This is a genomic window from Pseudoxanthomonas sp. LARHCG66, assembly GCF_052871755.1.
Genome location: NZ_JBIXJW010000003.1, coordinates 448,752 through 504,563 on the forward strand (window position 1 = coordinate 448,752; position 55,812 = coordinate 504,563).

The window sequence follows — 55,812 nt, forward strand, 5'->3', positions numbered from 1 at the left end:
GCGGCCGATCCTGTGCTCGCCGGTCGCCGGGTCCTCGTACAGGGCCGGACCGCTGGAATAGGCCGTGCGGCCATCGCCGCCGAGGGTCACGACCGCCGGGTACCAGCGCAGCTTCAGCGTCTTGCCTTCTATCAGCGGTGCCCATTCCAGGGTGATGGCCTCGCGCCCCCGTGTCGGCGCGCGGCTGACACCGAAGGCGGCGTCGGGATGCAGGTGCTCGGCGAATGCGGCGGCATCGTGCTCGGCGACGGACTGGGCGAAGCTGAGTTCGCGCTGCCAGACGGCGCATTCGGCCTGCCGCGTGGTTTCCGGCGGCACGGCCAACGCATCACCGGCCAGCAGTCCCAGCGCCAGCGTGCACGAAAGTCGGAGGAGCGTTGTCATGCGGATTTCCCCGGAGTCTGCCAAGCTGTCGTGGATTCCAGCTCCTCTACGTACCGCATGCGCCTGCCATTGGTCAGGGTGACGGTGCTGGCCGTCCTGCTCTGGACGGCCGGTTGCGCCACCACCCCCTCCGCCGCCCCGACACCCTCCACCCGGCACAGCGTCGTGCTGATTTCCATCGACGGCCTGGCCGCCAGTGCGCTGGCACGCGGCAACACGCCCAACCTGGACCGCCTGGCGGCCGAGGGCGTGCACGCGGCATGGATGAATCCCTCCTACCCGGTGCTGACGTTTCCCAACCACTTCACCCTGGTCACCGGGCTGCGGCCGGACCGCCACGGCATCATCCACAACAGCATGCGCGATGACGCCGTGGGCGGCTTCAAGGTGGCCGACAAAGCAGCGGGCGCGGATGCGCGCTGGTGGCAGGGCGAACCGATCTGGAATACCGCCGAGAAGGCCGGCCTGCGCACTGCGATCTGGGCGTGGCCGGGCAACGCGGCCCCCATCGATGGCCGCCGTCCCACGCGGTGGGTCCCCTATTCCCCGGAGATCAGTTCGCTCGAGCGCGCGGACCAAGTTGCCGACTGGCTGACCGAGCCCGCGGCGACGCGCCCCCACCTGGCGGCGCTGTATTTCGAGCGGGTGGACAACGTGGGCCACGACAAAGGCCCGGATGCGCCGGAAACCCTGGCGGCGATCCGCGAAGTGGATGCCGCCGTGGGCCGCATCGTGCAGGCACTGGATGCACGCGGACTGCGCACGTCCACGGACATCGTGGTGGTCTCCGACCACGGCATGGCGCCGGTGGCGCCGGATCAGTACATCGCGCTGGAAGACATGGCCGCCTTCGAGCAGGCCGAGGCGGTCAGCACGGGACAGGTGATCGGCTTCAATCCGCGCCCAGGCCACGAAGCCGCCGCCGGACACCGCCTGCTCGGTCGGCACGACCACTACCAATGCTGGCGCAAGCAGGATCTGCCGGCCCGCTGGCACTACGGCAGGCATCCGCGCGTGCCCGCGATCGTCTGCCAGTTCGATGAAGGGTGGAATGCCCTGCCAGCCGAGCAACTGCAGCGCGTGCCGAAGGACCGGCTGAACCGCGGTTCGCATGGGTACGACAACACCCTGCCCTCCATGCGCGCGGTGTTCGTGGCGGCGGGGCCCAGTTTCCGCCGTGGCGCAACGCTGCCGGCATTCGACAATGTGGACGTGTACCCGCTGCTGGCGACGTTGCTGGGCCTCGCGCCGGCGCGCAACGACGGCACGGCGGAGACCTTCGCGCCGGTGCTGGCACCGCGGGCGGACATGCCGCATTGATGTCCGGAAACGGGGAGTCTACGCGCGGGGCCGGTGCTAGCCTTCCCGCATGCTCCCCACCGATGCCACCGCCCTGCCCGACCCGCATGTCTGCGAACAGGCGCGCCTGAGCCGCGATGCACGCTTCGACGGCCTGTTCTTCACCGCCGTCACCACTACCCGCATCTACTGCCGACCGGTGTGCCCGGCCCCGGCACCGAAGCCGGCGAACATCGTCTACTACCGCCAAGCCGCTGCGGCAGAGGCCGCCGGCTTCCGCCCGTGCCTGCGCTGCCGCCCGGAACTCGCCCCCGGCGACGGCACCTGGCGGCGCGGCGATGCAGTGGTGGCACGCGCACTGAAGCTGATCGACCAGGGCGCGCTGGTGGACGCGCCGTTATCCGCACTGGCCGGGAAAGTCGGATTGGGCGAACGGCAGCTGCGGCGCCTGTTCACCGAACGCCTGGGTGCGACGCCTGCGGGCGTGCACGGCACGCGGCGCCTGCTGTTCGCCAAGCAGCTGCTCACCGATACGGCGCTGCCGATCACGCAGGTGGCCCTGGCGGCGGGGTTCGGCAGCCTGACCCGGTTCAACACCGCCTTCCGCGAGGAATACCGCATGGCACCGCGCGATTTGCGCAAGCGCGATGCGCCGCCTTCGCACGAGATCATGACGCTCCGCCTGGGCTACCGGCCGCCCTACGACTTTGCCGCGATGCTGGATTTCCTGCGCGGACGCGCCCTGCCCGGCGTGGAAGCCGTGGATGGGCACGGGTATTCACGCGTGATCGGCACGGGGGCTGCGCCGGGCTGGTTGCGGGTAAGCGCATGGGATGGGAAGGACCCGCACGCCCTGAAGCTGGAATTGCACGGTGCGGCACCTGCCGAACTGCTGGGGATCGTGCATCGCCTGCGACGCATGTTCGACCTGGATGCGGATCCGCAGGCCATCGCGCACGCGCTGGAGGGCGACGCGCGCCTGCGTCCCCTGCTGCGCGAACGACCGGGCCTGCGGTTGCCCAGTGGCTGGGAAGGTTTCGAGATCGCGGTGCGGGCCGTCATCGGCCAGCAGGTCAGCGTGGCCGCCGCGCGCACGCTGACCGCCCGCCTGGCGCAACGGTATGGAACCACGCTGGCGACACCGTTCGGGGCACTGACGCAAGTGTTTCCGACGCCCGACGCGATCGCCGACGTGGATCTGACCGAGATCGGCCTGACCCGCGCGCGCGCCGCCACGATACGCGGGCTTGCGCGTGCACTGATCGAAGGTCGCGTGGACTTCAACCCGGAGCGCACGCTGGACGATTTCACTGCACGCTGGGTGGCCCTGCCCGGTATCGGCCCGTGGACGGCGCACTACATGGCGCTGCGCGCACTCGGTCATCCGGATGCGTTTCCTGCCGACGATCTGGTCCTGCAGAAGGCGGTGCCGACGGATGGCACGCGGATGACAGCGAAAGCCCTGACGGCACGCGCGGAAGCCTGGCGGCCGTGGCGCGCGTATGCGGTGATCCATGTGTGGAAGGCGAGCATGGCGGCGCAGAAGCCACGCTCTCCTGCAGGAGCGACGTGAGTCGCGAGCGGGATCCTTCAACACAGCGAGCATTTCACTCATGCGGTCGCGACTCACGTCGCTCCTACATACGAGCTCCCTTATCCTGCCCTCACCATGATCCTCTTCCGCCACCTCGCCAGCCCTGTCGGCACGCTCACCCTGGCCGCGACCGACGACGGCCTGCATGCAATCGAATTCCCGCGCAACCGCCACCCCGCGAACCGTGCTGGATGGACCGAGGGGCAGCATCCCGTGCTCGATCTGGCCGCGCGCCAGCTGGATGAGTATTTTGCCGCGACGCGCCGCGCGTTCGATCTGCCGCTGGCACCGCGCGGCACCGACTTCCAGCGCACCGTGTGGCTGGCGCTGGCCGGCATCGCCTACGGGGAAACGGTCAGCTACGCGCAACTGGCGCAGCGCGTCGGAAAGCCCACCGCGATGCGCGCCGTCGGCGCCGCCAACGGACGCAATCCGTTGCCCATCGTGCTGCCCTGTCATCGCGTGATCGGTGCTGACGGTTCGCTGACGGGCTTCGGTGGCGGCCTGCCGACCAAGCAGTTCCTGCTGGAACTGGAAGGCGCGCTGGCGAGGGCGGACGACCTGTTCGGCTGAGGTCGCCTACATGCCGCGGAAACGCTGCTGGAACGCGGCGCTGACCGGCAGTACATCCTTGCGGCCCTTCACGCTGAGCTGGTGTCGGCCGAGTTCGTCCTTGCGCACGCGGTCGATCGCCTGCACGCGCACCAGCACGCCGCGATGCACCTGCCAGAACACATCGTGATCAAGTCCGCCCAGCAGTTCCTTCAGCGGCATGCGGATGATCGCATCGTCATCGGCGGTCGCCACCCGCACGTATTTGTCCTGTGCCTGGAAGAACAGCACCTCATCGATGGCAATCATGCGCACGCTGTCGCCGACGCTGGCGGTGATCCAGCGGATGAGCCGTTCGCCCTGCGGACGCAGGCGCGCCTCGAGATCGTCGATCAGCGCACGAAGATCAGGCGCGCGCGGGTCTGCAAGCCGCTCCCTCACGCGCTCCACCGCCTGCGCCAGCCGCGCGTCCTGCACAGGCTTGAGCAGATAGTCTGCGGCGCCCGCCTCGAAGGCGCGGATCGCGTAATCCTCGTAGGCGGTGGTGAAAACCACCAGTCCCTCCTGTTCGACCACCTTGCGGGCCACGTCCAGTCCGTTGACGCCCGGCATGCGGATGTCGAGGAACGCGATCCGGGGACGATGTCGCGCCACGGCCTCCAGTGCGGACACGCCGTCCTCGCATACCGCCACGATTTCGAGTTCCGGCCACGCAGCGTGCAACTGCTGCTGCAGCGCGCGTCGCTGCGGCGCTTCATCCTCGGCGATCATGGCGGTGATGCGGCTCATGCCTGCGACCGTAGCGGCACGCGGATCCCGGCGCAAACACCGCGGCCGTCCGACCGTGGCGACAGCGCGAAGTCCGCCTGCGCGCCGTAGCGTGCGGCGAGTTGCTCCCGCACGTTCGCCAATCCCACGCCGGTGCTCAGGCCAGGCTGCAGGCCGGCCCCATCGTCGATGACCCGGACGCACAACTGCTCGCCTTCAACGACCGCCGCCACCTCGATGCGCCCCGGGCCCGGGCGCGGTTCGATGCCGTGCTTGATCGCGTTCTCCACCAGCGTGATCAGCAATGAGGGCGGGAATGGCAGCGCGCGAAGCGCGTCGTCCGCCTGCACCGTGTACGCCAGTCGCCCGCCCATCCGCACCTGCATCAGCGCGAGGTAGCTGGTGGCGATGTCCAGTTGCTGCCCCAGCGTGGCATGCAGCCCGCGGTCGTCGCGCAGCTTGGGGATGGTGGCGCGCAGGAAGGCCACCAGCGCGTCCAGCGTGGCCTCCGCCTGGGCGGGATCCTGTCGCACCAGTGCGCGCACCGAGGCCAGGGTATTGAACAGGAAATGCGGCTCCACCTGGGCCTGCAGCACACCCAGGCGCAGGTCCGCTTCGTGCACGCGATCTTCGAGTGCGCTCAGTTCGCGCAGGTGGTGATGGTCTTCCCATCGACGGTGCTCGCTGAAATACGCGCGCAAGGCCAGCCCGCCACCGAACAGGCCGTAGATCACCACCAGTGCGGCGATGTTGATGGCCAGGCCGATCGCCTTCATCACGGGTGAAAGCACAGGCGGCTTCGAGGACAGTCCGGCGGCAGCCAGTTCCGGCCTCACCAACTGGTCGATGTACGAAGACGCCACGCGATCGACGAAGAAGCTGAGCACCATACCGGCCAAGACGGCGATCACCACGGCCTTGCGCTCCCATGCAACCGGCCAGGCGCGATGGCGCACTGCAGTGGCGAGTGCAGGTCCCAGCGTCGCCATCAGGCTGAAGGCGACGAACTGCGTCGCCGCCACCTTCAGCGCGATGGCGAGATCCTGCACCGCCACGCCGACACCGGCCCCTATGAAGGCGGCGACCACCGCGATCACGCCGCAGAACAGCAGACTGCGACCGAGCAACCACTGCCGGCCGAACACCGGGTACTGGCGATAACGGCTCCACACCGCGTTGCCACCCACCAGCACCTCGGGTGGCAGCTTCTGGCGCAGGGAGTAATCGCGATCCATGGCCTACTTCCTCTCGCCACGCAGCTGCTGGCCGGCCTGCTTCAGCGTCAATGCAACCACCTTGCCCGCCGCATCCCGCTCAAAGCGTATCTCGGCGCCGACAGCGTCCATCACGAACTCGTCCGGCGCCACCGCCTGCACGGGCAGCGCCGGCTGGCCGGTGCCCTGGATGGTCAGCGTCTCGCCCTGCGCCTTCACGGTGAGCGCGAACGCGGGCATGAGCGGGTAGTCGCCTTCGTATTCGCGCAGCACGGCGGCATCGAGCTTCAACGCAGGCTTCGACGCGGTGGCATCCATGCGCCTGGCCGGCAGAGCGGCGCCCATCTGCATCCATGTGAACGACTGTCCCTCCGACGTACGCTGCGGCCGCAGGACGGCATCGAACTCGCGTGGGTAGAAATCGCCCGCACTGTCGTACCCCATCGCATAGGCGCCCTGCCCGGCGGGCTGGATCTCCAGCGCGTCGCCCCTCCGGCGCACGGTCATCTTCATGCCGCCCGCCAGCTGGTACTCACCGGCAAGCGCATCGAGCAGTGCGGCATCGGGCTTGCTCTCGCGGCGCGGCGAGCCGAGCGGAAAGCGGACGTCGACCAGATGCAGGCCCAGCGAGCCCAGGCTGCCGATCGAATTCCAGGTGGTGTCGGACAGGATCACCACGCCCCGCTGCCCGTCCTTGTCGAACGACACGAAGGACGAGAAGCCACCGGTACCGCCTTCGTGCACGTGCACGATGCGCTCCCCGACCGGCATCAGCATCCAGTTCATCGCCATCGGTGGCGCATCGGAGAGCTTCTGCTGCGACAGCGCCAGGGCGGGCGAGACGGATGTCGCCTCGCCACCAAGCTGGCCCTGCACGTAGCGGACCATGTCCTCGAGCGTGGCGCGCACGCCACCCACGCCCGCGAGGTTGGCATGGAAATGCCAGGCGGAAGCCGGTCGCGCATTCGGCGTATGCCCCACCGCCGCACGCACGCCGGGCGGTGCATGGTCGATGTAAGCGTGCTGCATCCCGAGCGGTGCGAACAGCCGCTGCTTCAGGAGCGTTTCCATGTCCGTGCCGGCGCGGCGGGCGACGGCGTAGGACAGCACCATCGAGGCGAAGTTCGAGTATTCGAATGTCGTGCCGGGCGCGGCCGCCAGGGTGACGTCGCCAAGCGAGGCGAGCAACGCGGCCTCGTCCAGCCTGGCGTAGGGATCGTCCACGTTCGGCGCGGCCATGCGCGACGGCAGTGCGGGCAATCCCGAGCTGTGTGTCACCATGTGGCGGATCAGGATCGGCTTGCCCTGGTAGTCCGGCAGTCTGGTGCCCGCCGGCAGCCACGCGGACAGCGGGTCATCCAGCGAGCCCTTGCCCTGCAGGATCAGGTCGGCCAGCAGCGCCGCTGTCATGGTCTTGCTGACGGAGCCGATCTCGAAGGCGGTATCGGCGCCGATGCGCGCGATGTCCCGTCCATCCGCGCACTGGAACGTGCGGGCCACGCTGCCGCCTTCGATCACGGCCACTGCCATGCACGCGCCCGTGCGATCGCCCTGCAGGCGCTGGCTGACGAGATCGGCCAGTGCGTCGTCGCTCATGGCATGGACGGAACCGCTGGCCACTGCCAGCGTCAGGGCGAGGGAATGCGCGAGCGTCATGACATGGCTCCGGGTGGGATGGCCGCCATGCTGCCGCGCCTGTCCATGCGCCGTGCAGGCATCGGATGGAGCGGGCGCTACCCGCGACGGAACCCCCGATCCGGCGGATGGCACCGGCGACGGTGGCAGCCCGTCCCGCACGCCCTCAATCCCGCAGCAGCTGTCGAAGCGTCCCGGCGTAACGTCGCGCGATGGCCTCGCCTGCCACGTGCCGCCCGCCGGCGACGACCTGGCGTCCCGCTACCCGGACCTCCTCCACCAGCGGTCGATTGCCGGCGAACAGCCAGCGGTCGATGACATCGTCCTGCGTGGCACCCGCCAGTGCGGGGGCATGTCCATCCAGGAGGACGGAATCCCCGTGTGTTCCCGCGAAGCCGGTGGCATCCGCGGCGCTGGCCAGCACGCCACGCAACAGCGTCTCACCGACACTGGTGGATGCCGGCGTCACCGCGATGTTGCGATGGCGCGTGACCAGGCGCTGGCCATACTCCAACCACCGCAGTTCCTCCACGGGCGACACCGAGACATGCGAATCCGAACCGATGCCCCATCGCCCGCCCGCCTGCAGGTAGTCGCGCAACGGGAACAGGCCATCGCCCAGGTTGGCTTCGGTCGTGGGACAGATCGCCACCGTGGCGCCGCTGGCGGCGATGCCGCGCGTCTCGTCTTCGGTGAGGTGCGTGGCATGCACCAGCGTCCATCGACGATCGACGGGGCATTCGCCCAGCAGCCATTCGACCGGTCGCGCCTGGCGCAGCGCCAGGCAGTCCTGCACCTCACCCACCTGTTCTGCGATGTGGATGTGCACCGGCGCGTCGGCGGGCAATGCCGCCAGCACACGCCGCATGGCCGCTTCCGGCACCGCACGCAGGCTGTGGAACGCGCAGCCCACGCGCAATGCGTCATCCTGCACGGAGCGCAAACTGTCGAACAGGCGAAGGAAGTCGTCCACGCCGTGACCGAACCGCTGCTGCCGTGGCGAAAGCTCGCGTCCGTCGAAACCACCGGTCATGTACAGCACGGGCAACAGTGTCATGCGGATACCGGTGTCGCGCGCGGCGGCCACCACCGCCTTCGACATCGCGGCCGGGTCGGCATAAGGCGTGCCGTCCGGCTGGTGGTGCACGTAGTGGAATTCGCATACCTGCGTGTAACCGGCTTCCAGCATTTCCGCATACAGCTGCGTCGCCACCGCGTACATGCTGTCGGGCGTCATGCGGGCCGCGAAGCGGTACATGATCTCGCGCCAGGTCCAGAAACTGTCCTCCGGATGCGTCTGTCGCTCCGCCAGGCCGGCCATCGCGCGCTGGAAGGCATGCGAATGCAGGTTGGCGATGCCGGGGACGCGCCATCCGCCGTCGGCGGCGACGGCCAGCGCTTCGTTGGGATCACGCGGGGACATGGCAATGCTCACGGCTGGCGACAAGGGTGCGTTAGGCTACCGCGTCGCTCCCTGCTCTGGCACGCCCATGGATGCTCTTGAAATCGCCCTGCTATTCGTCGCGGCGGCCCTTTTTGCGGTCTTCGTGTTCCTGAAGGCCGCGAAGACGGATCGGGACGACGGTGGCAACGGCAGCGTCCATGGCTTCGAGGGCGATGCGGACGGCGGTGGCGACGGCGGAGGCGATTGACCTCATGACGCTCCGTTGGGACGGCCTGCTGGTGAATGCGCGACTGGTGACGCTGGCAGGCGACACCGGTTACGGCGTGGTGGAGAACGGCGCGCTGGGCTGGCGCGATGGCGTGCTGGTGTTCTCCGGCGCGATGGAAAGCCTGCCCGCTCCACCGGATGCGCTGGCCGACACCTTCATCGATGCGCGCGGCGACTGGGTGACGCCCGGCCTCGTGGATTGCCACACGCATGTCGTGTTCGGCGGCGACCGCGCAGGCGAGTTCGAACAGCGCCTGCAGGGCGCCAGCTATGAAGACATTGCGCGTGCAGGAGGCGGCATCGTGTCCACGGTGCGAGCCACCCGTGCCGCCAGCGAGGACGACCTGTTCGCACAGTCGTTGGCGCGTGCGCGCGCGCTGCGCGACGACGGCGTGACCACGCTGGAGCTCAAGTCCGGCTACGGACTCGATCTTGAAAACGAGCGCAAGATGCTGCGCGTGGCGCGGCGCATCGGCGCTGGGCTCGGCATCACGGTGCGCACCACGTTCCTGGGTGCGCATGCGTTGCCGCCGGAGTACGCAGGACGTGCCGATGATTACATCGGCGCCGTGTGCGACTGGCTGCCGCTGCTGCATGCGGAAGGACTGGTGGATGCGGTGGACGCCTTCTGCGAACGCATCGGCTTCACCGCGGCGCAGACGCAGCAGGTGTTCGAAACCGCGCGCGCCTTGGGGCTCCCCGTGAAACTGCACGCGGACCAGTTGAGCGATGGTGGCGGTGCGGCGCTGGTGGCGGGCTTTGACGGGCTGTCGGCGGACCACGTGGAGTACACCTCGGAAGCCGGTGTCGCCGCCATGAAGCAGGCAGGCAGCGTTGCCGTGCTGTTGCCGGGCGCATTCCACGTGCTGCGCGAAACCAGATTGCCGCCACTGGATGCCTTCCGTGCACAGGGTGTGCCGATGGCGGTGGCGACGGATTGCAATCCCGGCACGTCACCGCTGCAATCCCTGCGGCTGGCGATGTCGCTGGCGTGCACGCATTTCCGCCTGACGCCCGAGGAAGCCTTGCGCGGCGCCACCGTGCATGCGGCACGGGCATTGGGCCTGCCGGATCGTGGACGCCTGCAGGCCGGCCAACGCGCGGACTTCGTGCGCTGGCGCATCGGCCAGCCCGCGCAGCTCGCCTACTGGCTGGGCGGCGACCTGGTGTCGGCCGTACACGTAGGCGGCCGCCTCGTCACCCCTGGCTAGAAAAACGAAAACCCCGGCATGGGCCGGGGTTTCGCACGCGCTGCCGGGCTTGCCGGCGCGGTTGGCTTACGCCTTGGCGACGGCCTTCTTGGCCACGGCCTTCTTCGCCGGGGTCTTCACGACCGACTTCTTGGCGGTGGCGGTGGCAGCCACACCCGCCTTGGCGACCGTGTGCTTGCGTGCATTGCCGTAGCTGGACGAATAGCGCTTGCCCTTGGCCGTCTTGCGATCACCCTTGCCCATCTTTGTTCTCCTGATTCACTGAAAAGTACGCCCGGGTCGGGGCGATTGCACGTGCGACCACCGGATCGGGGCGCTGCGCGCGAGGCCGCAAAGCCTACCACAGCGGGGCCTTCCCGGCCCCTGCCGGCGTCACGGGCAGGCGCTCAGTGGGCGCAGCTGGCGTCGTGGATGTGCCAGTGGTTCAGGCGCAGGTTCAGCAGGTGGGCCAGGCCGACCAGCGTGCCGCCCACGGTCATGACGATGGCGTGCGGCACCACGGCTTCGTGCAGGGGTGCATACAGCACACCCGCCCACAGGGCCGCCAGGCCGAACAGGAGCATGCCCAGCGCGCGGAAGGCACGGTGGCGGCGATAGCCCCAGAGCAGGCTGAAAAGGCCCAGCACGGTCACGAACGTCACGAAGCCACGCTCGAACCCGTCGCCCAGCCACACGGACAGGCCCAGCGAGGGAATCGCGGCCAACAGCAGGGGGGTGATCGCGCAATGCAATGCACACACCAGCGATCCGGCAGCGGCGAAGCGATCGATGAAGAAGCGGAGGGAGGACTTCATGGGGACAAGTATGACTTCCGGGAGGGTTATATTGTCACTATTGGTATATTATAACATCTTCAACTTCCCCACCATGAGTGAATCCACGCCCATGCCATCCCCGCGTCGCGCCCTTCCCGCCCCCCACCTGCTCGCCGCCGCCCTCGCCCTGGCGCTGGCCTCTCCCGCCGCGCTGGCGGACGACGCCGGAGCCCCCCAGGCCAAGGATCTGGACGCCGTAGTGGTGACTGCCTCACCGTTGAAGGGCAATGCCGAATCCGTCGCCACCCCGGTGGAGGTCCTGTACGGAGAAGCGCTGGACAAGGCCAAGGCCGGCACCCTGGGCGAGACGGTGGCGAAGCTGCCGGGCGTGCAGACCACCTATTTCGGCACGGGCGTGGGCCGCCCGATCATCCGCGGCCAGGAAGGCCCGCGCGTGCAGGTGCTGTCCGGCGGCATCGGCTCGATGGACGCCTCCACGGTCTCCGCCGACCACGCGGTCAGCATCGAGCCCTTCCTCGCCGACCAGATCGAAGTGCTGAAGGGGCCCGCCACCCTGCTGTTCGGCAGCGGCGCCATCGGTGGTGCCGTCAACGTGGTCGATGGCCGGCTGGCCGAATCGATCCCGGACCAGCCACTGAGCGGACGCGCGGAAGTGCGCGGCAACACCGTCAACGACGAACGCACCGGCATGTTCCGCCTCGACGGCGTCAACGGGAACTGGGTGCTGCATGTCGATGGCCTGGTCCGCGACACCGATGATTACGACATCCCGGGCGTGGCCATCCTGCACGACCACGAGGAAGGCGAAGAACACGAAGAGGAACCGCAGCCCCGCGGCACGTTGCCGAACAGCTCGGTGAAGACGCGCGCCGGGGCCATCGGCGCGACCTATCTCGGCGACCGCGGCTACTTCGGCCTGGCCGCCAGCACCTACCGCACCGACTACGGCATTCCTGCCGGCGCGCACGTGCATGGCGAAGAAGATCATGACCACGACCATGACGGCGAGGAAGACCACGACCACGAAGCGCACGAGGAAGGCGCGGTACGGATCGACATGGTGCAGAACCGGCTGGACCTGAAAACCGGCATCTACGACCCGGTGTCGTTCCTGCAGAGCCTCAACCTGCGCGCGGCCTGGAACGATTACGAGCATGTGGAGCTGGAAGGTGGCGAAGTCGGCACCCGTTTCACCAATGAAGGCTACGACGCGCGCCTTGAAGCCGTGCAGAAGGAATGGAATGGCTGGCGCGGCGCCTTCGGCCTGCAGTTCGGCAGCACCGATTTCAGCGCCGTGGGCGATGAAGCCTTCGTGCCGTCGACCGTCACCGACACCCTGGGGGTTTTCGTGGTGCAGGAAAAGGACTTCGGCCCGTGGAAGCTGGAGCTGGGCGGCCGCTACGACAAGGTCGAACTGAAGCCGGATGACCGTGCCGCAAGCGACTTCAATGCGGTCAATCTTTCTGCCGCCGCGATCTGGCGCCTGAGCGACGGCTTCGACCTGCGCTTCGGGCTGGACCGTTCCGAGCGTGCACCCACGAATGAGGAACTGTTCGCCGGCGGCACCCACGTCGCCACGCAGTCCATCGAGATCGGTGACGCTTCGCTGGATACCGAGAAGGGCGTGCGCGCGGAAATCGGCGCGCATTGGCACACCGATCGCGTCGACCTGAAGCTGGCGATCTACCAGACGAAGTTCAAGGACTTCATCTACCTCACCGATACCGGCGTGGAAGAAGAAGGCTATCCGGTGCGCCTGTGGACACAGGACGACGCCACCTTCACCGGCGCCGAGGCCGAAGCGAAGATCCAGCTCGCCGATACCGCCGCCGGCGCATGGGACCTGCGCGTGTACGGCGACTACGTGCGTGCGGAGCTCGATGGCAACGGCATGCGGACGGTGGCCTTCGAGGTACCGCATGGCGACCACACGCATGGTTACGAAGTGGATATCGCACAGGGCGGTTACCTGCCGCGTATCGCACCGATGCGCGTCGGTGCCGACCTGGGCTGGTCGCTGGGTGGCTGGCGCGCATCGCTGGGCGCGGTGCGCTACAGCAAGCAGGACGACCTTGCACAGAACGAGGAGCCGAGTGACGGCTACACGCTGGTGGATGCGCACTTGGCATATCGCTGGGATCGCACGGCATCAAGCTGGGAAGTGTTCCTGGATGGCAGCAACCTGACCGACGAAGAAGCCCGCCCGCATACCTCGTTGCTGCGCGACTACGCGCCGCTGCCGGGCCGCGGCGTGGCCTTCGGCATCCGCGCGTACTTCTGACCGGCGACTGACGGCCCTCCCCGGGGCGGCTGGCCTGGATGGCAGCCGCCCTTCTTGACAACACTTATGTGCATATACACATAATTCATCCGGCAGCCGCCATCGCGATCAATCCCGCATGCCCGCCCCCTCCGCTACCGCATCGCCCAGCTCATGCACCTGCTTCCGCCTGCGCCGCGCAAGCCGCCGCGTCACCCAGGTGTACGACCATGAACTGGCCGGGGCCGGCCTGAGCCTCAACCAGTACTCCATCCTGCGCCGCAGCGAACGCGAGCCACGGGTGCTGGGCGACCTGGCCGGAGAACTCGGCATGGATCGCACGACCCTGACCCGCAACCTGTCGCCGCTGGTGGATGCAGGCCTGGTGGAAATCGTCCGCGGCCACGACGCGCGCCAGCGCGTGATCGCGCTGACCCCGCCGGGCCGCGACCGACTCGCCGCCGCGAAGCCCCTCTGGCGACATGCGCAGGCGGTCATCGACGCGATGCTCGGCGAGGCCGGCGTCAAACGATTGCACCGCGACCTGGACCACCTCGACGACCTGCTGCGCCAGCGCCTGGGAGAAGCCGCATGAGCCCCGCTACCCCGACGCCCGCTCCGCGCATGCACTGGGGCCTGTTGCTGGCCGCCGCAGCGACGCTGATGATCACCATGGGCGCGCGCCAGACCACCGGGCTGTTCGTTTCACCGATCCACCAGGACACCGGCATCGGTATCGCCACGATCAGCTTCGCGCTGGCGATCGGCCAGTTCACGTGGGGAGCCGTGCAGCCGATCTTCGGCGCCATCGCCGACAAACGCGGCTCCACCGGCGTGCTGGTGCTCGGAGGCATCCTGCTGGCGCTGGGGCTGGCCCTGACGCCGCATCTCACCTCGCCCTGGGGGCTGATGTTCACGCTGGGCCTGTTGACGGCGGCGGGCGCAGGCGCAGGCAGCTTCTCCATCCTGATCGGCGCCACCGCACAACAGCTGGCGCCCGAGAAACGCTCGTTCGCCGCGGGCTTCATCAACGCGGGGGGTTCGCTCGGACAGTTCGTCTTCGCGCCGCTGGTGCAGGCCGTCATCGCCGTCGCCGGCTGGGCCAGCGCGATGTACACGCTTGCCATCGCGTCGCTGCTGGCGATTCCGCTGGCCTTCCCGTTGCGCAGGAAGGTGGCGTCTTCGACGGGCTCAGCACCGGCCACCGCGGTCGGCGACATCTCGCTCAAGCAGCAGATCGCCATCGCCCTGCGTGACCGCAGCTACTGGATGCTGCACCTGGGCTTCTTCACGTGCGGCGTGCACATCGCCTTCCTGGTGACGCACCTGCCTGGCGAAATCGCATTGTGCGGCCTGTCGCCCAGCGTGTCGGCGGTGTCGATCGCGCTGATCGGCCTGTTCAACGTGGCCGGCAGCCTGGTGGCCGGTGCACTGGGCCAGCGCGTGCGGATGAAGTGGATCCTCGCGGTGATGTATGCCAGTCGCGCGGTGATGATCGCGCTGTATCTGCTGGCGCCTCCGACGCCGTTGACGTTCTACGTGTTCGCGGCAGCACTCGGTTTCACCTGGCTGGCGACGGTGCCACCCACGGCCGGCCTGGTCGGCAAGCTGTTCGGTCCGCGCTACCTGGGCACCCTGTTCGGACTGACCTTGCTGTCGCACCAGATCGGCGGCTTCTTCGGTGCGTGGCTCGGCGGGCTGGCGCTGGAGCGCTTCGGCGACTACACGTGGATGTGGTACGCAGATATGGCGTTGGCGTTGATCGCGGCAACAGCGAACCTGCCTATCCGGGAAACGCCACCGAAAGCGGTGCCGGCGGCGGCGTGAGCAAATCCGTTGCAGGAGCAACCGCAGGAGCGACGTAAGTAGCGACCGCACGCCAACACTTGCCGGAAACTTCAGCTGGCGCAGCTTCTTTCTTGCCCGGAAGACCTAGCGCGATGATCAGCTCCCGGCCAGCGAAATCCGCGGTCGCGACTTACGTCGCTCCTACAACAACAAATCCGCTACGCGGCAGCGCAGCGCGCGCACAGGCCATGCACTTCCAGCGTCTGCGCCTGTGGCTGGAAGCCCAGTGCCTTGGCGCGCGCATCCAGCGCCGCCACCACGTCGCGATCCTCCAGTTCCACCGCGCTGTGGCAGCGGTCGCAGATGAGGAACGGCACCGAATGCTGGGCGCTGTTCGGGTGATGGCAGGCGACGAACGCATTGACGGATTCGAGCTTGTGCACGAAGCCATTGGCCATCAGGAAATCCAGCGCGCGATACACCGTTGGCGGCGCGTCGGCGCCCACGCCCTTCGTGGCGCGCACCCACTCGAGCAATTCGTAGGCCTTCACCGGCTTGCCGGCTTCGGCGATCAGCTGCAGAACACGCGCACGGATCGGCGTCAGCCGCAGGCCGCGCTCCTGGCACGCGCGCTCCACTGCGACCACGAACGCCTGCGCGTCATGGACATGGTGGTTCGGGTCGGTGCAGGCGTGTGGCATGGGCGATCCGTGATCAGGCGGCCGTACTTGTCTTGATAAGTGCTGCGTCGATGCGTTTCAAGGCTTCATCGCGACCGGCAAGGTAGACCGTCTGGGAAATGTCCGGGCTGACCTGCGTCCCGGTGATAGCCACGCGCAAAGGCTGCGCCACTTTGCCCATGCCGATGTCGAGCGCCGCTGCGGCCTCGTGCAGGGCGACGGACACACTTTCCGCGCTCCACTCCGCCAGCGCCGCCAGACTTTCGCGGGCCTTGGCCAGCGGGGCATGCGCGGCGGCGCCCAGATGCTTGGCTACTGCAGCATCGTCGTACACCGTCAGCGGCTGGTACCAGACCACCGCCTTCTCGGCCATGTCCTTCAACGTCTGCACGCGATCGCGCAGCGCGACCACCACGTCGGCCGGCGCCGGACCCGCGGCCAGGTCGATGCCCAGCTTCTCCAACTGGTAACCGAGGTGCGGCGCGATGTCCGCAGGCGCATCGGTCTTCAGGTAGTGCTGGTTCACCCAGCCCAGCTTGGCCATGTCCAGGCGCGCGGCCTTGGAATTCACGTCCTTCACGTCGAACAGGTCGATCAGCTCCTGGCGCGAGAAGAGCTCCTGGTCGCCGTGCGACCAGCCCAGCCGCGCCAGGTAGTTGATCAGCGCGTGCGGCAGGTAGCCGGCGTCCTTGTACTGCATCACGTCGGCCGCACCGGTGCGCTTGGACAGCTTGGCGCCCTGCTCGTCCAGGATCATCGGCATGTGCGCGAACTTCGGCACCGGCGCACCCAGCGCTTCGTAGATGTTGATCTGCCGGGGCGTGTTGTTGATGTGGTCGTCGCCGCGGATCACCTCGGTGATGCCCATGTCCCAGTCATCGACCACCACGGCGAAGTTGTAGGTGGGATAGCCGTCCGGACGGAAGATCACCATGTCGTCCAGCTCGCTGTTGGCGATCTCGATGCGGCCCTTGATCAGATCGTCGAAGGCGACCACGCCATCGAGGGGGTTCTTGAAGCGGATCACGCGGTTCGGGTCGTCGCGGTGCGGCAGGTTCTGCTCGCGCGCGGCGCCGTTGTAGCGCGGCTTCTCCTGTTTCGCCATCGCGGCTTCGCGCATGGCGTCGAGCTCCTCGCGTGTCTCGTAGGCGTAGTAGGCCTTGCCGGCCGCGACGAGTTGTTCAGCGACCTCGCGATACCGGTCGATGCGCTGGGTCTGGTAGACCGGGCCTTCATCGTAGTCCAGGCCCAGCCAGTCCATGGCGTCCAGGATCGCGTCGATCGCAGCCTGCGTGCTGCGCTCGCGGTCGGTGTCCTCGATGCGCAGGATGAAATCGCCGCTGCGATGGCGCGCTTCCAGCCAGCAGTACAGCGCCGTGCGGGCGCCGCCGATGTGCAGGTAGCCGGTGGGACTGGGAGCGAAGCGGGTACGGCAGGCCATGGAGGAGCTCAAGTACGGAGTTCCGCGATTTTACCGCGCCGCGACGGTTCTGCCGCGCTCGCCGGCCCGAACGCGCCGCAGTGAGCCCGCTCGGTGAGGCGCCCGGAAGGCCTTGCCGATAGAGGAAGCCCGGTGGGGAGGGCTTAGAATCGCCGCATGACCACACTCTTCATCTCCGACCTGCACCTGGACGCTGAACGCCCTGCCGTCACCGAGTTGTTCGGCGCGTTCATGCAGCGGGAAGCCGTCGCAGCCGACGCCCTGTACATCCTGGGCGACCTGTTCGAGGCCTGGGTGGGCGACGACGATCCATCGGAAACGGGAGCCTACGTCGAGACCCGCATCCGGGAGGTGGCCGATGCCGGCGTGCCGGTGTTCTTCATCCGTGGCAATCGCGATTTCCTGCTCGGCAATGCCTTCGCCCGCCGCGCCGGCATGCGCATCCTGCCCGATCCGGCCGTTATCATGCTGTACGGAAAGCCGGCGATCCTCATGCATGGCGACCTGCTGTGCACGGGTGACACGGCCTACCAGGCGTTCCGCGCGCAGACGCGCAATCCCGCCTGGCAGGCGCAGTTCCTGTCGCAGCCACTGGCGGCCAGGCTCGCCTTCGCCGCGCAGGCGCGCGCCGCCAGTGCCGCTCACCAGGGCGGCATGAAGCAGAGCGACAAGGCGCAGTTCGAAGCATTGACCGACGTGACGCCGGCGGCCGTGGACGCGACACTGGCGCAGTTCGGCATCGACACTCTGATCCATGGCCACACGCACCGCCCTGCCATCCACGAACTGATTGTTGGCGAACGGGCGTGCCGCCGCGTGGTGCTCGGCGACTGGTACGAGCAGGGCTCGGTGCTGCGGGTGGAACCGCATGGAATGACGCTGGAGCGTCTGTAGGTTTTTGATGTGGGAGCGATGTAAGTCGCGATGATGCTTCCGCGGTAGCTCATCGCGACTTGTGTCGCTCCCACACCCTCATGTGCATTCCGTCCACAGGTCGCCCAAGCCCCCTACGGGGCTTCCAGCGCCGCGAGTTCATCTTCGTCGAACCCAGCCAACAGCCGCGCCTCGATATTGAACGGGCCATGCAGGTAGCCGCCGGCGTATTCCCTCAGCAGTTCGCGGAAGCGTGCGCGCGGTTCGATGCCACGCTGCTCGCAGTACCAGCGGTACCAGCGCGAACCGGCGGCGACATGCGCGACTTCCTCGCGCAGGATCAGGTCAAGAATCCCGACGGTTGCTTCGTCTCCCAGATCGCGCAGCTTGACGATCATGCCTGGCGTGACGTCCAGGCCGCGCGCCTCCAGCACGCGCGGTACCAGCGCCATCCGCGCAAGACCATCGTGCGCGGTCTTCTCGGTCATCTCCCAAAGACCGTTGTGCGCATCGAAATCCCCGTAGTCGTAACCCAGTTCGCGCAGGCGGTCGCGCAGCAGGACGAAGTGGCGCGACTCATCGTTGGCCACGCTGACCCAGTCGGCATGGAACGCCGCCGGCATCCCACGGAAGCGATACACCGCATCCCAGGCCAGGTCGATGGCATTCAGTTCGATATGCGCGATGGCATGAATGAAGGCCGCCCTGCCCGGCACGCTGCCGAGCCCGCGGCGCGGCAGCTCGCGCGGATGCACGAGGGCCGGCTTCGCCGGTCGCCCCGGCATGCGGATCGGTTCGGGTGCCGGCGCGTCCGCCGGCATGGCCAGCTCACCGCGCTTGAAGGCGTCAGCGAATCGCTGCGTCAGCGCGACCTTGTCGTCCACGTCCGTTGCGTCCAGGCAGGCACGCGCGGCCTCGAACAGCGTGGCCATGGAGTGCGCGCCGGAATCAGCCGACGCGGCGCTTGCGCTTGGCCTCGTCCGAGCGCATCTGCTCGATGCGCTCGAAATATCCCGGCTCGATGCCGGTGACATACTTGCCATCGAAGCAGGAGGAGTCGAAATCGGCCAGCTGCGGATTGCCTTCGCGCACAGCCGCCTCGAGATCTTCCAGGTCCTGGTAGATCAGCCAGTCGCAGCCAAGCAGCGTCTCGATCTCTTCGATGCTGCGGTCGTGTGCCACCAGCTCATCGGCAGCCGGCATGTCGATGCCGTAGATGTTGGGATGGCGCACCGGCGGTGCGGCACTGGCCAGGTAGACCTTGCGCGCGCCCGCATCGCGCGCCATCTGCACGATCTGCTTGGACGTGGTGCCGCGCACGATGGAGTCGTCCACCAGCAGTACCACGCGGTTGCGGAATTCCAGATTGATCGGATTGAGCTTGCGGCGCACGGACTTCACCCGCTCCCCCTGCCCCGGCATGATGAACGTGCGGCCGACGTAGCGGTTCTTGATGAAGCCCTCGCGGTACTTCACGCCCAGCACGTTGGAGATCTCCAGCGCGGCGTCGCGCGAGGTGTCCGGGATCGGGATGATCGTGTCGATGTCGTGGTCCGGGCGCAGGCGCAGGATCTTCTCGCCCAGCTTCACGCCCATGCGCATGCGCGCCTTGTGCACCGACACGTTGTCGATCATCGAATCGGGACGCGCGAAGTACACGTACTCGAAGATGCACGGCGCATGGTGTTGCGGTTCGGCGACGATTTCGCTGAACAGCTCGCCGCGCGCGGTGATCACGATGGCTTCGCCGGGCTGCACGTCGCGCATGCGGGTGAAACCCAGAATGTCGAGCGCGGCGGATTCGGACGCGATGATGTACTCGGTGCCTTCGCTGTGCTCGCGCTTGCCCAGCACCAGCGGACGGATGCCGTGCGGGTCGCGGAACGCCACCAGGCCCAGGCCCAGCACCACGCTGACCACCGCATATCCGCCCTTGACGCGGCGATGGACGCCGGCGACCGCGCGGATGGCGGCTTCCGGACTGAGCGTGCGCTGCAGGTCGAGCTCGTGCGCGAACACGTTCAGCAGCACTTCGCTGTCCGAATCGGTGTTGATGTTGCGACGGTCCTGGGCGAACACGTCCTGGCGCAGGGCCTCGGTGTTGATCAGGTTGCCGTTGTGCGCCAGCGCGATGCCGTAGGGCGAGTTCACGTAGAACGGCTGCGCCTCGTCCATGCCCTCGGAGCCGGCGGTCGGATAGCGGCAATGCGCGATGCCCACGCGGCCTTCCAGCACGCTCATCGCCTTGGCGTTGAACACGTCCCGCACCAGCCCGTTGTCCTTGTGCACGCGCAGTCGCGTGCCGTCGGCGGTGGCGATGCCGGCGGCGTCCTGCCCGCGGTGCTGGAGGACGGTCAGCCCGTCATAAAGCTGGCCGGCAACATTCTGGTTGCCGACGATTGCGACGATGCCGCACATGGTGGACCTACTCCGGTTTCGACTCGGGCGACGCTGGCGGGGAGACGCGCTCCGGCGGGGCGCCGGACTCTTGCAGCGGCAGGGGCAAGTTTTGCAGGCGCGCATTATCGCCCGCCGGACGCCCATTGCCAAAGTCCAGTTCCTGCACAGTCCATTCCGGCAACCATTGCGCAAGCCATTCCGCGCCGGGCAGGAGCAGCGGCACGATGGATGACCGCTGCCATTCAGGTTCGCGCGGCAGGTCGGTGAAGGCCACCAGCAACAGCAGCACGCAGGCCACGAAGGCACCACGCAACACGCCCAGGCCGAACCCCAGCACACGATCGAGCCCCGACAGGCCCACGGTCTTCACGAGTTGACGCACGATCCAGCCGGTCACGCCGACCACCAGCATGACGCCGACGAAGCTGAGCGCGTACCCCCCCAGCAATTCGCTGGCGGTGGGCGGCCCATCGTCGGAAAGCCAGACGGCGACCTGCGCGCCGTAGTGGAAGGCGACCCAGCCGGCCAGCACCCAGGCGACCATCGATGCTGCGGCGCTGACGAGCCCGCGCATCAGCCCGAACAGCGCCGAGACGGCGATGATGCCCAGCAGTGTCAGGTCGAGCGCACTCATGCGCGCGCCTGCCCGCACCCGGATTCAGTGGCGATGCCGATGCCGGTCAAGGATGCGGACGCACCATGCCATCGACACCGACCTTCGCCGCTACCTGCGCCTTCAGCCGGTCCGCGTCGGCACGGCTTGCCACCGGCCCCACGCGCACGCGACTGAGCGTGCCCTTGTCGGTGCGGACCTGTTCGACGAACGCACTGAAACCGGCAGCGCGGGCGCGATCACGCAATGCGTTGGCATCCGCCGCGCTGGAGAATGCCCCCAGCTGCACGGCGAAGCCCACGCCGGACGCGGCAGGCTTTGCTGCTTCGGCTGGCTTGGGTGCGGGCGCGGCGGGCTTGCTCGCGGCGACGGTCGGCTTGGGTTCGGCGGGCGGCGGCGTGGTGGCCGGCTTCGGCGCCAGTGCCGCGGGCTTGGGTTCCGGCGGCAGCGCCTGCGTGGTGATCGCCGGCGTGGGAGCGGCGGCGGCCACCGATGAAGGCGTCGGTGCCACAGGCGTGGCGGACGGGGTGGGCGCAGTGGTCGCCGCAGCATCCAGCGTGACGACCTGGGCGTTGACATCACCCCGGATCCTGATGGCCTCCAGACGCGCGGATTCGGCCTGCGGGCGATCGGCATAGGGACCGACGCGCACGCGGAATGCCTGCTTGCCATTGATCGTCGCCGGCTCGACAAAGCCCGGCAGCGCAGCCTGCTTCACGTGGGCCAGCACGGCATCGGCATCGGCCTGCGTGGCGTAAGCGCCGAAGCTGACGGCGAAGTTGCCGGCAGCGGTGGCGGCGGACTGCGGCACGCCGGCCGCCGGGAGCGGTTCCGCAGCGGGCGCGGCCACCTGGCCCTGCATGCCGACCGCACCATTCGCGGGGGGGCTGCCCGGGGCGACCAAGGGCAGCTCACGTGTTTCGTATTCGCCATCGGCGGCTGGCGGAACATCCAGCGGCACGTCCGACACGCCGCTATCGGGCGCGGGGCCTTTCACCAGCATGGGCAGGAAGATGACGGCCAGCGCCACCAGCACGACGGCGCCGATCAGGCGCTGTTTCAGGGCAGTATCCATCCAGGTCCACGGGAGATGAGGCAGGAGTGCCGGCGCGATTATACGGCGCGTCCCACCGCGCTCCCCCTCATCGACCTGAATGCAGCACGTGCAATGCGTCGGCCACGGTGTGGAACGAACCGAACACCAGCACGCGGTCGCCGGGCGCCGATGCCGCAAGCGCGCCTTGCAGCGCGTCGCCGACATGGCCGTGCAGGACGGCGCCATCCGCATCAGTGCCCTGCAGGCGCGCGGCCAGCTGTCCGGCGGTCTGCGCGCGCGGCCCCACGTCCAGGCCGGCCAGGTGCCATTGCAGGGTCATGCCGGCGAAGGCGTCGACCACGCTTCGCACATCCTTGTCTGCCAACGCGGCGAACACCACGCGGGTCACGCCACCACTGGCATGGATCTGCAGCCATGCGGCCAGTTCGCGCGCCGCCTGTGGGTTGTGGCCGACGTCAAGCACCACGTGCACGCCATCGCGCTCCAACTGTTGCAATCGGCCCGGGAGCGCAGCCTTGGCCACGCCTTCCGCGAAGGCGCTGTCAGGAATGACGTCTCCTGGCAGCGCGCGCAATGCGGCAATCGCCGTGGCGGCGTTCGCGCGCTGCGAAGGCGCGGACAGCGCCGGCACCGGCAGTTCAAGTTCTGCCCCCACTTCGCGCCAGCGCCAGCGCTGGCTGTCGATGGGCTCGTGGAAGAAGTCACTGCCCAGCCGGAGTGCATTCGCTCCGATGGCATAGGCATGGCGCAACACGCTGGACGGCGAGTCCACCTCGCCAAGCACCAACGGCGTCCACGCCCGCGCGATGCCGGCCTTCTCGGCGCCGATGGCCTCGCGGTCGTTGCCAAGCCAGTCGGTGTGGTCGATGTCGACCGTGGTGATGACGGCGACATCCGGATCGACGATATTCACCGCATCCAGCCTTCCACCCAGGCCGATCTCGAGTACCGCCAGGTCCAGCCCGCTGCGCTGGAACAGCCACAGTGCGGCCAGCGTGCCGAATTCGAAATAGGTCAGCGGAATTGTGCTTCCTTCTCCCTCCGGGAGAAGGTGGCGCGCAGCGCCGGATGAGGGTACGGCAGATTCGCTGGCGTCCGGACCATCATCGCTGCTCCCTGCCCTCACCCCAACCCCTCTCCCGCCGGGAGAGGGGCTAAAGCGCGCCGCTTCGACGGCTTGGAACGCTTCGATCAGTGAGGCGTCATCCACGTCCACGCCATCGATGCGCACGCGCTCGTTGTAGCGCAGCAGGTGTGGCGAGGTATACGCCCCGACCTTCCAGCCTGCGGCACGCGCGATGGCCTCGATGAAGGCCACGGTGGAGCCCTTGCCATTGGTGCCGCCGACGGTGATGACGCGGGCGGCGGGCTTGCCGAGCGCCAGTCGCATTGCGACTTCGCGCACGCGGTCCAGGCCCATGTCGATGGACTTGGGATGCTGTTGCTCGATGTACTCGAGCCAGTCGTCGAGGGTATGCAGCGCGCGTGACATGTCAGTTGCCGGATTCGATATGCCGGATGCTGGAGCCGAACAGCGATCGTCGGCCGCTCAGCACCACCGACACCTGTTGCTCGGGATGGCGATGATAGAACGCTTCACGGATGCACAAGTAGCTCGGAAAGCCCCGCTCCATCGGGCCGCCTCGCAATCGGTAGTCGCATGCACGACGGCTCGGGGTGTAGTGCGTCTGCATGATGTGGGATTCGCGGAATGCCTCCCCGAACACGCACGTCCACGCCCACGGCAAGGACCTGGCCAGCACCAGCCAGCCGACGAGGCCCAGCATCACGGGCATCCCGCAAAGAAGGAACAGGAACTTGAGGAACCCCTGGTCGAGCAGGAGGGCCATGCGTCCATGGCGGCGGGCATGGCCGATCAACAACGCCGTTCCGATCACGCCACCGACCAGGAACAGCAAGGCGACATGGAGGCCGTGCAAGGCGGGCGCAGGCACGAAGTCGACGAACAGACCCGTCAGCGCCAACGCACAGGTGCCAAGTACCGCCACGGTCGCGGTGACCTGACCAGGCGCAGGCGCGTCCGAGCCGAACCAGACCGCTTTCCAGCCCATGTGCGCTCGCAGAACGTCGCCGCTGCCGCCGGACTCTAGAGCGCCCGATGCTTCGCTTCGCCGAAGAATGGCGTGTGGTGCGCGCAGTCGTTGAGGCGCACGACTTCGAGCTGGTCGACCGAGGGGCCTTCCAGCAGGTTGAGCGTGGTCGGCGCCTGGCGGAACGTCCAGAGCTTCGCGATCGGCAGGCCCAGGATGCGGCACAGCAGGACGCGGTTGACCGCATCGTGCGCCACGATCAGCAGGGTGTCGTCATCGCCCAGTCCCTCCGCGGCGCGTGCGAGCCCGCGCCAGGAACGGTCCAGCACCTGGCGCAGCGATTCGCCACCCGGCATGAGGACGGTATCGGGCTCCTCGCGCCACGCCAGCAGGCGGGCAGGATCCTTGTCCTGGATCTCGCTGGCCAGAAGGCCTTCCCATTCGCCATGCGCGATTTCCTGCAGATCCGCATCGGTCTGCAGAAGGTCGGCGCGTGCATCGCCCAACGCGAGTTTCGCGGTGAGCTGCGCCCGCGACAGCGGCGAGGCGACTGCACGATCGATGCGTACGTCCTTCAGCCGCTGGCCCAGCGCGGTGGCCTGGCCTTCGCCGACCGGCGACAGCGGGATGTCGATCTGGCCCTGGTAACGGCCTTCGGCGTTCCACGGCGTTTCGCCGTGACGGGCAAGCAGGATGCGCATGCGTCGGTGTGTCCATTCGAGGGAAGCGGCCCCGCTTCCGGAAGCCGGAAACGAAGACGGGAGCGGATCATACCCGCTCCCGTCCCGTGCCTGCCGCTAAGTTGCAGGTGTTACTTGCCGACGCCCATTTCCTTCAGCAACTGCGGCGCCGGATATACCTCCTGCATGATCCAGCGCAGGTAGCGGCCATCCACGGCGATCATGCGGGTCATCTTGGGGTCGAACACCCAGTTGGAGCTGACCGACTCCCAGTTGCCGTCGAAGGCCAGGCCGACCAGTTTGCCGTGTGCGTCCAGCACCGGCGAGCCGGAGTTGCCGCCGGTGATGTCCAGGTCGGACAGGTAGTTCACCGGCACGGAGCCGATGCGCTTGTCCTCCAGGCCGCCGTGGCGCTTGGCCGCGACCGCATCGAGCAATGCCTTCGGCGAGTCGAACGGATCCTGCCCGGTTTCCTTGGCCACCACACCTTCCAGCGTAGTGAACGGGGTGTACTCCACGCCGTCCTTCGGCGCGTAACCCATCACGTTGCCGAAGGTGATGCGCAGCGACAAGTTGGCATCCGGGTAGACGTACTGACCCTGGCTCTTCTTGTAGTCCGCCAGCGCCTGCAGATAGACGGGGCGCGCGGCCAGATTCTCGCCGGCGCGCGTCTTGCGCTCCTGCTCCAGCTTCAGCAGCGTGGGCATCACCGCCACCGCGTACTGGATCGCCGGATCGCTGCTGGCCTCGAATGTCTTGCGGTCTGCGGCGAACCACTTCAGGCGCTCATCCGTGCTACCGAGCTTCGTGCCCGCCAGACGATCCAATCCCCGCTTCACCGCTGCGGCATCGTTGCCGCCCAGCCATGCGTCCACGGCGTCGACGCGCTGGGCAGCAGGCAGTTTGATGTACTCGTTCAACCAGTACTCCTGCAACTGGCGATCCATCGCGGCCACGTAGCGGCGCTCGAGCTGCTTCAGGCCACCTTCGATGGCAGGCAGGTCGCGTTCCTGGTAACCGGACTCGCGTTCCGCATTGGGCTTCTCGCGCTCGATCGACAGCCGGTACAGCTGCGTGGCCGAACCCACCATCGCGGTGTTGTTGAACATCGCCAGGGTCAGGTCGCGCTCGCGCGTGGCCTTGTTCTGTTCCAGCAGGGCGAGCAGCTGGGCATGCGCGTCCAGCGCCGTCTGGCCCTTGGCGCCCTGCCCCTTCAGCCAGGCCAGGACGGCGGCTTCTTCGCGCTGTTTCTGGCCGGCCGCGTCGATGCGCTTGAAGCCTTCCAGCTGGCCGTCGTAGTTCTTGCTGGTGTTGTTCCAGCCCGCCATGGTGTTGGCGTACTTCACCTGGATGTCGGCGTTCTTCTTGCCGGCGTCCTGCACCATCGCGATCTGGTTCTTGTAGTGGCGCGCGATGGTCGGATAGGTCCACGCGGCGGTGTTGTCGAATTCGGCTGCCAGCGCATAGCGGTTGGTCGAACCCGGATAGCCCGCCACCATGACGAAATCACCGGCACCCAGCGGCTGATCGGCGAACTTCAGCCAATGCTTCGGCTGGTACGGCACGTTGTCCTTGGAGAATGCGGCCGGTTTGCCGTCCTTGCCCACGTAGGCGCGATAGAAGGCGAAGTCGCCGGTGTGGCGCGGCCACATCCAGTTGTCGATGTCGCCACCGTACTTGCCCACGCTGCCCGGCGGTGCGTACGCCAGGCGCACGTCCTTGATTTCCATGTTCTTGAACAGGCGATACGTGTTGCCACCGGAGAAACTGTAGAGGCGGCAGCGGAAGCCGGCCTCGGCCTCGCAGTCGGCGATCAGCTTCTTCTCGAAGGCCTCCAGCGCCTTCGTGCGCGCCAGCGCATCGCCGCCGGCGGAGGCGATGGCGGCCTGCGCGTCCTTCGTCACATCGGTGATCTCGTCCAGCACGAACACGCGCGCATTGGGGCCCGCGCTGACTTCATCGCCCGCCGTCGGTGCGTTGAAGCCGTTCTTGATCAGGTTGTTCTCGGCCGTGGAGTTCAGCTGGATGGCGCCATACGCGCAGTGATGGTTGGTGACCACCAGGCCGTTCGGCGAGACGAAGCTGGCGGTGCAGCCGCCCAGTGCGACCACCGCGCCCATCGGGTCGCCGGTCAGGTTGGAAAGCTGCTGCGGCGACAGTTCCAGGCCGGCCTTCTTCAGCGGTCCGGCGATTTCGGGCAGCTGCTGCGGTACCCACATGCCCTCGCCCGCATGGGCGAACTGGGCGGCGAGCAGGGACAACGGAACCGCAATGGCGGCGGCGAGCAGGTTCGGACGCATGGAAACCCCGGTACGGACAGGAAAGTTCCGATTGTAATGAACCTGTCACCGCCGCCGACCCATGACTTTCGTCCTAGGAAGACGGGCATGCGGACGCTCCGGCGTGTCAAGGCGCCCTGCAACAGGGCGCCACGGAGGCGGCGCGTATAATCCGCGCCCTCAACCCCTGGATCGACGCCCGATGGCACAGACGATGAAGGCGCTGGTGAAGCGCGAGGCCGGCAAAGGTATCTGGATGGAGGAACTGCCCGTCCCGCAGCCCGGCCCCAACGAGGTGCTGATCAAGCTGGAGAAGACCGCCATCTGCGGCACCGACCTGCACATCTACCTGTGGGACGAGTGGAGCCAGCGCACGATCAAGCCCGGCCTGACCATCGGCCATGAATTCGTCGGCCGCATCGCGCAGCTCGGCTCCGCCGTCACCGGTTACGAAGTCGGCCAGCGCGTGTCGGCCGAGGGCCACATCGTCTGCGGGCACTGCCGCAACTGCCGCGGCGGCCGCCAGCACCTGTGCCCGAACACCGTGGGCATCGGCGTGAACCGCAACGGCGCCTTCGCCGAGTACATGGTGATGCCGGCCAGCAACCTGTGGCCGATCCCGGACCAGATTCCGTCGGAACTGGCGGCATTCTTCGACCCCTACGGCAACGCGGCGCACTGCGCGCTGGAGTTCGACGTGGTCGGCGAAGACGTGCTGATTACCGGCGCGGGCCCCATCGGCATCATCGCCGCCGGCATCTGCAAGCACATCGGCGCCCGCAACGTGGTGGTCACCGACGTGAACGACTTCCGCCTGAAGCTGGCGGCCGACATGGGCGCGACCCGCGTGGTCAACGTGGCCAACCAGTCGCTCAAGGACGTGATGGCCGACCTGCATATGGAAGGCTTCGACGTGGGCCTGGAGATGAGCGGCAATCCGCGCGCCTTCAACGACATGCTCGACTGCATGTACCACGGCGGCAAGATCGCGCTGCTCGGCATCCTGCCCAAGGGCGCCGGTGTGGACTGGGACCGCATCATCTTCAAGGGCCTGACCGTGCAGGGCATCTACGGCCGCAGGATGTACGAGACCTGGTACAAGATGACGCAGCTCGTGCTGAGCGGCTTCCCGCTGGGCAAGGTGCTGACGCACCAGCTGCCGATCGACGATTTCCAGAAGGGCTTCGACCTGATGGAACAGGGCAAGGCCGGCAAGGTGGTGTTGAGCTGGAATTGACGCGCACGCTCCCTTCCGCGCAAAGAAAAAGGCGCCTTGCGGCGCCTTTTCTGTTGCGTGCCCTATCAGGGAACCGCAACGGCGATCGTGAACACCACGCCGGGCTTGTAGATATCCGAGCCGCGACGCAGCTCGGACGCGTCCGAACCGAAGGTATCGTAGTAGCCCAGTGTCGCGGTCGCGGGACCGAAGCCCTTGGAGAGCGTGACGGAGCCATCGTAGAAATCGGCGCGACCATCGCTGCCCGCGTCGATGGAGGTGTAACCCGTGGTGGCACCCAGCGAGAAGCCCGAATCGCCGATGTCGTAGCTGGCCGACACGCCTGCATAGATCTCTTCCGCGCCGGTGTTGCTGTAGTCGTCGGCGTACGCCAGGATGCCGCCCACGGTGACGGGGCCGCTCCAGGTCACCTTCGCAATGTACTCGTTGTAGTCGATGTCGCCGTACCCGTCGGAAGCACCTTCATAGGTGTAACGGTTCACGCCCAGGTCGAGGTTCCAGCTGTCGCTGAGGTCCTTGTTCCAGCCGACGAAGTAGTCGACTTCGAAGTCGGGGCCACCCTCGCCGAAATCCACATTCGATGCCCAGGCACCGGCATACAGGCCGAACGGCGCGGAATACGTCGCACCCGCCTGGAACGCTGGCTCGTTGTCGGTCTGGGAAACGCCGCGGAACACGTAGTCCGTAGTCACCGCGAATGTCGCGCTGAACGGAGAGGATGCTTCTTCCTCGGCATCCTGGGCGAAGGCGGACAGCGGAAGCGCCAGCAATAGGGCAGTGGCAAGGGCGGTGCAGAGCTTGACGGGCTTCATCCGGATTCTCCTGGTCGATGGGCGGACGGTGGCGGCTGGCGTGGCGGGGATTGCCGGTCGTGAGACGGTAATCGCAGCTTCACGGTTTTTTAACTGCGCCCCGATAGTGCGCCGCAACAATCGCCGTCGTCAAGTGCCTGTCCGCATGCCGGATAATTGGTTTCTTTTTCAATTAATTCAGCAGCTTACATCGCATCACGTTGGTGCCTCCGCACCGTTTCGGGGAAACCATCCGAACCGTTTTGGTGCCAAGCGCACCGGCTGTCCGGGCGCCGTTGCAGGACTCTCGTGGTCGGCGGGCAAGTCCACGTCGACCTCGATGGCATCGTCCTGGAGCCGCGCCCGCAGGCGCAGCCGCGGACCGTTCCGCTGCGCGACGATGATCGTCGCCGGCCAGCCGGGGCCCTCTTCCACCACCTGCAGATCCTCCGGGCGCACGAAGACCTCGGCCTGCCCCTGCCCCGCCTGCTCACGCGACCGCAGCGGCAACCCTGCGGCCTGCAGCGCGCCTGCTTCCCAGTGAGCTGGCAGGCGGTTCACCGCACCGACGAAGGAGTAGACGAAGGGCGAGGCCGGCGCATCGTAGGTATCGGCCGGGCTGCCGAGTTGTTCGATGCGCCCGCGGTTGAGGATCGCCACGCGGTCGGCCAGCTCGAGCGCTTCTTCCTGGTCGTGCGTCACGAACACGGTGGTCAGACCGGTGCGGTCGTGCAGTTCCCGCAGCCAGCGGCGCAGGTCGCGCCGGACCTGTGCGTCGAGCGCACCGAACGGCTCGTCCAGCAGCAGCACGCGCGGCTCGATCGCCAGCGCACGCGCCAATGCCACGCGCTGCCGCTGGCCGCCGGACAGCTGCGCCGGATACCGCGTGCCGAATCCCTCCAGTTGCACGAGCGAAAGCAGTTCCGCGACGCGCGCCCGGATGGTGGCATCGGACACGCGCTCGCGACCGCGCCGTACGCGCAGGCCGAAGGCGATGTTCTCCTCCACCGTCAGGTGGCGGAACAGCGCGTAGTGCTGGAAAACGAAGCCCGCACGCCGCGCCTGCACGCTCAATCGTGAAGCGTCCTCGCCATCGAACCAGACCTTGCCTGCATCGGCGTGCTCCAGCCCGGCGATGATGCGCAGCAACGTGGTCTTGCCGGAGCCGGACGGCCCGAGCAGCGCCAGCAGCTCGCCCTGGCGGATGTCCAGTGATACCTCGTCCAGGGCGACGAAGGTGCCGAACCGCTTGCCCAGGTGTTCGATCCTGATACCCATGATGTCTTCTCAGTGACGGTGGTTGGCAGCCAGCGCTTCGCCGTGCCGCCATTCAAGCCAGGTCTTCAACGCCAGCGTCACCAGCGCGGTCAGCGCCAGCAGCGAGGCCGCCGCGAATGCCGCGCTGTATGCATACTCGTTGTAGAGGATCTCCACATGCAGCGGCAGCGTGTTGGTGCGCCCGCGGATGTGGCCGGACACGACCGACACCGCGCCGAACTCACCCAGTGCGCGCGCACTGCACAGCAACACGCCGTACAGCAGCGCCCAGCGGATGTTCGGCAGCGTCACCCGCCAGAAGGTCTGCCAGCCATTCGCGCCAAGGCTGAGTGCCGCCAGTTCCTCGTCCGTGCCCTGCTGTTCCATCAGTGGCATCAGCTCGCGCGCGATGAACGGGAACGTCACGAAGATCGTCGCCAGCACGATGCCCGGCAGCGCGAAGATGATCTTCGGCAACTGCAGGTGCAGGTCGCCAAGCAGCGGCAGGGAGAAACGCCAGCCTTCGTCGATCAGCGAGTACGCCCAGCCCTGCGCGCCGAAGATCAGCACGTAGATCAGGCCGGCCACCACCGGCGACACCGCGAACGGCAGGTCGATCAGCGTGACCAGCCAGCGTTTCCCACGGAACTCATGCTTGCTGACCACCCATGCGGCGGCCACGCCGAAGGCGAGGTTGAGGGGCACCACGATCGCCGTCACCAGCAGCGTCAACTGCACGGCCGCCAGCGCATCGGCCTCGGTCACCGCGGATGCGAACGCCGCCCAACCGCCGCGCAGCGCTTCCACGAATACCAGCGCCAGCGGCAGCAACAGGAACGACAGCAGGAAGCCAAGCGCGCCCAGCACCAGCAGCACCTGCACCCAGAGGGGTTCGGTGGTGGCCGCATGGCGGCGGACAGGGCGTGCAGGCGCTTCCACGAAGGACGACTCCGGGGGGATGGCGATGACGGCGGAGATGGCGTCGCCCATGTTAGCCCCCTGCCCGCTTGCCGGTGCGCTGCAGCCGCGCCTGCAGCGTGTTGATCAGCAGCAGCAGCGCAAACGACAGCAGCAGCATGGCCGCCGCGATCGCCGTGGCGCCCTCGTAGTCGAACTCCTCCAGCTTGATCGTGATCAGCAGCGGCGCGATCTCGGACACCCCGGGCAGGTTGCCGGCGATGAAGATCACCGAGCCGTATTCGCCCACGCCACGCGCGAACGCCAGCGCGAAGCCGGCCAGCACGGCCGGCCACAGCGTGGGCAGCACCACGTGACGCACCGCCTGCCAGCGGTTGGCACCCAAGGTGGCCGCGGCCTCTTCCAGTTCCGTCTCGATTTCCGCAAGCACCGGCTGCACCACGCGCACCACGAAAGGCAGGCCGATGAACACCAGCGCCACGGTGATGCCGAGTGGCGTGTACGCGACCTTGATGCCGGCGGCTTCCAGCCATTGGCCGATCCAGCCGGTCGGGCCGTACAGCGCCGTCAGCGCAATGCCGGCCACGGCGGTGGGCAGCGCGAATGGCAGGTCGATCATCGCGTCGAACAGGCGCTTGCCGGGAAATCGGTAGCGCACGAATACCCAGGCCACCAGGGTGCCCATGACCGCATTGAACGCCGCCGCCGCGAGCGCGGTGCCGAAGCTGATGCGCAACGCCGCCAGCACGCGCGGCTCCGTCCAGATCGCCCAGATGCCCGCCGGACCCAGCCCGCTGGCCTTGGCGAACACACCCACCAGCGGAATCAGGACGATCAGCCCCAACCAGGCCAGCGTATAGCCCAGGCTGAGGCCGAAACCGGGAATGACGCGCCGTGCGCGCACCTTCCCCGGCCAGGATTGCACTGCCGCCACCTTACTTCGCCTGGATCTGGTCGAACACGCCACCGTCCGCGAAATGCGTGGCCTGCGCCTTCGCCCAGGAACCGAAGACGCCATCGATCGTCACCAGCTCCAGCTTCGGAAAGCGCGCGATGTCCGCAGGCGCCGCATGCTGCGGATAGCGCGGACGATAGTAATGCTTGGCCGCGAGCCGCTGGCCCGTTGGCGAGTACAGGTATTTCAGATAGGCCTGCGCCGCTTCGCGCGTGCCGTGCTTGTCGACATTGCGATCCACCAGCGCCACCGGCGGCTCGGCCAGGATCGACAGCGACGGCACCACGATGTCGAACTTGTCGGGGCCCAGCTCCTCGATCGACAGGAAGGCCTCGTTTTCCCACGCCAGCAGCACGTCGCCGATGCCGCGCTGGACGAACGTCGTGGTCGATCCCCGCGCGCCAGTGTCCAGCACGGGCACGTTGCGGAACAGGCCACGCACGAAGTTGCGCGTCTTCGCCTCGTCACCCTTGAAGATCTTCAGACCGTAGGCCCATGCCGCAAGATAGTTCCAGCGCGCGCCACCGGAGGTCTTCGGATTCGGAGTGATGACGGAGATGCCGGGCTTCACCAGATCGTGCCAGTCGCGGATCTTCTTCGGATTGCCCTTGCGCACCAGAAACACGATGGTCGAGGTGTACGGCGCGCTGTTCTCGGGGAGGCGCGATTGCCAGTTGGCGGGAAAGAGCTTGGCCCGCTGTGCGATGGAATCCACGTCGTAGGCCAGGGCGAGCGTCACCACGTCCGCCTCGAGGCCATCGATCACCGAACGCGCCTGCTTGCCCGAGCCGCCATGCGAGGTCTCGATGCTGACCTTCTGTCCCTTGGTCTTCTGCCACTCGGCGGCAAAGGCGGTATTGAACTCGCGATAGAACTCGCGCGTCGGGTCGTAGGACACGTTGAGCAGCTTGATGTCCTTGGCGCCGGCCGCTGCGGTCAGCGTCAGGCCGAAGGCGAGCAAGGCGGTGCGGACGTGGCGTCGGATGGATGGTGTCTTCATGCGATGTCTCCGGGAATCAGAAGGCGACTTGCAGTCGCGAGAACACGGCCTTTTCGTCTTCACGGTCCGCGCCTGCGGCGGCTCCGCCCTCGAATTGCGTGTCCAGGTAATTGACGACCAGCTTCAGATTGCTGGTGAGGTACCAGTTGACGCCCAGCGTCCATGCCTTGGCGCGTCGCGCGGATACCGACGCATCGGCGAACAGCGGGAACGCACCCTCATCGATCTCCAGTTCGCCATAGCGGCCGACCAGTTCCCACGCACCCCAACCACCCTTGCCGGGACTGAAGGGGTTCGATGGCTTCACGACGCCGCGATAGCTGGCGTCTTCGCCGGTCAGCACGTAGCTGGCCGTGGCCTGCCAGGCGGTGTTTTCCAGTTCGGCGGCATTGCCCGCCACCACCAGTTCCTGCTTCGACGCGATGTACTCGGCCAGCAGCCCGAACCCGTTGCGATAGAAGTAGCCCTGTGGCGACCAGCGCGTGCGCCTGCCGTCGGCGGCGACCGCACTGCGATAGTTGAAGAACTGCACCTGCCCGGGCGTGCGATAGCGCGGGAGAATGTTGTTCCCCGTGCCCACGGTATCGCCGGCGCTGCCGCCGATGCCGAAGCCGAGGCCGGACCAGAAACCCGCGCCGTCCTTGAATGGCTCGACGAAGAGGCGGCCGGCGACCTCGAACTCGTCGCCCGGATTGGTGGTCGCCGCATCGCGACCATCGACCGTGCCGTTGAACACACCGATCGCGTAGCTCAGCTTGCTGCCGGCCAACTCGCCCTGCAGTTGCACGCCGATGTCGCGATTGGGCGCAAGTTCGCTGGGCAGCGCACGTTCCACGTCGGACAAGGCAGACGACGACTGCAGGCGTTCCAGTCCCACCGGTGAGGTGAACTTGCCCAGACGCACCGTCGCGGCGGGCGAGAACTTCAGGTCGGCATAGGCATCCACGATGCTGGCGCTGTCACCGGCAAACTCCGGCGTGAAGCGGAAGCCGATCCATTTGCCCAACGTGCCCTCGATGGTCGGGCGTGCCGTACGCAGCAGGAAGGTATCGTAGGTGCCCGACGGCACGCCGCTGCTGAAGAAGCGCCCGTCGCCCTGGATCAGGCCGCGGATCTTGACCTCATAATCGCCATTGGCCGATTTCAGCGACGCACCCTTGTCGTTCACCGCGATGACGGGGGCCTCCTTGGCCTTGGCGGCGGTCTCTTCCTGCTGCAGTTCCAGGCGGCGCTCCAGGACGCGCAGGCGCTGGTCCAGGTCACCCAACGTGGCGGGCGCGGATTCGCCTTCAGCGGCCACGGCCGCCGGTGCATCACCGACGCGGCGTTCGAGGGCTTCAAGCCGTTGCAGCAACTCCTGCACGGTGGGCTGGCTCTGTGCGGACACGGGAATGGCCAGCGAACAGGCCAGCGCGCCCAGGATGGCGACGCCGCTGCCCTTCCGCTTGCGCTGTCCCGGTGGTATCCGCATGACCCCATATCCCCGTGCGATGGCCGTCGTCGGCCGGAGACGCGATGCTGCGTGTGCACATGCGGGCTGGGAAATGACGAAACGGCGACCGCTTATTCCGCGACAGCATGACGGACGGGGCGTGGCCGACGGGCGGTTAGAATGGCGGCCTCTTCTTCCAATCCGCGCCCATGTCCAGCCCGCTCACCGCTCACTACGCCGCCACCCTCGACGAGATCCGTGCCCAGGGCCTGTTCAAGGCCGAGCGGATCATCACCGGCCCGCAATCGGCCGAGATCACGCTGGCGGACGGGCGCACGGTGCTGAACTTCTGTGCCAACAATTACCTGGGGCTGGCCGACCACCCGGACATCATCCAGGCAGCGAAGGACGCGCTGGATACGCATGGCTTCGGCATGGCGTCGGTGCGCTTCATCTGCGGCACGCAGGACCTGCACAAGCAATTGGAGCAGACGATCGCGGACTTCTTCGGCACCGAAGACACCATCCTCTACGCCGCCTGCTTCGATGCCAACGGCGGCCTGTTCGAACCCTTGCTGGGCGAGGACGACGCGATCATTTCCGATGCGCTGAACCATGCATCGATCATCGACGGCGTACGCCTGTGCAAGGCCAAACGGTTCCGCTACGCCAACTGCGACATGGCCGACCTGGAAAAGCAGCTGCAGGCCGCCGACGCCGCGGGGTGCAAGACCAAGCTGATCACCACCGACGGCGTGTTCTCGATGGACGGTTTCATCGCGCCGCTGGACGAGATCACCGCGCTGGCGAAGAAGTACAACGCGCTGGTGCACATCGACGAATGCCACGCCACCGGCTTCCTCGGCGCGACCGGCCGCGGCTCGGCGGAAGTGAAGGGCGTGCTGGACAGGATCGACATCATCACCGGCACGCTCGGCAAGGCGATGGGCGGCGCACTGGGCGGATTCACGACCGCGCGCAGGGAAGTGATCGAACTGCTGCGCCAGCGCTCCCGGCCTTACCTCTTCTCCAACTCGCTGCCGCCGCACGTGGTGGCCGCGGGCATCAAGGCCTTCGACATGCTGTCCTCCGCCGGCGAACTGCGCGAACGCCTGCAACAGAACACGGCGTATTTCCGCGAACGCATGACGGCTGCCGGCTTCGACATCAGGCCCGGCGTGCACCCCATCAGTCCGGTGATGCTGTACGACGCACCGCTCGCACAGCGCTTCGCCGAGCGACTGCTGGAGGAGGGCATCTATGCGATCGGTTTCTTCTTCCCGGTGGTCGCGAAAGGCCAGGCCCGCATCCGCACGCAGATGAGTGCAGCGCATACACGCGAACACCTGGATCGCGCAATCGACGCCTTCATCCGCATCGGCCGCGAATTGGGCGTGTTGAAGGCGTAGCCGAAGCCTGTGCGCCCGCGATCAGCGGGCGCGCTTGGCGACAGCGGAAGCCTTCGGCCTGGCGGGCGCGCCCTTGGCGACGCGGATGCCGCGCGCCTTCATCCAGGCATCGAATTCTTCCGCCGTCATCTTGCGGCCATTCTGCTGCATGTCGAAGCGGTGGCCATGCGGCCCCGGGCGCACGCTGACGACTTCTTCCTTCACGCCGGCGGTGTTGGCGTGTGGCGGTTTCGAGGCGCAGCCCGCCGCCATGCCGATGACAAACAGAACAACGAAACGCGCAGGCAGGCGCGCCGTCAGGTCGAGCATGGCAATTCCCCAGTGGTCAGGCGTGAGCGAGTGTAGGCAAGCACACGACAGCGAACCCTGACCGCGGTCGCGCAATCAGCATCCGGTCATCGGCGCCAGCGCTTCGCGTTCCGCTGCATCGAGCATGCGCCATGACCCCTTCGCCAGCGTGCCCAGGAGCAACGGACCGATGGCGACCCGGACCAGCCGCAACACGCGGATGTCGAAGGCCTCAAGCAATCGTCGGATCTGCCGGTTGCGGCCTTCGTCGAGAACGATCTCCACCCAGGCATTACGTTCGCCGGCACGCAACAGGCGTGCCTGGCGGGCAGCCAGATGCTCCCCTCCGACGTGGACCCCCGCTTGCAGCGCGTGCAGCAGTGCTTCGTCGGGCACCCGATCGACCTGCACGTGGTAGGTCTTGTCGGGCCCGCATGCCGGATCCGTGACGCGTGCGGCCCATTCCGGATCGTTGGTGAAAAGCAGCAGACCCTCGCTGGCTTTGTCCAGCCGCCCCACCGGCGCGGTCCATGGCAGGCCGGCACCCTCCAGGCAACGGTAAACGGTGTCGCGCCCGCGTTCGTCGCGCGTCGTCGTCACCAGTCCGCGAGGCTTGTTGAGCATCAGGTAGTGGCGATCCGCCGCCGCAGCCGCCTGGCCATCCACACGCACGACAGCACGGCCGGCGACCACCGGGAATTCCGGATCGCGAACGATGCGCCCGTCGACGGACACCCTGCCGTCGGTGATCCAGCGCGCGGCTTCCGTGCGCGAACAGACGCCCTGTTTGGACAGGATGCGTGCCAATCCGTGTCGTACTGCGGGACTGCCGGACACGCCGCGGCGCGCGGTCGTCCGCGTATCGCGAGGCGGTCTGCGCTCAGGCATGGCGGTGTCCGACGGAAAAACGGCCGGGAATGCCGGCCGTTCGTCGATCAGTTCTTCTTGGGCGGTTCGGCGGGAGCCGGCGCGGGTGCAGCGGCCGGCGCACCGGGCGCCTTGACCACGCGCACGCCACGCGACTTCATCCACGCATCGAACTCGTCTGCCGTCATCCGCTTGCCGTTCTGGCTCATGTCGAAACGCCAGGGCGAGTTGTCATGCGCGGTCTTCGGCTGATATGCCGCCGGGCTCGCGGTGGCTGCCGCAGCAGACGTCGTTCCCGGTGCGGGCAACGCCTTGGCAATGTTGCGGCACCCCTCGATGCGCAGGCGCATCAGCACGCGGTCCACCGATTGCGATTCGTCGAAAGCATGCGACGCCAGCACACCGGACGGTGCCCCCAGTTGGGTGGCCGTGGCGGTGAACTCCGGTGCGACCGGCGCGATCACGGTGTTCGATGCCTTCAACGGCGGCGGCACCAGACTGCCCGTGCAGTCGGGCGCGGCATGGGCGGCAGGAATCGCGGCGATGCACAGCAGGCTGGCGAGGACATGGCGGCGCATCGTGACGACTCCTGAGTATTCCTGTTCGTGTGGCGAGTTTAGGCACGCCCTCCAGGCATGGCAAGGAATTGCAAGTCACCCACGCCCTGCGTTGCGCAAGACGGAAACGCGGTCACGCAAATCGCGCCTACGCCTGCCGAAAAAACGAAGCCCGGCACTTGGCCGGGCTTCGTGTGTTGCGGGAAGAGCGTCCGATCAGTTCTGGACGTTCAGTTCCGTACGACGGTTGCGCTCGCTCTTGCAGCCCGGCAGCGTCTGCGCGGTCGGCTCCAGCGGACGGCTCTCGCCGTAACCCACCGGGCCCACCAGACGCGAAGCATCCACGCCGTTGCTGGTCAGGTAGTCGTACACGGTCTGCGAACGACGCTGCGACAGCGACTGGTTGTAGGCATCGGCACCGCACAGGTCGGTGTGGCCGGCCACTTCGACGCGCAGGTCGGGGTAACGCTTCAGGATCTCGGCGGCTTCGCTGAGGATCGCGATCGCGTCGGGACGCAGGGTCGACTTGTCGAAGTCGAAGTTCACGCCCTTCAGGTCGATCGAAACCTGCACCGGGCAGCCGTCCGGACCGATGGTCTGGCCAGCCTGCGAACCGGGGCACTTGTCGTCGCAGTTGTTGACGCCGTCACCGTCGTCATCCAGGTCCGCGCAGCTCGGCGCAGCCGGCGGGGCCGGCGGAGCAGCGGCTTCAGCCTTCGGACCCAGCGGGATCACGACGCCAACCGAGGCCAGCACGTCGCCGAACCAGTCTTCCTGCGGAGCGGCAGCGCTCTGGTCGTTGAAGTCGGCGCGGTAGGCGAGTTCGGCGCGAACGCCGACGCGCTTGTCCAGCGTGGTCTGCAGGCCGACGCCCAGCTTGGCAGCCAGGTTGTTGTCACGGGTCTGGTTCGACGCGTTGATCAGCGACTCTTCTTCCGAACGCTGCAGGCCCAGGCCGGCGACGATGTACGGGTTCCAGCCACGGCCTTCCTGCACGAAGTGGCGACGCAGGTCCAGCGAGATGCCGTACTGGCTCCACAGGGCGTCACGGTTGTCTTCGAACTTCGGGTTCTGGTAGTTCAGCTCACCGTCCAGCGACCAGTTGGGGCTGATGAACTTGCCAAGGCCCAGGCCCAGGAACGGGGCGTTGCGGGTGAGGCGATCGTCGTCCTGCAGGTTGAAGCCGGCGGAGCCGGTGAGGTACCAACGGTCGTCGAACTCCTGCGCCATCGCGTGGTTAGCGAGGCTCAGGCCGCCCAGCAGCGCGGCGCAGAGAATCTTCTTGTTCATTTGCAGCTCCTTTCCTTGTAAAAGTTCAGTTGTAGAGAAACCGAAATACGTCTGTTGCGGTGGTTCCGGCGTTTCTAGTTGTTATTCGAGACGACAGGGACCCATCGCCTTGCTGAACAGATTATGCGCGGGTACGTGAAGACTGTGTTAACGGTACCATAACAAGTCGGGCAAGGTTAACACTCCTGAAGGGAACTGGAGCAGATCTTCACGCGGCCCGCCGCGCAGAGCGCCCGCTCGCTGCTCGCCCGTGACGATACTCCCGTGGGCAACACACCGGTGCACGGATGCCTCTTGGTAAGTCGTCCGGGGCGCCCGATGCTCGCATCATGAACCTGCCCACCTCCGCCGTGCACCTCCCCAGCCTCTTCCTCTCGCATGGTTCGCCGATGCTGGCCCTCGAGGATTCACCTACCGGCCGCTTCCTCGACCGCTTGGGGGGCCTGTTGCCGCGGCCCCGCGCGATCGTGGTGGCATCCGCGCACTTCGTCCACGCCCATCCCACGCTTACTGCGGCACCCCGGCCGGGCACGATCCATGACTTCGGCGGATTCCCCGAGGCGCTCTACGGAATCCAGTATCCGGCGGCCGGGGCACCTGCGCTGGCCGGGGATGTTGCGCGCCGCCTCGCCGAGGCGGGCTTCGAGGCGCAGGTCGACGACCATCACGGCCTGGACCACGGCGTATGGGTGCCGCTGCGCCGGATGTACCCGGCATCGGACATCCCGGTGGTGGCCTTGTCCGTCAATCCGGCGCAGAGCGCGGACTGGCATTACCGATTGGGCAGGGCGCTGGCACCGCTGCGCGAGGAAGGCGTCCTGGTGATCGGATCCGGCGGGTTCTCGCACAATCTGCGTGCGCTGGACTGGCAGCACGCGCACGCGACGCCTTATGCCTGGGTCGCCGCATTTACCGATGCGCTGCGCGAGCACCTGCTGGCCGGCAACATCGCGGGAGCGCTCGACTGGACCGCATTGCCCGAGGCACATCGCAATCATCCGACGACCGAGCACCTGTTTCCGCTGTACGTGGCGCTGGGAGCCGGTGGTGTGGGGGCCAAGGGGCGGCTCCTGCATCGCGACGTGGAAATGGGGGGACTGGCCCTGGACGCGTTCGCCTTCGACGCCGCCTGACCCGGTCTACAGTCCGCGCTCCCAGGGCGGGTTGTCGCCGAACTGCTCGATCAGGAAGTCGGTAAAGGCCCGCACGCGCGGCGGCACGAGGCGGCGCTGCGGCATCACCGCACTGATGGCAGTCGTGGTCAGCGCGTAGTCGGGCAGGACGACCGCCAGCCGGCCGGCACGCAGGTCGTCGGCGACGTGCCACAACGAATGAATGACGATTCCCTCCCCGGCCAGTGAAGCGTCGCGCAGCACTTCGCCGAAGTTGCTCTCGAAGCGCCCTTGCACCCGCACCGCGATCTCGCTGCCCGCCGGAGTGCCCAACCGCCACACATCCTGGCGGCCGCCGCTGCCGAACAGCAGCAGGCAATCATGCTGGGCCAGTTCTTCAGGCACGCGCGGTCGACCTCTTCGGCGCAGGTAGTCGGGCGATGCGCACAGCACGCGTCGGTTGGGCGCGATGCGCCGCGCAACCAGGCGCGAATCGTCCAACGCCCCGATGCGGATCGCCAGGTCGAAGCCCTCGCTGACCAGGTCCACCACGTTGTCGCTCAGATGGATGCTCAGCCGCAGCTTCGGATGCCGCGCGAGAAAGGCGGGCAGCAGCGGCGAGACGTACTGGCGCCCGAACGATGCGGACGTGGTCACCCTCAATGTGCCGGCGACTTCGCGCGCAGCCTCGCGCAGGCCGGTGCCCAGCGTCTCCAGTTCCTCCACCAGCACCCTGCCCTGCTCGGCCAGCGCGACCCCCTCCGGCGTTGGATGCAATCGGCGGGTGGTCCGGTGCAGCAGGCGTACGCCCAGTTCCTTCTCCAGCCGCTTCAGCCGCTGGCTGGCGACGGCCACGGACAGGTCCAGGCTGTGCGCGGCTGCGGTGATCGAGCCCAGGTCGAGGACGCGCAGGAAGAGGGCCAGGTCACCGACTCGATCCATTATCAATATTCTGTTGATAGTGATTCGGCATATTCACGGTTTTTCACAACGAAAGGAAGCCGCAAGCTGCACGCCCCGTTTCCTCCCGTACGCCCCCATGCCTCCCGCCACCTCCCCCGCCACCCGGATGCCTCTGGGTCTGTATGCGCTCACCGCCGGTGCCTTCGGCATCGGCACCACCGAATTCGTCATCATGGGCCTGCTGATGCAGGTCGCTGCCGACCTCCACGTATCCATCGCTGCCGCTGGCCTGCTGATCTCCGGCTACGCGCTGGGCGTGTTCGTCGGTGCGCCCCTGCTGACCGCCGCGACCAGCCGGATGCCGCGCAAGGCGGTGCTGGTGGCGCTGATGGTCGTGTTCACGCTGGGCAACCTTGCCTGTGCGCTCGCACCGAGCTATGAGCTGCTGATGGCCGCGCGCGTGGTCACGTCGCTGGCGCATGGCACGTTCTTCGGCGTGGGCGCCGTGGTCGCCACCGGCATGGTCAGCGAAGACCGCAAGGCCTCCGCCATCTCCATCATGTTCACCGGCCTCACGGTCGCCACGCTGCTCGGCGTGCCGGCGGGTGCCTGGCTGGGCCTGCAGTTCGGCTGGCGCGCGACGTTCTGGGCGGTGACCGCGATCGGCGTGCTGGCTACGGTCATCATCGCGACACTGGTGCCGGCCGACCGCAGCGCGCCGATGCCGCTGCCGTTCCGCGACGAACTGCGCGTGGTCGCGCGCCCGCAGGTGCTGCTGGGCCTGTTGATGACGGTGCTGGGCTTCGGCGGCATGTTCACCGTCTACACGTACATCCAGCCGCTGCTGACGCAGGTGACCGGCTTCACTGATGCGGCGGTATCGCCCATCCTGCTGGTGTTCGGCGTTGGCATGATCGTCGGCAACCTGCTCGGTGGCCGCTTCGCTGACCGCCGTCTGGCACCGGCCCTGCTGGGCACGCTGGCATTGCTGGCGCTGGTGATGGGCGCGATGACGCTTGCGCTGCACAGCCCCTGGGCAATGATCGCGTTCACCGGGCTGCTCGGCGCTGCCGCCTTCGCCACCGTGTCACCGCTGCAACTCTGGGTGCTGCAGAAAGCGAGCGGCGCACAGAGCCTGGCATCCAGCCTCAACATCGGTGCTTTCAACCTCGGCAATGCACTCGGCGCGTGGCTGGGTGGCGTGGTGATCTCGCAGGGCCTGGGCCTGTCGGCGCTACCGTGGGTGGCCGCGCTGGTGCCGGCAGCCGCCTTCGCCGTTGCGCTGTGGGCGCTGGGGCTGGAACGCCGCAGCCAGCGTCTCGTACTCGTCAGCGATGCCGCCGGCACCTGACCCGCTCCTCCTTCCTCATCAGGACTCCTCCATGGAAACCCGGTTTCTCGGCCGTTCCGGCTTGAAAGTCTCGGCGCTGGGCTTCGGCGCCGGCACGTTCGGCGGCAAGGGGCCGCTGTTCGGCGCCTGGGGCAACACCGATACCGCGCAGGCGCGCCGCATGGTCGACATCAGCCTGGACGCGGGCCTCACGTTCTTCGACACCGCCGATGTCTATTCCGACGGTGCGTCCGAATCGATCCTGGGCGCGGCCCTGAAAGGCCGGCGTGACCAGGTCATCCTGTCCAGCAAGACCGGCCTGCGCCTGGGCGAAGGCCCCAACGATGCCGGCGCGTCGCGCTTCCGCCTGCTGAAGGCGGTGGATGCGTCGCTGCAGCGGCTCGGCACCGACTACCTCGACCTGCTGCAACTGCACGCCTTCGATGCGCTGACGCCGGTCGAGGAAACGCTGTCCACGCTCGATGGCCTGGTCCGTGCCGGCAAGGTGCGGTACCTGGGTGTGTCCAATTACGCCGGCTGGCAATTGATGAAATCCCTGGGCGTCGCCGAACGCTACGGCTACACGCGCTATGTCGCCAACCAGACCTACTACTCGCTGGTCGGCCGAGACTACGAATGGGAACTGATGCCGCTGGCCATCGACCAGGGAGTGGGCGCGGTGGTGTGGAGCCCGCTGGGTTGGGGCCGGCTGACCGGCAAGCTGCGACGCGGGCAACCGCTGCCTGCCACCAGCCGGTTGCACGACACCGCCGACATGGGGCCGCCGATGGAACAGGAGCGTCTGTTCCGCATCATCGATGCGCTGGACGTAGTCGCCGGGGAAACCGGCAAGTCGATCCCGCAGATCGCCATCAACTGGCTGTTGCAGCGCCCCACCGTGTCGACGGTGCTGATCGGCGCACGCACCGAGGAACAGCTGCGACAGAACCTGGACGCCATCGGCTGGCAGCTGTCGTCCGACCAGATCGCACGCCTGGATGCTGCCAGCGCCGTGGAGACGCCGTATCCCTACTATCCGTACTGGCGCGGGCATTTCTCCGAACGCAGTCCGTTGCCCGTCCAAGCCTTTCCCCCACATGCCGGAGCCGCCCCATGAAAGCTGTCGCGCTTACCCGTTACCTGCCCATCGACGATCCGCAATCGCTTTCCGATGTGGAACTTCCCACGCCCTCGCCCGCCGGCCACGACCTGCTGGTACGTGTGGAGGCTGTCTCCGTGAATCCGGTGGACACCAAGGTGCGCTCGCCGAAACCGCAGGTCGAAGCACAGCCGAAGGTGCTCGGCTACGACGCCGCCGGGGTGGTTGAAGCCGTCGGCGAGGCAGTGACGCGATTCAAGCCCGGCGATGCCGTCTACTACGCGGGCGACATCACCCGGCCCGGCAGCAACGCGCAGTTCCAGCTCGTCGACGAACGCATCGTGGGCCACAAGCCCGCGTCGCTGGACTTCGCACAGGCCGCCGCCCTGCCGCTGACCACGATCACCGCGTGGGAGCTGCTGTTCGACCGCATGCCTTACGCGCTGGACGGCGGCGGTGCGGGCAAGTCGTTGCTGGTGATCGCCGGCGCCGGCGGCGTGGGGTCGATCGCGATCCAGTTGGCGAAGCACGCCGGCTTCACCGTCATCGCCACCGCATCGCGACAGGACACGATCGACTGGTGCAAGGCGCTGGGCGCCGACCACGTGATCACCCATCGCGAACCGCTCGGCCCGCAACTCAAGGCGCTGGGCGTGGACACCCTCGACGCTGCGTTGAACCTGGCCGACACCGACCGCTACTGGACCGAACTCGGCGAACTTCTGGCGCCGCTGGGCCATGTCGGTCTGATCGTCGAACCGCACGGCGAGCTGCGCATTGGTGATCCCTACAAGGCGAAGAGCATCGGCATCCATTGGGAAATGATGTTCGCCCGCCCGCGCTTCCGCACCGCCGACATGGGCGAACAGGGTGCATTGCTGGACCGCGTGGCGGACCTGGTCGATGCCGGCGTTCTGCGCGGCACGCTGACGCTGACGCTTTCACCGATCAATGCCGCCAACCTGCGCGAAGCACACCGCCGGCTGGAGTCCGGCACGACCATCGGCAAGCTGGTGGTAGCAGGCTGGTGATGCCCATGCGGGTACCGCAACGATGACGACGAGCGCGTGGTGGTGGTTCTGCACGCTGTGCCTGGCCACGGCATTCAGCCCCGGCCCTGCGGTGCTGCTGGCGGTGTCCAATACGGCGACGCAGGGTGCGCGGCGCGCACTGCTCGGGACGGCAGGCAATGCCACCGGCGTGTTCCTGGTCGCGCTGGCTGCACTGCTTGGGCTGGGCGCCGTGCTGCGCACCTCCGCAACGGGATTCGCGATACTGAAGATGGCGGGCGCCGGCTACCTGGTCTACCTGGGCGTCCGTCAATGGCGCGCGCCATCCATGCTGGTGACCATGCCGGCTCCCGGCCCGGTGTCGCGCGACGCATGCCAGCTGTATGCGCAGGGACTGATGGTGGCGGTCACCAATCCGAAGAGCATCCTGTTCTTCACCGCGCTGTTGCCGCAGTTCATGCACCAGGCGACATCCCCCTGGCTGCAGGGGCTACTGCTGACCTCCACGTTCGCCGTCTGCACGGTGGCTTCGCACCTGTGTTACGTACTTGCTGCAGGCCGCCTGCGGCGCTGGCTTGCGGGCCGATGGGGCCGATACTGGCAGCGCGCGACCGGCGCGCTGTTTGTCGGAATGGGCATCGCCCTGCTGCGGATGCGGCGACCAGCGCTGTAGGCGACGCGGGCGGCGTCAGGCCGCCACGGCGTCCCCGCCTCGGTCGCGCTTCAGCACGGCGACCGGCTCCGCCCAGGTACTGGCGGCACGCCGCTTGCTGGTGGCCAGCACCAGGTCGGACGGTTCGAACACGTTGACGTTGTGCGTGATGGGAGTGGTCAGGATGTACTGCGCGTCGGTCGAGCGCAGGAAGCGTCCGACCTTCTCGATGTTGGCCACGTCCAGATGCGCGAACGGTTCGTCGATGAAGACAAAGCCGCCCGGTTGCTCCTCGTCACGCAGCAAACCAACCAGCAGCAGCAGTGACTTCATCACCTGCTGTCCGCCCGAGGCCTCGCCGTCGTCCAGGCCGATCCAGCCCTTGCGGTCGAAGTCGAAGCGCACGGTCAGGCCGGCCTGCGCCAACGCGGTGTCCTCGTTCACCAGCTCGGGCAGCTCGGCATCCACGCCGATGCCGGCCAGCTCGCCGAGTGCCGCCAGATTGCGCTTGTAGCGACGCACCGTGGCGCGCAGCACATTGATGTAAGCGCCGCGCGCCTCTTCCGTCAGGCGGCGTGCGCGATGCAGGTGCGCCTCGCGCTTGCCGATGGCGGCTTCCAGCCCGGCATGGTCGGCGGCGAACTTGTCGCGCAGCGCAACGCACCCTTCATCCTCCACGTAGCCCCCGCGCGCGATGCGCTCCTCGATCCGCTCCAGTTCGCGACGGACCGAGCTGGCGCTCTCGTACTCCTCGCGCGCCGCACGCAACACCGACGCGCTGCGCCACGCGACCGGCATCTGCGCACGGCGACGACGGTAATCGAGAATCCGCTGTACCAGCGCCATGCGCTCCTGGTCGATCTGCTGAACGCGCTCACGCACCTCAATCGCCAGCGCCTTGATCTCGCCAGCACGGCTTGCCGCCGCGATGCCCTCGACCTTGTCCTGTGTTTCCAGGGCATCCAGGCGTGCACGCGCCTCGGCAAGCGAAGCGCCTGCCACGGCCGCTGCGTCCGCGAGCGCGGGCAGGCGCTCGATGGCATCGGCGAACTCCGCCGCACGCGTCACCAGTTCCTGCCCGGCATCCAGCCCCAGCAGGCGCGATTGCGCGGCGTCGAGCTGCTTGCGCAACGTGGCCAGTGCGTCCTCGCGCACCTGCGCACGGTCCAGCAGCATCGCGTGTTCCGCACGCAACGACACGAGTTGCGCCTGCCGTGCACCGGCGCCGAAATGATGCGCGCCGCCGCCGACATGGCGAGCGCCGCGCTGCTCGCGCAGGTAGCCCTTGGCCGTGATCCAGTCCTGGCCCTTCGGCAGGCGATGGCCGGCCTCGACATCGGCAACGCGCTGGATGCGGTCGAGATGCCGGGGCAGCCATGCTGGCGGGTCGCCGGAGAACCGCACGACCTCCAGCAACGAGCCTTTCGTCGCCTTCTCCACCGGCGCGCGATCGGCGACGACGAAGTGGCGATACTGCATCTGTTCACCAAGCCGCCAGGCCTCGCGGGCGTCCTTCGGGTGATCCAGCAGCACCAGGTGGCGGTAGGGTGCCAGCATGGCCTCCACCGCGACCGCCCAGTCCGCATCCACGACATCGACCATCTCGGTGAGCACGCGATGCGCGATGCCCTGGCGATCCAGTGCCGCGCGGAACTCGCGCTCGAACGGTTCGACCACCCGGCCGCCGCCACTGAGCGCGCCGACCTGGGCGGCGATCTCGCCATTGCGCTGGCGGTCGCGTTCGGCTTCGAGCTTCAGTTCGGCCTGGCGACGGCGTCCATCTTCCAGTTCACGGCTCAAGGCCTCCACGTCGGCACCGCCGCGCTCGGCCTGCAGCTTCGCCAGTTCGTCATGGCGTCGCACCAGTGACTCGGCATCGCGCGCATGGTCGCGCGCCTGGGTGAAGATCGCTTCCGCCTGCCTGAGCTGCGCGCGCGTCCCGGTCAGCTCGGCAGCGGCACGGTCCCGTTGCAGCTGTGCGGCCACCTCCTGGGCAAGCAGGTTCGCGTGGGCGCGTTCGCGCTCGCGCAGCGCGCGGCGCAGGCCGGTCAGGCGTGGCCGTGCGCCTTCGATGGTGGCACGCAGGTCGGCCAGCTCCACCTTGGGGGCGATCTCGGTCTGCAGACGGTTGCGCTGCGAACGCAGGGACAGGCCGTCTTCGAACGACCGTACGTCCGCGCGCGACGACTCCAGCCTGACATGCAGTTCCGCCAGTCCCTGCTGCAACTGGCCGATCTCCTTCTCCACGTCGAACTGTTCGTTGCGGGCACGCTGGTAGTCGTCCAGCACCGCCTTGTCCTCGAACACGTCGAACACCAGTTGCAACAGTTCGCGCGGCGACAGCTGGCACAGCTTGTCGGTCGCGCCCTGCTCCAGCGTCAGCACGCGGCAGATCGCGCGGCTCAGGCCGGCGCCCGCCAGACGCACGCGGTAGTCGCGCACGCCGAGCCAGTCGCCGCCCTGGTCCAGCGTCTCCACCGGCACGTCGCCCGCGACGATCTGGTAGTCGCGCGACCAGTCGCCGCCGCGCTTGCGGATGCGGCAGGCGATGGTCACCTGCTCGTCCATGTGCGGGAAGAACGCGCGCTTGCCGCGCCGGTCGACCGGATTGCTCACCACCGCGCGCAACCAGGCATACGGCTTGCCGTTGTGGCGCAAGTAGGTCTTGTAATCGCGCGCCATGTCGCGGTCGTCGATCGCCAGCAGCGTGCGCAGCGCGTCCAGCAGCGTGGTCTTCCCGGAGCCGTTCGGGCCGACGACGGTGATGATGGAGGCATCCAGCGGCAGCGTGTAGCGCTGCCAGTAGTCCCAGTGGACGACTTCCAGGCTGCGGAACTCAAACATCGGCCTGCTCCTCGTTCACTTCATCGACACTCTCGTCCGGCGGCACCTCGGGCGCATTCGCCTGCGAGGCACGCGCCTCCTCGATCACCTGCGCCAGCGCGCCCTCCATCACCCGGCTGGCAATGCGCTCGTAATCGAAAGCCAGGTCGAGCAGCGGCCCTTCGTGGATGCGCTCGCGGCGACGCACGATGAAGCCATGCCGGTGCAGCGTGCCGAGGTTCATCTGCAAGCGGCCCTTGCCACCGAGCCTGTCGGCGAAGTCGGCCAGCAGCGTGCGTTCGTTGACCGGTTCGACCAGCTCCGCACCCACCGGCACCGGCTTGAGCTCGGCGAACATCTGCTCCTGCTCATGCTGGCGCTCGCCTTCCTGCCGCGCGATCTGGCGCTGGCGCTTGGGCAGCACCAGCAGCGCCCACAGCACGACCAGCAGCGCGATCGTGTCGCGCCCCAGCGAGAGGTTGCTGGCGGCCCAGGCGTCACCATGGCCGTAGACGTCGCTCTCCTGCGCGCGCGCAACGCCGACGGCGACATGCGCCGCATAGGGATGCTCAAGCAGGCGCAGGCCGGCGGCGGCGAGGCGGCGATCAAGGTCGTCGCGCAGTTCGGCGTCGACCAGCACCTGGCGCACGGCGCGGTCCTCGCGCGGCAGCCAGCGCTCGGCCAGCAGCCGTGCGATCAGGGAAGCGATGGGGTCATTCATGCGGTGCGGGTTTTCTTGTTGCGGAGAGGCCCGGGCTGTGCCGGCACCCCGGGGGTCTGCGGCAGCAGCCGGCCACGGCTCATGTAAGCCACGCCGGCACGCTGGACGGGTTCGAACTCGGTACCTACGTGCCACTGCATCGGCAGCTGCGCCAGCGAAGCGGTGATGCCGTGGCGGTTCTCCGCGCCGGCGTCGCCGATCAGGCCGAGCAGGGACAGGCGGTACGCGCTGAGCGCGAAGCCGTCCTGCGGCACCCAGTCCGACAACGGTGCCTCGGCGTCGAGGGCGGCCAACTGGTCGAACCATTGCTCGGCGTGCCCGTACTCGTTCTGCGCCACCGGCACGTGGGTATCCACCGGCGCAGCCTGCGAGGGCGGCAGCGTCGCGTCATCCTGCGCGGCGCGTTCGCGCTCGACCAGTTCGTACTCGGCCACGTCCAGCGCGATCGGGCCCAGTGCGAACACCGGCTGGGGCACATGCATGAGCACGTCGTCGGCCAGTGTCGCCAGCGCCTGGGCATCCAGCGCGCGCAGGTACCGGTTGACGTCGGACGACGACAGCCCGCTGGCCCCCAGATGCACGCGATGACGATCCAGCTGATTGAGCGCGCGCTGGAACACCGACGCCTGCCGCAGCAGCGCACTCTGCGCGCGGCCGATCTGCTGGGCGACGCGGTGGGTGGCGGTATCCAGTTCGCCGTCGGCGGCGATGTCGCGGATCAGTTCGGTGCCCTTCTCCACCCACTGCCAGACCGACTGCAGCGTGTCGGCGGCGCGCTGGATGCGGTGTTCGGATCCGCTCAGCACCGCCTGGTCGAAGTCCTCGCGCAGTTCATTCAACCGGGACAACAGATGTTGCAGGTCGTCGGCGCCCACCCGGCCCATGGCCTGGCCTGCGGCGAGTTGCGCGGTGACGTAGGCGAGCTCGTCGCCTTCGCGGTTGAACTGCAGCAGCAGGCCGATCGAGGCCAGGGCCTGGCGGCCGATCGGGCTGATGCGGTAGCGCTGGCTGGCCCCGTCCCACAACAGCAGATCGTTCTCGCGCAGGCGTCCGAGCACGGTGTCGAACTTGACCGGATCCAGGTAGGCGAACTGGTCGCGCAATTCCTGCGGCGACCAGTCCGGCGCCTCGCCGCGCTCGCCGAGGGTGCGCAGGACCAGCAGGCGCACCATGACGCTCTCCTCGCCGCCATGGAACAGCGTGGAGAAAGCCCGCAACAGGTCGCGGGCACCGAGCAGGGGATGGAGGTCCGGCAGGTCCACGGCGGCGAAGCCGGCGCGCAGGTAGTCGTGCAGGGGCGGTGTTGCGGCGTCCATGAGGGCCCGGGAACCTGGGGACCCTATGGTCCCCGAGCCTGCGGGGCGGGACAACTCTTGCAAGCCGGCCGGCTCTGTGCCCTGCTTCGCGCCAGGGATGCCGGTCGTGACCTGGCCCGCGCCGTCTTGCGCCGGGCGTCTTGTCGCGGCATCGTTACCTCTTCCATACGCAAGCGTATCCACCGCCCGCATGACCGCCATCGCCGCCAACGCCCCCTCGCCCTACCCCCACCTGTTCACGCCGCTGGACCTGGGTTTCACCACGGTCCGCAACCGGGTGCTGATGGGCTCGATGCATACGGGCCTGGAAGACCGCGCCAAGGACTTCCCGCGCCTGGCGGCGTACTTCGCCGAGCGCGCGGCGGGGGGCGTGGGTCTGATCGTCACCGGTGGTTTCTCGCCCAACCTGGTGGGTTGGCTGAAACCGTTCGGCGGCAAGCTGTCGTGGCCTTGGGAGGCGCGCCCCCACAAGTTCGTCACCGCGGCGGTGCACGAGCACGGCGCGAAGATCTGCGCGCAGTTGCTGCATGCGGGCCGCTACGGCTACCACCCGCTCACGGTGGCGCCGTCGAAGCTGAAGGCACCGATCAACCCCTTCACCCCGCGCGCGTTGTCGGCCCGCGGCATCGAGCGGCAGATTTCCGCCTACGCCAATGCGGCGAAGCTGGCGCGCGACGCCGGCTACGACGGCGTGGAGATCATGGGTTCGGAGGGGTACTTCATCAATGAATTCACCGCGCCGCGCACCAACAAGCGCAACGACGCCTGGGGCGGCACGCCGGAGAAGAGGATGCGCTTCGCGGTGGAGATCGTGCGCCGCGTGCGCGAGGCGGTGGGGCCGGACTTCATCCTGATCTATCGCCTGTCGCTGCTGGACCTGGTGGATGACGGCAACCAGTGGGACGAGATCGTTGCGCAGGCCAAGGCAGTGGAAGCCGCCGGCGCCACCATCATCAACTCGGGCATCGGCTGGCACGAGGCGCGCGTGCCGACCATCGTCACGTCGGTGCCGCGCGCGGCCTTCGTGGACGTGACCGCCAAGCTCAAACCGCACGTGCGCGTGCCGCTGGTGGCCACCAACCGCATCAACATGCCGGAGGTCGCCGAAAGCATCCTGGCCGCCGGCAAGGCCGACATGGTGTCGCTGGCACGCCCGCTGCTCGCCGATCCGCAGTGGGCGGCCAAGGCCCGCGCCGGCACGCCGCAGGCCATCAACACCTGCATCGCCTGCAACCAGGCCTGCCTGGACCATGTCTTCGAGAACAAGATGGCCAGCTGCCTGGTCAATCCGCGCGCCTGCGCTGAAACCGAACTCAACTACACCAAGACCTTCGCGCCGAAGAGCATCGCGGTGGTCGGTGCCGGCCCGGCCGGCCTGGCCTGCGCCACGGTCGCGGCCGAACGCGGCCATCGGGTGACCCTGTTCGACGCGGCGGACCAGATCGGCGGACAGTTCAACTACGCCAAGAAGATTCCCGGCAAGGAAGAGTTCCACGAAACGCTGCGCTATTTCCGCCACCGGCTGGAAGAAACCCGGGTGGACGTGAAACTGTCCACGCCGGTCAGCGCCACGGACCTGCACGGCTTCGACGAGGTGGTGCTGGCCACCGGCATCACCCCGCGCCAGGTTGCGCTTCCCGGTGCCGACCACGCCAAGGTGGTCAGCTACGTGGACGTGCTCTCCGGGCGGGTGGAGGTGGGCGCGCGCGCGGCGCTGATCGGCGCCGGGGGCATCGGCTTCGACGTGGCCGAATACCTGACCCACGACGGCCCCTCGCCGTCGCTGGATCCTGCCCGCTGGATGGCCGAATGGGGCGTGGACCCCGCCTTCGAGACCCGCGGCAGCCTGGCCCGCCCCCACCCGGAACCGCCCGCGCGCGAGGTCTGGCTGTTGCAACGCAGCCCCGGCAAGCCCGGTGCGCGCCTGGGCAAGACCAGCGGCTGGGTGCATCGGGCCACGCTGAAGGCCAAGCAGGTGAAGATGCTCGGTGGCGTCGAGTACCTGGGCGTGGACGACGCGGGACTGCGCATCAAGGTGGACGGTGCGGAGCACCTGCTGCCGGTGGACCATGTGGTGGTCTGCGCCGGCCAGGAGCCGCGCCGCGAACTGCAGGCAGACCTCATCGCTGCGGGGCGGGCGCCCCACCTGATCGGCGGTGCCGACGTGGCCGCCGAGCTGGACGCCAAGCGCGCGATCGACCAGGGGAGCCGGCTGGCCGCCAGCCTTTAGCAACGCGCCGGCCGCTGGCCGGCGGAGCACCCACGACGGCACGACATCCCGCAGGCACCCACCTGCGCTGGGCATCGGGTGGTGAGGCCTGGCCGGGCGCATTTCCGCGCCGCCGGGGCCTCGCCGGTGCGACACGCCTCACACTTTCCAGCCAGACCGGCACCCCGTCCGTCAAGCCGACCCGTTCAGGCCGAGTTGGGTCGCCTCCCCCTACCTTGCGCCCACTTTCCGGCCCGCCGCCCAGTTCAAGCGGGCTGAGCCCGGCGCTCGGACCCTTCTGGTCCGGCCTTGCCGGTCCCCGGGCAGCCCGTGTGAAGGCTGCCTCCCCATGACGCCCTAGCCGCCGTCCCATCGATGTCCTTCCCTGCGTAACGGGAGAGGCAGGGGCGCGGGAAAGACGGAGCAAGGAGTTCCCATGAAACTGGCCTGGATCCTATGGCTGTCGCAGATGTTGCCGCAGCCGGCCGCCGATTCGCTTTGCCTCAGCACCACCGTGTACCTGGAAGCCCGCGACCAGACCCTCCGCGGGCAGCAAGCCGTCGCCGAAGTCGCCCTGCGACGCCGTGACAGTGGCCTGTGGGGTGACTCGGTCTGCTCCGTGGTCACCGCCCGCAAGCAGTTCGCCCCGACCATCGTGGGCCCGAACACCCGCCTGAAGAACCCGGACGCCTGGGCCAAGTCGGTCAGCGTGGCCCTGAACGCCGAGCGCAACTGGGCCCTGCCGCCCGGGCAGCGCAAGGAGATCGTGCCGGGCGCCAGCCACTTCATGGCGCACCAGATCGCGAGCCCGAGCTGGCGCAATGCGTATCACGTGGCCACCATCGGTGACCACACCTTCCTGCGCGTGCAGAAGCTCAAGCCCCGCACCTAGGAACAGGCGCTTTCGAAGCATCAACGCCCAACGCGTCGATCTGCTCGCCGAAGCCGAACCCGCATGGCACCTACTTTCCCTCTCTCTCGAGGAGAGGGCACGGGGAGAGGGCTGACCGCCGCGATACGTCACATCAAACGCGACGATCCGTTGCACCCCACACCACGCTGCATGCATCCGAGGCCCGCGATAATCGCGGGCCTTTCTTTTTCCTGGACACCCGCATGAAGCTTTATACCAAGCCCGGCGCCTGCTCGACCGCCGACCACATCGCGCTGCAATGGACCGGCCAGCCGTTCGAGGTGCAGGTGATGACGGCCGCCGAGATGAAGGAGCCCGCGTACCTGGCGATCAATCCCACCGGCGCGGTACCGGCGATCGTCGACGGCGACTTCGTGCTGACCCAGAACGCCGCGATCATGGGGTACATCGCCGACACCTATCCGCAGGCACACCTCGCCGGCGATGGCTCGCCGCAGCAGCGAGCGCAGGCAGCGCGCTGGCTCTCGTTCGTCAATTCCGATCTGCACCCGGCCTTCCATCCGCTGTTCGGGCCTGCGCGCTTCATCGGCGACGAGGCACGATTCGACGAGGTAAAGGACGCGGCACGCAAGCGCCTGCGGGGCTTGTTCGAAAGCGCGGAGAAACAGCTGGAAGGACGCGACTGGCTGGCCGGCTTCCGCAGCTTCGCCGACCCCTACTTCTACATCACGCTGCGGTGGGCCGCACGCACCGGCGTGGACCTCTCGGGGCTGCCGAACATCGCCGCATTCAAGCAGCGCATGGAGGCCGATGCCGGCGTGCAGGCCGCCTTGAAGGCCGAAGGCCTGGCGTGACTTCGACGCGCGCGCGTCAGGCCATCGATGCGCGCACATCCTCCAGCCAACGCGTGGCGAAGGTATGGTCGCGTGCCTTCGTCAGCGCCGTGGCCACGTCGGGCAGCAGTGCGGCCAGTTCGTCCGCGTCGGCGCAGCGCTCTACCTTCAGCTGCAGGAAGTAGCCCTTCAGCCCGATGTGCGAACGGATGTCTTCGGTGATCCGCGCGTAGAGCAGGTTGTAGCGCTCGGCGGATGTCATCGTCGTTGCCTGCACCCCGTCGCCGGCCTTCGGCGCGGCAACGGCGGCGAGCAGCGATGCCGCGCCCGAGCGCCGCTCGATCAATCCGTCCGCTGCCAACTGCTGCAGCGCGTCGTCGGGTGCATGCAGCCCGCTCATCATCGCGCGCAGCTCTTCGTCGTTGCGCTGGCCATCCACCAGCAACAGGATGGAACGCAACCCCGCCGGCAGCTTGCGCGTGCGCTGCTGGATCTCGTTGCGTCCGGCGTCGGTCTTGCACCACATGGTCTGCATGGCGTCCCCCAGCATCGTGCGGCGGGCCCCTCCCGCTCGCTGCGACGCACCCCTTGCGACCGCAAGTAGTAACCCGGCCGACCTGTTCCGGGCTGCCACACGGGTCACACAAACGACACGGGGCCGCCCGACCTGCGTCGAAACGGCCCTGCCCTGCGCGCCGGAACGGCTCAGCGCTGGTTGATCGGCACGAAGGCCAGGTCTTCCGGGCCGGTGTAAAGACGCCCCCACCCTTTGCCCTCTCCCGCAAGCGAGAGAGGGGAAGTGGGTGCCATGCGGGTTCGACTTCGATCAGCGCCGGTCCAGCGGAACGAATTCCAGATCCTCAGGCCCCGTGTAATTGGCGCTGGGGCGGATGATCTTGCCGTCGATGCGCTGCTCGATGACGTGCGCGCTCCAGCCGCTGGTGCGGGCGATGACGAACAGCGGGGTGAACATCGCCGTCGGCACGCCCATCATGTGGTAGCTGACGGCGCTGAACCAGTCCAGGTTCGGGAACATCTTCTTAATGTCCCACATCACCGACTCCAGGCGCTCGGCGATGTCGTACATCTTCATGTTCGACTGCTCGGCCGACAGGTCTTTCGCGACCTGCTTGATCACGCCGTTGCGCGGGTCGCCGACGGTGTATACCGGGTGACCGAAGCCGATCACCACTTCCTTGCGCTCGACGCGCGCCTTGATGTCGGCTTCCGCTTCATCGGGCGATTCGTAGCGCTTCTGCACTTCGAACGCGACCTCGTTGGCGCCGCCATGCTTCGGGCCACGCAGCGCGCCAATGCCGCCGGCGATGGCCGAATGCATGTCGCTGCCGGTGCCGGCGATGACGCGGCAGGTGAACGTGGAGGCATTGAATTCATGCTCGGCGTACAGGATCAGCGAGGTATGCATGGCACGCACCCAGCTGTCCTTCGGTTTCTCGCCGTGCAGCAGATGCAGGAAGTGCCCGCCGATAGAGTCGTCGTCGGTTTCCACGTCGATGGCGCGGCCGTTGTGGCTCCAGTGGTACCAGTACAGCAGCATCGAACCCAGCGAGGCCATCAGCTTGTCGGCGATGTCGCGCGCGCCCGGATGGTTGTGGTCGTCCTTCTCCGGCGACACGCAGCCCAGCACGGACACGCCCGTGCGCATCACGTCCATCGGGTGCGCGGACGGCGGCAGCTCTTC

Annotated in this window: 52 protein-coding genes (2 of these 52 running past the window's edge); 19 read left to right on the forward strand and 33 right to left on the reverse strand. The window is 67.6% G+C overall.

Features of this window, described 5'->3' with window-relative positions:
* Positions 1-384, reverse strand: partial view of a YybH family protein gene (locus ACIPRS_RS12235; protein WP_337731236.1) — the 5' portion only. Its footprint begins 138 nt before the window's first position; 384 of the gene's 522 nt are visible here — the first part of the coding sequence; it begins with the start codon at positions 382-384; its stop codon lies off the left edge, out of view.
* Positions 385-441: 57 nt separating this feature from the next.
* Here ACIPRS_RS12235 and ACIPRS_RS12240 point away from each other — a divergent pair, with 57 nt between their 5' ends.
* From ACIPRS_RS12240 to ACIPRS_RS12250, 3 genes are all read left to right on the forward strand, one after another.
* Positions 442-1,704: an alkaline phosphatase family protein gene (locus ACIPRS_RS12240; protein WP_446538742.1), complete on the forward strand. Its 1,263-nt coding sequence runs from the start codon at positions 442-444 to the stop codon at positions 1,702-1,704.
* Between the two features lie 49 nt (positions 1,705-1,753).
* Complete coding sequence (locus tag ACIPRS_RS12245; protein ID WP_446538743.1) at positions 1,754-3,256, forward strand: AlkA N-terminal domain-containing protein; 1,503 nt, start codon at positions 1,754-1,756, stop codon at positions 3,254-3,256.
* A 96-nt stretch (positions 3,257-3,352) separates the two neighbouring features.
* Positions 3,353-3,850 (forward strand): methylated-DNA--[protein]-cysteine S-methyltransferase, encoded by a 498-nt coding sequence (locus ACIPRS_RS12250; RefSeq protein WP_337731239.1) that lies wholly within the window; start codon positions 3,353-3,355, stop codon positions 3,848-3,850.
* A gap of 6 nt (positions 3,851-3,856) precedes the next feature.
* On the opposite strand, the gene ACIPRS_RS12255 is transcribed toward ACIPRS_RS12250, so the two are convergent.
* The 4 genes from ACIPRS_RS12255 to ACIPRS_RS12270 form a co-directional block, all read right to left on the reverse strand.
* A complete protein-coding gene (locus ACIPRS_RS12255; RefSeq protein ID WP_446538744.1) occupies positions 3,857-4,618 on the reverse strand; it encodes a LytR/AlgR family response regulator transcription factor in 762 nt (253 codons plus the stop codon).
* Positions 4,615-5,832, reverse strand: coding sequence for a sensor histidine kinase (locus tag ACIPRS_RS12260; protein ID WP_446538745.1), 1,218 nt, complete (start codon positions 5,830-5,832; stop codon positions 4,615-4,617). The genes ACIPRS_RS12255 and ACIPRS_RS12260 overlap by 4 nt, the downstream gene beginning before the upstream one ends.
* 3 nt (positions 5,833-5,835) lie before the next feature.
* Positions 5,836-7,467, reverse strand: coding sequence for a serine hydrolase (locus ACIPRS_RS12265; RefSeq protein ID WP_446538746.1), 1,632 nt, complete (start codon positions 7,465-7,467; stop codon positions 5,836-5,838).
* Between the two features lie 145 nt (positions 7,468-7,612).
* The gene (locus ACIPRS_RS12270; protein ID WP_446538747.1) at positions 7,613-8,869 is read right to left on the reverse strand and encodes a formimidoylglutamate deiminase; all 1,257 of its coding nucleotides are present in this window, start codon (positions 8,867-8,869) and stop codon (positions 7,613-7,615) included.
* On the opposite strand from ACIPRS_RS12270, the gene ACIPRS_RS12275 reads away from it, so the two are divergent.
* A complete protein-coding gene (locus ACIPRS_RS12275; protein ID WP_337731244.1) occupies positions 8,868-9,098 on the forward strand; it encodes a hypothetical protein in 231 nt (76 codons plus the stop codon). The genes ACIPRS_RS12270 and ACIPRS_RS12275 overlap by 2 nt on opposite strands.
* A 4-nt stretch (positions 9,099-9,102) precedes the next feature.
* On the forward strand, positions 9,103-10,329 hold the full coding sequence (gene hutI, locus ACIPRS_RS12280; protein WP_446538748.1) for an imidazolonepropionase: 1,227 nt from the start codon (positions 9,103-9,105) through the stop codon (positions 10,327-10,329).
* Positions 10,330-10,395: 66 nt separating this feature from the next.
* Here the strand turns inward: hutI and ACIPRS_RS12285 are convergent, their stop codons facing one another.
* Positions 10,396-10,572 carry a 30S ribosomal protein THX gene (locus ACIPRS_RS12285; RefSeq protein ID WP_142124535.1) on the reverse strand — a complete coding sequence of 59 codons (177 nt, stop codon included), beginning with the start codon at positions 10,570-10,572 and terminating at the stop codon, positions 10,396-10,398.
* 143 nt (positions 10,573-10,715) lie between these two features.
* Positions 10,716-11,123 (reverse strand): MerC domain-containing protein, encoded by a 408-nt coding sequence (locus ACIPRS_RS12290; protein WP_337731246.1) that lies wholly within the window; start codon positions 11,121-11,123, stop codon positions 10,716-10,718.
* 91 nt (positions 11,124-11,214) lie between these two features.
* Here ACIPRS_RS12290 and ACIPRS_RS12295 point away from each other — a divergent pair, with 91 nt between their 5' ends.
* The 3 genes from ACIPRS_RS12295 to ACIPRS_RS12305 all read left to right on the forward strand — a co-directional run bounded on the left by ACIPRS_RS12295 (position 11,215) and on the right by ACIPRS_RS12305 (position 15,192).
* Positions 11,215-13,386: a TonB-dependent receptor gene (locus ACIPRS_RS12295; protein ID WP_446538749.1), complete on the forward strand. Its 2,172-nt coding sequence runs from the start codon at positions 11,215-11,217 to the stop codon at positions 13,384-13,386.
* 118 nt (positions 13,387-13,504) lie between these two features.
* The gene (locus tag ACIPRS_RS12300) at positions 13,505-13,960 is read left to right on the forward strand and encodes a MarR family winged helix-turn-helix transcriptional regulator (RefSeq protein ID WP_446538750.1); all 456 of its coding nucleotides are present in this window, start codon (positions 13,505-13,507) and stop codon (positions 13,958-13,960) included.
* Positions 13,957-15,192, forward strand: a complete 1,236-nt coding sequence (locus ACIPRS_RS12305) for an MFS transporter (RefSeq protein ID WP_446538751.1) — start codon at positions 13,957-13,959, stop codon at positions 15,190-15,192. The genes ACIPRS_RS12300 and ACIPRS_RS12305 overlap by 4 nt, the downstream gene beginning before the upstream one ends.
* A gap of 179 nt (positions 15,193-15,371) precedes the next feature.
* On the opposite strand, the gene ACIPRS_RS12310 is transcribed toward ACIPRS_RS12305, so the two are convergent.
* Positions 15,372-15,854: a Fur family transcriptional regulator gene (locus tag ACIPRS_RS12310; RefSeq protein ID WP_192201682.1), complete on the reverse strand. Its 483-nt coding sequence runs from the start codon at positions 15,852-15,854 to the stop codon at positions 15,372-15,374.
* 13 nt (positions 15,855-15,867) lie between these two features.
* Positions 15,868-17,274: a glutamate--tRNA ligase gene (gene gltX, locus ACIPRS_RS12315; RefSeq protein WP_446538752.1), complete on the reverse strand. Its 1,407-nt coding sequence runs from the start codon at positions 17,272-17,274 to the stop codon at positions 15,868-15,870.
* Between the two features lie 156 nt (positions 17,275-17,430).
* Between gltX and lpxH the strand changes: the two genes are divergently transcribed.
* A complete protein-coding gene (lpxH, locus tag ACIPRS_RS12320; RefSeq protein WP_446538753.1) occupies positions 17,431-18,168 on the forward strand; it encodes a UDP-2,3-diacylglucosamine diphosphatase in 738 nt (245 codons plus the stop codon).
* Between the two features lie 113 nt (positions 18,169-18,281).
* On the opposite strand, the gene ACIPRS_RS12325 is transcribed toward lpxH, so the two are convergent.
* From ACIPRS_RS12325 to ACIPRS_RS12360, 8 genes are all read right to left on the reverse strand, one after another.
* Positions 18,282-19,079 carry a ferritin-like domain-containing protein gene (locus tag ACIPRS_RS12325; RefSeq protein ID WP_446538754.1) on the reverse strand — a complete coding sequence of 266 codons (798 nt, stop codon included), beginning with the start codon at positions 19,077-19,079 and terminating at the stop codon, positions 18,282-18,284.
* Between the two features lie 16 nt (positions 19,080-19,095).
* Positions 19,096-20,565 carry an amidophosphoribosyltransferase gene (gene purF, locus ACIPRS_RS12330; RefSeq protein ID WP_192201690.1) on the reverse strand — a complete coding sequence of 490 codons (1,470 nt, stop codon included), beginning with the start codon at positions 20,563-20,565 and terminating at the stop codon, positions 19,096-19,098.
* Positions 20,566-20,572: 7 nt separating this feature from the next.
* Positions 20,573-21,181 (reverse strand): CvpA family protein, encoded by a 609-nt coding sequence (locus ACIPRS_RS12335; protein ID WP_446538755.1) that lies wholly within the window; start codon positions 21,179-21,181, stop codon positions 20,573-20,575.
* A 46-nt stretch (positions 21,182-21,227) separates the two neighbouring features.
* Positions 21,228-22,235 carry an SPOR domain-containing protein gene (locus tag ACIPRS_RS12340; protein WP_446538756.1) on the reverse strand — a complete coding sequence of 336 codons (1,008 nt, stop codon included), beginning with the start codon at positions 22,233-22,235 and terminating at the stop codon, positions 21,228-21,230.
* Between the two features lie 67 nt (positions 22,236-22,302).
* Positions 22,303-23,709: a bifunctional folylpolyglutamate synthase/dihydrofolate synthase gene (locus tag ACIPRS_RS12345; RefSeq protein WP_446538757.1), complete on the reverse strand. Its 1,407-nt coding sequence runs from the start codon at positions 23,707-23,709 to the stop codon at positions 22,303-22,305.
* A gap of 1 nt (position 23,710) precedes the next feature.
* A complete protein-coding gene (locus tag ACIPRS_RS12350) occupies positions 23,711-24,289 on the reverse strand; it encodes a hypothetical protein (protein WP_446538758.1) in 579 nt (192 codons plus the stop codon).
* 35 nt (positions 24,290-24,324) lie between these two features.
* The gene (locus tag ACIPRS_RS12355) at positions 24,325-24,969 is read right to left on the reverse strand and encodes a histidine phosphatase family protein (RefSeq protein ID WP_446538759.1); all 645 of its coding nucleotides are present in this window, start codon (positions 24,967-24,969) and stop codon (positions 24,325-24,327) included.
* Positions 24,970-25,079: 110 nt separating this feature from the next.
* On the reverse strand, positions 25,080-27,248 hold the full coding sequence (locus tag ACIPRS_RS12360; protein WP_446538760.1) for a S46 family peptidase: 2,169 nt from the start codon (positions 27,246-27,248) through the stop codon (positions 25,080-25,082).
* A gap of 181 nt (positions 27,249-27,429) precedes the next feature.
* Here ACIPRS_RS12360 and tdh point away from each other — a divergent pair, with 181 nt between their 5' ends.
* The gene (gene tdh / locus ACIPRS_RS12365) at positions 27,430-28,464 is read left to right on the forward strand and encodes an L-threonine 3-dehydrogenase (protein WP_298125269.1); all 1,035 of its coding nucleotides are present in this window, start codon (positions 27,430-27,432) and stop codon (positions 28,462-28,464) included.
* A 65-nt stretch (positions 28,465-28,529) separates the two neighbouring features.
* Here tdh and ACIPRS_RS12370 read toward each other — a convergent pair whose 3' ends face one another.
* The 6 genes from ACIPRS_RS12370 to ACIPRS_RS12395 form a co-directional block, all read right to left on the reverse strand.
* Positions 28,530-29,276, reverse strand: coding sequence for a TorF family putative porin (locus ACIPRS_RS12370; RefSeq protein ID WP_192201705.1), 747 nt, complete (start codon positions 29,274-29,276; stop codon positions 28,530-28,532).
* A 195-nt stretch (positions 29,277-29,471) separates the two neighbouring features.
* The gene (locus ACIPRS_RS12375) at positions 29,472-30,533 is read right to left on the reverse strand and encodes a sulfate/molybdate ABC transporter ATP-binding protein (RefSeq protein ID WP_446538761.1); all 1,062 of its coding nucleotides are present in this window, start codon (positions 30,531-30,533) and stop codon (positions 29,472-29,474) included.
* Positions 30,534-30,542: 9 nt separating this feature from the next.
* Complete coding sequence (gene cysW, locus ACIPRS_RS12380) at positions 30,543-31,502, reverse strand: sulfate ABC transporter permease subunit CysW (protein ID WP_337731260.1); 960 nt, start codon at positions 31,500-31,502, stop codon at positions 30,543-30,545.
* A gap of 1 nt (position 31,503) precedes the next feature.
* On the reverse strand, positions 31,504-32,355 hold the full coding sequence (gene cysT, locus ACIPRS_RS12385) for a sulfate ABC transporter permease subunit CysT (protein WP_446538762.1): 852 nt from the start codon (positions 32,353-32,355) through the stop codon (positions 31,504-31,506).
* 10 nt (positions 32,356-32,365) lie between these two features.
* The gene (locus ACIPRS_RS12390) at positions 32,366-33,385 is read right to left on the reverse strand and encodes a sulfate ABC transporter substrate-binding protein (protein ID WP_192201712.1); all 1,020 of its coding nucleotides are present in this window, start codon (positions 33,383-33,385) and stop codon (positions 32,366-32,368) included.
* 16 nt (positions 33,386-33,401) lie between these two features.
* Positions 33,402-34,856, reverse strand: a complete 1,455-nt coding sequence (locus tag ACIPRS_RS12395) for an OprO/OprP family phosphate-selective porin (protein WP_446538763.1) — start codon at positions 34,854-34,856, stop codon at positions 33,402-33,404.
* Positions 34,857-35,026: 170 nt separating this feature from the next.
* Between ACIPRS_RS12395 and kbl the strand changes: the two genes are divergently transcribed.
* Positions 35,027-36,226 carry a glycine C-acetyltransferase gene (gene kbl / locus ACIPRS_RS12400; protein ID WP_446538764.1) on the forward strand — a complete coding sequence of 400 codons (1,200 nt, stop codon included), beginning with the start codon at positions 35,027-35,029 and terminating at the stop codon, positions 36,224-36,226.
* A gap of 21 nt (positions 36,227-36,247) precedes the next feature.
* Here kbl and ACIPRS_RS12405 read toward each other — a convergent pair whose 3' ends face one another.
* The 4 genes from ACIPRS_RS12405 to ACIPRS_RS12420 all read right to left on the reverse strand — a co-directional run bounded on the left by ACIPRS_RS12405 (position 36,248) and on the right by ACIPRS_RS12420 (position 39,228).
* Positions 36,248-36,535, reverse strand: coding sequence for a hypothetical protein (locus ACIPRS_RS12405; protein ID WP_337731265.1), 288 nt, complete (start codon positions 36,533-36,535; stop codon positions 36,248-36,250).
* A 75-nt stretch (positions 36,536-36,610) separates the two neighbouring features.
* On the reverse strand, positions 36,611-37,402 hold the full coding sequence (locus tag ACIPRS_RS12410) for a pseudouridine synthase (protein WP_446538765.1): 792 nt from the start codon (positions 37,400-37,402) through the stop codon (positions 36,611-36,613).
* A 47-nt stretch (positions 37,403-37,449) separates the two neighbouring features.
* Positions 37,450-37,959 carry a hypothetical protein gene (locus tag ACIPRS_RS12415; RefSeq protein WP_337731266.1) on the reverse strand — a complete coding sequence of 170 codons (510 nt, stop codon included), beginning with the start codon at positions 37,957-37,959 and terminating at the stop codon, positions 37,450-37,452.
* A gap of 195 nt (positions 37,960-38,154) precedes the next feature.
* Positions 38,155-39,228, reverse strand: coding sequence for an OmpA family protein (locus ACIPRS_RS12420; RefSeq protein WP_337731267.1), 1,074 nt, complete (start codon positions 39,226-39,228; stop codon positions 38,155-38,157).
* Between the two features lie 329 nt (positions 39,229-39,557).
* On the opposite strand from ACIPRS_RS12420, the gene ACIPRS_RS12425 reads away from it, so the two are divergent.
* Positions 39,558-40,361: a dioxygenase family protein gene (locus tag ACIPRS_RS12425; protein WP_337731268.1), complete on the forward strand. Its 804-nt coding sequence runs from the start codon at positions 39,558-39,560 to the stop codon at positions 40,359-40,361.
* A 6-nt stretch (positions 40,362-40,367) separates the two neighbouring features.
* Here the strand turns inward: ACIPRS_RS12425 and ACIPRS_RS12430 are convergent, their stop codons facing one another.
* Positions 40,368-41,282 carry a LysR family transcriptional regulator gene (locus tag ACIPRS_RS12430; protein WP_446538766.1) on the reverse strand — a complete coding sequence of 305 codons (915 nt, stop codon included), beginning with the start codon at positions 41,280-41,282 and terminating at the stop codon, positions 40,368-40,370.
* Positions 41,283-41,379: 97 nt separating this feature from the next.
* On the opposite strand from ACIPRS_RS12430, the gene ACIPRS_RS12435 reads away from it, so the two are divergent.
* The 4 genes from ACIPRS_RS12435 to ACIPRS_RS12450 are packed head-to-tail and all read left to right on the forward strand — an operon-like array spanning position 41,380 to position 45,355.
* Positions 41,380-42,594: an MFS transporter gene (locus tag ACIPRS_RS12435; protein WP_446538767.1), complete on the forward strand. Its 1,215-nt coding sequence runs from the start codon at positions 41,380-41,382 to the stop codon at positions 42,592-42,594.
* Positions 42,595-42,625: 31 nt separating this feature from the next.
* Complete coding sequence (locus ACIPRS_RS12440) at positions 42,626-43,690, forward strand: aldo/keto reductase (RefSeq protein WP_446538768.1); 1,065 nt, start codon at positions 42,626-42,628, stop codon at positions 43,688-43,690.
* A complete protein-coding gene (locus ACIPRS_RS12445; protein ID WP_446538769.1) occupies positions 43,687-44,703 on the forward strand; it encodes a zinc-binding alcohol dehydrogenase family protein in 1,017 nt (338 codons plus the stop codon). Before ACIPRS_RS12440 ends, ACIPRS_RS12445 begins: the two co-directional genes overlap by 4 nt.
* A 22-nt stretch (positions 44,704-44,725) precedes the next feature.
* Positions 44,726-45,355 carry a LysE family translocator gene (locus tag ACIPRS_RS12450; protein WP_446538770.1) on the forward strand — a complete coding sequence of 210 codons (630 nt, stop codon included), beginning with the start codon at positions 44,726-44,728 and terminating at the stop codon, positions 45,353-45,355.
* A gap of 15 nt (positions 45,356-45,370) precedes the next feature.
* Here ACIPRS_RS12450 and ACIPRS_RS12455 read toward each other — a convergent pair whose 3' ends face one another.
* The 3 genes from ACIPRS_RS12455 to ACIPRS_RS12465 are packed head-to-tail and all read right to left on the reverse strand — an operon-like array spanning position 45,371 to position 50,194.
* Entirely contained in the window at positions 45,371-48,178 is a 2,808-nt protein-coding gene (locus ACIPRS_RS12455; RefSeq protein WP_446538771.1) for an ATP-binding protein, read from the reverse strand.
* The gene (locus ACIPRS_RS12460; RefSeq protein WP_337731275.1) at positions 48,171-48,878 is read right to left on the reverse strand and encodes a hypothetical protein; all 708 of its coding nucleotides are present in this window, start codon (positions 48,876-48,878) and stop codon (positions 48,171-48,173) included. Before ACIPRS_RS12460 ends, ACIPRS_RS12455 begins: the two co-directional genes overlap by 8 nt.
* Entirely contained in the window at positions 48,875-50,194 is a 1,320-nt protein-coding gene (locus ACIPRS_RS12465) for a hypothetical protein (RefSeq protein ID WP_446538772.1), read from the reverse strand. The genes ACIPRS_RS12460 and ACIPRS_RS12465 overlap by 4 nt, the downstream gene beginning before the upstream one ends.
* 190 nt (positions 50,195-50,384) lie before the next feature.
* Between ACIPRS_RS12465 and ACIPRS_RS12470 the strand changes: the two genes are divergently transcribed.
* From ACIPRS_RS12470 to ACIPRS_RS12480, 3 genes are all read left to right on the forward strand, one after another.
* Complete coding sequence (locus ACIPRS_RS12470) at positions 50,385-52,424, forward strand: oxidoreductase (protein WP_446538773.1); 2,040 nt, start codon at positions 50,385-50,387, stop codon at positions 52,422-52,424.
* Between the two features lie 415 nt (positions 52,425-52,839).
* On the forward strand, positions 52,840-53,295 hold the full coding sequence (locus ACIPRS_RS12475) for a cell wall hydrolase (RefSeq protein ID WP_337731278.1): 456 nt from the start codon (positions 52,840-52,842) through the stop codon (positions 53,293-53,295).
* A 224-nt stretch (positions 53,296-53,519) separates the two neighbouring features.
* Positions 53,520-54,131: a glutathione S-transferase family protein gene (locus ACIPRS_RS12480; protein WP_446538774.1), complete on the forward strand. Its 612-nt coding sequence runs from the start codon at positions 53,520-53,522 to the stop codon at positions 54,129-54,131.
* 16 nt (positions 54,132-54,147) lie between these two features.
* Here the strand turns inward: ACIPRS_RS12480 and ACIPRS_RS12485 are convergent, their stop codons facing one another.
* Together ACIPRS_RS12485 and prpC are read right to left on the reverse strand one after the other, a co-directional pair.
* Positions 54,148-54,645, reverse strand: a complete 498-nt coding sequence (locus ACIPRS_RS12485) for a hypothetical protein (RefSeq protein WP_446538775.1) — start codon at positions 54,643-54,645, stop codon at positions 54,148-54,150.
* A 291-nt stretch (positions 54,646-54,936) separates the two neighbouring features.
* On the reverse strand, positions 54,937-55,812 hold the 3' portion of the coding sequence (gene prpC, locus ACIPRS_RS12490; RefSeq protein ID WP_446538776.1) for a bifunctional 2-methylcitrate synthase/citrate synthase. Its footprint extends 270 nt past the window's final position; the window shows 876 of its 1,146 coding nt (coding positions 271-1,146); its start codon lies beyond the right edge, outside the window; its stop codon occupies positions 54,937-54,939.

Coding starts and splice junctions, on each gene's coding strand:
- ACIPRS_RS12455 (WP_446538771.1), bottom strand. CDS start 48,178: ATGTTTGAGTTCCGCAGCCTGGAAGTCGTCCACTGGGACTACTGGCAG.
- ACIPRS_RS12335 (WP_446538755.1), bottom strand. CDS start 21,181: ATGAGTGCGCTCGACCTGACACTGCTGGGCATCATCGCCGTCTCGGCG.
- ACIPRS_RS12420 (WP_337731267.1), bottom strand. CDS start 39,228: ATGAACAAGAAGATTCTCTGCGCCGCGCTGCTGGGCGGCCTGAGCCTC.
- ACIPRS_RS12360 (WP_446538760.1), bottom strand. CDS start 27,248: ATGCGTCCGAACCTGCTCGCCGCCGCCATTGCGGTTCCGTTGTCCCTG.
- ACIPRS_RS12240 (WP_446538742.1), top strand. CDS start 442: ATGCGCCTGCCATTGGTCAGGGTGACGGTGCTGGCCGTCCTGCTCTGG.
- ACIPRS_RS12450 (WP_446538770.1), top strand. CDS start 44,726: ATGACGACGAGCGCGTGGTGGTGGTTCTGCACGCTGTGCCTGGCCACG.
- ACIPRS_RS12350 (WP_446538758.1), bottom strand. CDS start 24,289: ATGGGCTGGAAAGCGGTCTGGTTCGGCTCGGACGCGCCTGCGCCTGGT.
- gltX (WP_446538752.1), bottom strand. CDS start 17,274: ATGGCCTGCCGTACCCGCTTCGCTCCCAGTCCCACCGGCTACCTGCAC.
- ACIPRS_RS12250 (WP_337731239.1), top strand. CDS start 3,353: ATGATCCTCTTCCGCCACCTCGCCAGCCCTGTCGGCACGCTCACCCTG.
- ACIPRS_RS12405 (WP_337731265.1), bottom strand. CDS start 36,535: ATGCTCGACCTGACGGCGCGCCTGCCTGCGCGTTTCGTTGTTCTGTTT.
- lpxH (WP_446538753.1), top strand. CDS start 17,431: ATGACCACACTCTTCATCTCCGACCTGCACCTGGACGCTGAACGCCCT.
- ACIPRS_RS12375 (WP_446538761.1), bottom strand. CDS start 30,533: ATGGGTATCAGGATCGAACACCTGGGCAAGCGGTTCGGCACCTTCGTC.
- ACIPRS_RS12440 (WP_446538768.1), top strand. CDS start 42,626: ATGGAAACCCGGTTTCTCGGCCGTTCCGGCTTGAAAGTCTCGGCGCTG.
- ACIPRS_RS12410 (WP_446538765.1), bottom strand. CDS start 37,402: ATGCCTGAGCGCAGACCGCCTCGCGATACGCGGACGACCGCGCGCCGC.
- ACIPRS_RS12425 (WP_337731268.1), top strand. CDS start 39,558: ATGAACCTGCCCACCTCCGCCGTGCACCTCCCCAGCCTCTTCCTCTCG.
- ACIPRS_RS12390 (WP_192201712.1), bottom strand. CDS start 33,385: ATGAAGACACCATCCATCCGACGCCACGTCCGCACCGCCTTGCTCGCC.
- kbl (WP_446538764.1), top strand. CDS start 35,027: ATGTCCAGCCCGCTCACCGCTCACTACGCCGCCACCCTCGACGAGATC.
- ACIPRS_RS12275 (WP_337731244.1), top strand. CDS start 8,868: ATGGCAATGCTCACGGCTGGCGACAAGGGTGCGTTAGGCTACCGCGTC.
- ACIPRS_RS12485 (WP_446538775.1), bottom strand. CDS start 54,645: ATGCAGACCATGTGGTGCAAGACCGACGCCGGACGCAACGAGATCCAG.
- ACIPRS_RS12470 (WP_446538773.1), top strand. CDS start 50,385: ATGACCGCCATCGCCGCCAACGCCCCCTCGCCCTACCCCCACCTGTTC.
- ACIPRS_RS12435 (WP_446538767.1), top strand. CDS start 41,380: ATGCCTCCCGCCACCTCCCCCGCCACCCGGATGCCTCTGGGTCTGTAT.
- ACIPRS_RS12270 (WP_446538747.1), bottom strand. CDS start 8,869: ATGTCCCCGCGTGATCCCAACGAAGCGCTGGCCGTCGCCGCCGACGGC.
- ACIPRS_RS12340 (WP_446538756.1), bottom strand. CDS start 22,235: ATGGATACTGCCCTGAAACAGCGCCTGATCGGCGCCGTCGTGCTGGTG.
- ACIPRS_RS12355 (WP_446538759.1), bottom strand. CDS start 24,969: ATGCGCATCCTGCTTGCCCGTCACGGCGAAACGCCGTGGAACGCCGAA.
- ACIPRS_RS12480 (WP_446538774.1), top strand. CDS start 53,520: ATGAAGCTTTATACCAAGCCCGGCGCCTGCTCGACCGCCGACCACATC.
- ACIPRS_RS12430 (WP_446538766.1), bottom strand. CDS start 41,282: ATGGATCGAGTCGGTGACCTGGCCCTCTTCCTGCGCGTCCTCGACCTG.
- ACIPRS_RS12265 (WP_446538746.1), bottom strand. CDS start 7,467: ATGACGCTCGCGCATTCCCTCGCCCTGACGCTGGCAGTGGCCAGCGGT.
- ACIPRS_RS12475 (WP_337731278.1), top strand. CDS start 52,840: ATGAAACTGGCCTGGATCCTATGGCTGTCGCAGATGTTGCCGCAGCCG.
- ACIPRS_RS12305 (WP_446538751.1), top strand. CDS start 13,957: ATGAGCCCCGCTACCCCGACGCCCGCTCCGCGCATGCACTGGGGCCTG.
- ACIPRS_RS12260 (WP_446538745.1), bottom strand. CDS start 5,832: ATGGATCGCGATTACTCCCTGCGCCAGAAGCTGCCACCCGAGGTGCTG.
- ACIPRS_RS12395 (WP_446538763.1), bottom strand. CDS start 34,856: ATGCGGATACCACCGGGACAGCGCAAGCGGAAGGGCAGCGGCGTCGCC.
- ACIPRS_RS12310 (WP_192201682.1), bottom strand. CDS start 15,854: ATGCCACACGCCTGCACCGACCCGAACCACCATGTCCATGACGCGCAG.
- ACIPRS_RS12325 (WP_446538754.1), bottom strand. CDS start 19,079: ATGGCCACGCTGTTCGAGGCCGCGCGTGCCTGCCTGGACGCAACGGAC.
- ACIPRS_RS12345 (WP_446538757.1), bottom strand. CDS start 23,709: ATGTCACGCGCGCTGCATACCCTCGACGACTGGCTCGAGTACATCGAG.
- ACIPRS_RS12460 (WP_337731275.1), bottom strand. CDS start 48,878: ATGAATGACCCCATCGCTTCCCTGATCGCACGGCTGCTGGCCGAGCGC.
- ACIPRS_RS12465 (WP_446538772.1), bottom strand. CDS start 50,194: ATGGACGCCGCAACACCGCCCCTGCACGACTACCTGCGCGCCGGCTTC.
- ACIPRS_RS12370 (WP_192201705.1), bottom strand. CDS start 29,276: ATGAAGCCCGTCAAGCTCTGCACCGCCCTTGCCACTGCCCTATTGCTG.
- cysW (WP_337731260.1), bottom strand. CDS start 31,502: ATGGGCGACGCCATCTCCGCCGTCATCGCCATCCCCCCGGAGTCGTCC.
- ACIPRS_RS12290 (WP_337731246.1), bottom strand. CDS start 11,123: ATGAAGTCCTCCCTCCGCTTCTTCATCGATCGCTTCGCCGCTGCCGGA.
- ACIPRS_RS12255 (WP_446538744.1), bottom strand. CDS start 4,618: ATGAGCCGCATCACCGCCATGATCGCCGAGGATGAAGCGCCGCAGCGA.
- purF (WP_192201690.1), bottom strand. CDS start 20,565: ATGTGCGGCATCGTCGCAATCGTCGGCAACCAGAATGTTGCCGGCCAG.
- ACIPRS_RS12245 (WP_446538743.1), top strand. CDS start 1,754: ATGCTCCCCACCGATGCCACCGCCCTGCCCGACCCGCATGTCTGCGAA.
- ACIPRS_RS12285 (WP_142124535.1), bottom strand. CDS start 10,572: ATGGGCAAGGGTGATCGCAAGACGGCCAAGGGCAAGCGCTATTCGTCC.
- hutI (WP_446538748.1), top strand. CDS start 9,103: ATGACGCTCCGTTGGGACGGCCTGCTGGTGAATGCGCGACTGGTGACG.
- ACIPRS_RS12415 (WP_337731266.1), bottom strand. CDS start 37,959: ATGCGCCGCCATGTCCTCGCCAGCCTGCTGTGCATCGCCGCGATTCCT.
- tdh (WP_298125269.1), top strand. CDS start 27,430: ATGGCACAGACGATGAAGGCGCTGGTGAAGCGCGAGGCCGGCAAAGGT.
- ACIPRS_RS12300 (WP_446538750.1), top strand. CDS start 13,505: ATGCCCGCCCCCTCCGCTACCGCATCGCCCAGCTCATGCACCTGCTTC.
- ACIPRS_RS12445 (WP_446538769.1), top strand. CDS start 43,687: ATGAAAGCTGTCGCGCTTACCCGTTACCTGCCCATCGACGATCCGCAA.
- ACIPRS_RS12295 (WP_446538749.1), top strand. CDS start 11,215: ATGCCATCCCCGCGTCGCGCCCTTCCCGCCCCCCACCTGCTCGCCGCC.